Raw genomic sequence first — 55,622 nt, 5'->3', positions numbered from 1 at the left:
CGTGACGCATTGCGTGAGCGCGATAAGAAAGCCGAACTCGTTATGTTGGGTGTTGATCCTCGCATTGGCGTTAACCTTTCAGAAAAAGCCCTCCCAAGCACCATAGACGACTTAATTGACTACTGGGTAGAAAACCACGGTAAAGACAACGTAAAGCAGTGGGAAGCGCTGCAGAAGATGTTCAAGACAGATATCAGCCCTTACCTTGGGCAGCATCAAGCCAAGCATCTAGAATTGGCTGATTTCATGCCGATATTTAAAAAAGCAAAGCAGCGTGTCAGTGCAAAGCATTCTGCAAACCTCATGGCTCGATTTAAACAAGTGCTCTCGTATGCGGTTCGTCATGGCTTACTGAAATACAATGTTTTGTCTGAAGTAAAAAAAGCCGACGTGGGTGTGCAAACAGACACTAAAAAAGGCAAGCAGAATGAAGCCGGGGTGAAAGCGCTTTGGAAAGCGATTGATGATATTGCCGTACATGAAAGCAACAAAAACTTTCTACGCCTAATGATGATATTTGCCAACCGAAGCAACGAGCTACGCTTGGCAAAGAAGCAAGACTTTGACTTAGATAACTTGGTTTGGACAGTTCCAGAAGAGAACAACAAAATCCGCAAAAAGCAGGGTGGGGCGATTCGCCGCGCAATTCCACCATTAGCGGTAGAGATCATCCACAATCAATTTGCGATATGGCCAGAGTTCGAGATTATGTTTCCACCCGTGAATAAAGGGGAAGACAGGCCAATGTCACCAAACATACCAGTGGAGTTTGGGAACAAGTTAGCTGACGCGATAGAAGCGGCAGGTTTTCCACGCACAACAAATCATGATATGCGAAGAACAGCCCGTAACATGTGGGAAGCGATGGGTGTTCCATTCCATGTGGCTGAGACTATGTTGGGTCATAAAGTGCATACGGGCGTGCAGAGCCACTACCTAGATTACGACTACTTAGATGAGCAAAAAGAAGCTTATAGAGATTGGTCTGAAGTTTTAGTTACGGGGTAGGAGCAAGACCTAGCTAATTTTTGGATTAAGGTATAGCTGGCGCATTTTTTACTCTAAAAGATGTTATGCACTATTGCGAATAACATAGTCATGTCTAATGATAGTTTTCAAGTTGTTGTAAGTGAACATACAAAGCAGTTGCCAGTATCTGTCGCCCACTTCAAATACCGAGAATGTGCGTGGCGTAGAGTTTTGTAGTTGATAATCAACTAGATGCTGTTCACTCACTTTGCATATTGATATATTGTCAATAATTTAATTATAAGCTATTACAAGGAGTACAAGAAGGTGGCTCAAGACTTTGATTTTTATCAGAAAAGGGAAGGTTGTCGCAATCTTGTTCTATTTGTACATGGATTTACAGGCGATTCTAAAAAAACTTGGACAAATGCAAACGGTACAGTTTTTCCCAAGCTATTATTAGATGATGCAACTCTTTCAGAAAACTTTGATATTGCTTCTTATAACTACTTCACCGAGTTACTAAACTTATTTGCAGATACAAAAGAGAAAGCTAGGCGTATTCGTGACTTGATATGGAGAAAGACACATAAAAAGGAAAGAAACCTCGATATTGATGAACTTTCAAAAAATCTATCTAGCCATTTAAGATTTACTTTAGAACAGTACGACAATATCTATGTCATCGCCCATAGTATGGGAGGATTGATTATTAAGAGTTTGATTAGAAATGAACTCAGCCTTAACAGTCATACAAAGATAAAACTGTTTATTTCCTTAGCTGTGCCTCATCAAGGTGCTTCTATGTCCGTTCTTGGTAGTATAATTAGTAGTAATTTACAGATTTCCAACCTAAATCCAGTAGAGAAGTTCATTACTGAGCTTAATCAAAGTTGGGTATACCTAGACTCAAAACCCGTTACAAAGTACTTCTATGGTGGCTACGATACAATCGTTACGCAGCATAGTGCAGTAGCTATAGAAAAAATCAAAAAAGATACTGTTTCAGTTGCCGAGGATCATACAACTATATGTAAGCCAGAGGATAATGAGACTATTGTTTACATTAGCGTTGTTAAATTTATAAAAGAGCAATTTAAAAACGAAGAGTTGGATAAGATTGGATTTAAAAAGCTAAGTGATACAGATAGCTCTGATTTAGATAAAGAGTTGTTTGTTCTAAAGCTAATTGTTGCAGAGATAGAAAATGACACTCAAGATAATGCTAAAGAGCTATTCTATAATGCAGAGTTTGTAAGGAAACTATTTAGCTCTAGACATGATAAAGAACAATTGTCTAATTTGTTTACGAATATACGCCAATTGTATAAAGATAGTTATGATAAATTTCTTGCTGACGATAATGTTAACTCTGGTATTTTGCTGTCTGAAGTTCATACAAAGATAACTGAACAAGACTCTCTTTTACTTAAGACTTTAATCCCTTCTCTTCAAAACTATCATAAGAAAGGGATGCTACACCAACTAGCTAATGATAGCTCCAATGATATTTGGTGGTGTAAAGGAAAAACATTGGATAAGGTGAGGCGATGAAACTTCCTTTTATTGAACCTGATGATGATATTTACCTGAATATTAGTATTGTACTTATAGTTTTATACTATTTAGGCTCTACAAAGCGGGGAGCTTTGAAAATAAACAATGAAAGGGTTCACCTATATGATTACTTGGTTAGGAATCCTAAAAAGCTTAGTAAATTGTTGAATATATTAGGAAAGGGCAATCTGATTGGTAACAGGGATGACTACTCAGTTTCATCTATATCATATAATCTAGATCCTCTATTTGACCGTGATAGAATGAAATATATTCTGACAATTTTGGCTAAGAAAAATTTAATAAATGTTAACTACAAGAATAAGGAAGGTTTTTTATACACTTTGACTGATAATGGTGTGAAAATAGTAGGTGATTTAGAGGGTGAATATTTTTCAGAAATAAAATTATATTCTCAACAATTAGTTTCTACGCTAAGTCTAAATATTTCTCAAATTAACGCTGGTTTAAATCAAATTATAAGAATAGGTACCATTTAATGGCTAGTAGTATTTTAATTAATGAGCTTATAGTTGTTGGTCATGAGAAAAATTATAGTGTCAAATTCTATAAAGGGGTCAATATAGTATATGGTGACTCTGCAACTGGAAAATCTAGTATTTTGAACCTTATTGACTATTTGCTTGGGGCGAAAAAATTTGATCTTTATCCAGAAATAGAAGCATCAGGAAAGTATGCTGCTCTAGATTTAGAGTTAAATGGAAATAGATATACGATTAAGAGAGATATTTTTAAGCCTAATATACCAATTGAAGTTTATCCATGTGGATTTAGTGATATTGATAATTATGCTTGTAAAAAGTATCTCCCTAGTTTTGCTAAAACTTCAGCTTATGGTGCCTTAGAATATTATTCAGATTTTTTATTAGATTCATTAGATCTTCCGAAGGTTCGGTTGAAGGAAGCCCCAACTAAGGATGACTCTAAGCTAGTTAGATTGAGCTTTAGGGATGTCTTTAAGTTTTGTTATGTGGATCAAGATACTCTTGGTAGCAAAGCATTCTTAAAATCAGATAATTATGTGGTCCAAATCAGGAGTAGAGAGGTGTTTAAATACATTTTCAATGCTCTAGATAGCAACTTAAGCACCTTAGAGGGTTTTCTTTCTGATAGAGTTAGAGAAAGAAGAACTATCGAAACGAAGTTTAGTATGGTTGCAGAGTTTCTTCGAGAATCAGAATTTGAAACATTAGGTGTTCTTGATGATAGTGTTAACCAAATTGATCTGAAAATTAAGCAACTAGAAACTAACTTGAGTAATTTAAATAAGTCTAATGTTACTGATGATGAAATATACAAAGTAATAAAAACTGAACTTGAAAATATATCTTTAGAAAAAAGAATGCTTCTACAGAAATCTCAAGATATGAAGTTGAAAGTTGAAAAATTTACAAGGTTAAAGAATGATTATATCAATGATATAAACAAATTTAAGGCATCAATTTCTGCTAGATCTGTTATAGGGGAAATAAGTGACGAAGTTGAGCTGTGCCCAATTTGTGATGGAACATTGGATGTTCGTGTTGCAAAGCAAAGGTTTACAATCGGTGAGAATGAAAAGATATCTCATGAGATTAATTTGTTAAAAAGACGAGTCAAGGATACGGTAGATATTATCTCTCAAACAAGGGAGGATTGGGATAAAATAATTGTTGAACTAAAAAAAATCGATGATATTGAAACCGATGCGTTAAAGCTACAGGAAAAAAATACCAAAGAACTAACAAGTCCATACTTGGTAGAAAGGGATATGTACACTTTAAAACTAGGTGAGCTGCAACAAAAACGAAAGGAGATAATTAATAAATTAAAAGTTAGAAATCAACACAACTATCTTTCGAAAAATATTAAATCTTTAGACATCAGAATAGAAAAATTGAAAGTAGAGATTAATGCTTTAAAGGAAAGCGCACCGTCTATGTCCGCAGTATTAAACGATCTAGCCGACTATCTTCATAACTATCTGAATTTTGTAAAGATTAAATCGCCAACGGACATATCTTTCGACTCTGTTAATTTTTCGGCAAAAGTTAGAGGAATTGAATATTCAAATCTTACCTCTGGCGGACTTAGAACTATTGTTAGTATTGGGTACTTGTGCTCTTTACTAGAGGCATCTTTATACTCTAGTATTAATTATCCTTCGTTCCTCATGATCGATACGGTGGGTAAATATCTCGGTAAAACAAAGGAACAAAGATACGAAATTAATTCAATTGAACAAATGGAAAATGATAAAGAAGCTGTATCTGACCCATTGAAGTATAAAAACATCTATGAATTTATTATTGAGTTAACGGGGAGGTTTGAGAATAAAAATCGGACATGTCAAGTCATACTTGTAGATAATGACGTTCCAGATCATATAGTCAGCGATTTATCTGGTTTTATTGTTGCTCACTATAGCTCAGAAAGAGCAAGTGGGCTCCCCGTCGGTTTTATAGATGATATTTAGGAATTTTATAGATAATATTTAGGAATATTCTAACTATATTAGAAGCGCTAACCGTTTTTTATCTGTGGTTTAGGTAGTGTCTAATTTAGGTTATTTCCCTAAAAAATGGGTGTCCAAAATTAAGCCACACCCAGGCAGTTTATTATGAACGTTATTTATACAAAACTCGACAAGCTAAACAATAAAGCCCTTACAGTAACTAGTACTATAAGGGCTTACAATCAAACCATTCCTCTTTCTTCTGCCCATGCAATGAACTCTTTGTATGGGCGTTTTCCTTTCATGCCTTTCACACTTTTTGGGAAGCCTAGATCTTGCGTCCAGCGCCAAAGGGTAGGTTGGCTAATGTCTAACAGTTCGCGAACTTCTTTATCGCTGATGAACATGCGTGGGATGGTAGTTGTTGTAAATTGTTGAGTGGCCATTTCAATTTCCTTTTTTAGCTGGTTTATTCATATAACAAACATAAAATACGACACAAATTACGGCGTAAACGATAAAGCTAGTCATACGCTATCCCCTTGTGTTGTGGTATCAAGCGTACCCGGTTGATTGTGTGCCAACACATGGCATCACCCATAAACAGCCCGCCTTCACGTAGCTTGGCGCAACCTTGTGGGAGTTGTTCACCACACTTACTGCAGCAGCCCAATTCTTTTTCAATCACTGGAATCTCCGCATGTACACGGTGAATGAGCGATTGTAAGGCTTCAATTTGAGCATAGGGCTCAGTTGGATAAGCAAAAAACTGGCAAATGGTATCGAGCTTATTCAATTCGCTTGGTGATAACGTAAGTCGAATGTCATTGTTACCGTTGGCCTTGCGCCTGTCTCTTAAGCGCTGGGCACGTATGGCCGCAAGCTTCTTCTGGCGTTCAGTACTCATTTTTTCGCCTTACTTCTTGCTTTAGCCGCCTGTTTTTTTACTGGTGACAGTAATTGCCGAGCACGAGATAAGCAGTAGTCAAAGCATTTACCTCCGCGTGAACCTCCAAATGATGCTGTGGTTCGGTAAGTACTCACTGCGAGGTCTGATGCTCGCATGACTTCAGAAGGTTCATACCCTTCGTCAAGTAAAATGTGTTTTACGTTTTTATGAATAAAATCTTCATAAGAGTTGCGTGTATTCACAGTACTCATTGCACTTTCCTTTTTTGGGTGAAACCCAGCAATCAGCCTAAGTACTTGAAATTGGTGGTCAGCCAGTTATATACTGATTGCGAGGCGTTAAGTCTCATTGCACAAAGTTAGCCCCTGTTGGTTTGGTCACCGACGGGGGTTTTCTATTTAGTCCCAACCGACGTAAATGTTTTCTCCATAAACAGAATCAAAGCCAGTGATTTTTGTTTGAGCGCAATAAAGTTTATAGAAGAACCCAGCCAAGCCTAATGCGTAAGTCGCTCCTGTGATGCATCCGCTGATGGCTTTATCATCTTGATTGATATAACCGATGTGGTAGGTTTTTGAATCGGGTTCACGGTGGTTATAACAAGTTACTTTTATAAAACTCCAATCATGTTCAGGGTGAATGGCTTTCAAGAAGATAGCGTTATCACTTTCCTCCCACTCGATTTCAATCTCTTCATGTCCGTATTGTCGGACGTCATCTGCCCAATGTTTTTGGATCTCATCAAGAAGTGCTTGGGCAGTCATTTCTTTGGGAACAGGTGCTAACTTTTCATCAAGCAGCGCTTTCATGTGCGCTTTGGCTGTAGTGTTCATGGCTTCGGTGTAGCTTTCAATCACTACGTCACTGATAAACTGGTTGTATTCTGGAATTGTGATTTCGCTAAGACTAGCGTTGAATGATTCTTCAATCTTCCCTTTGATAGATTTGCCGAAATCACTGTGACTACGCATTGCTTGATTAATGCTATCTTTCATTGTTTCTTGGAGCTTTTCTGAAATCATTTGCTCAATAGCCCCTGCCGAGATCATGGCATTGATTTGTTCATTAACGATTTGCTGTAGTTCTTTCATTTGTTTTTCCTTTCAAGGGTTAAAAAGTTGTGGCTACTCAGGCCGCCTAGCTCATTGCACAAAGTTCTAGTTAGCCGATGGCGTTCAGTTTGTTGCTCAATTGGTCAGAAAGAGCGTTGAATTGGTTGATTATCTTCAGGCTCTCATCACCAACGTTTATTTCTAGCTTTTCACATTGGTCACTAAGCTGGATGAGTTGTTTTAGCTCATCGTAGAACGGGTCCGATTTAGGCGTGTTCGCCAGGAACTGCTCAAAGCTCGTTTTATGTAGCTGAATGGCTTTAAAGCCTTCGAGTGCTTTAGTAAGAGTTGCTGTTGTTAGTTGTTTCATTTTGTCACCTTATCAACTTAACTTATGGTTAATCTAACTTATGGTTAAGTTGCGTGTCAATAACTAACGGTTATTTTTTGATAAAAAAATAGCCCGCATATGCGAGCTATCTAAAAATGGAAGGGAGCTTTGAGGTGTTACAAATCCATAATTACTTGTTTTACATAACCAACAATACGGCAATTGCCATTGATAGGGATAGGATCGTATTTGGGGTTTAGTGGTACTAAAAATTTCTGAGGGCCATCGATTTCTAGCTTCTTAATCGTAGCTTCCGGAGCATCATTCAGTGTTGCCACCACAATCTTTCCATTGTCGGGACAACTACATGGTTCAACAACGACAATAGAACCTGAGGGGATAGATGGAGATCCATGAGGGTTGGTCATTGAGTTCCCTGTTACTCTCATCGCAAAAGCTTTATTAGATGTATTTGCGGATACTGTTTGCCATTCAAATTCAGTATCTTGGTCGATGACTACCGTTTGCCAATTACCAGCCTGTACTTGGCTTAGAATGGGAATTACTTTTAAATTTTGAGAGTCTAAATACTGAGCATTTGGAATCTGAAGATTTAAAACCCGACCAGCGGAAGACCTATTTCCTTCAGGGTCAAGCATTTCAATATCGTTACTATCTAAGAGGCTTTCTACAGTTGTGCCTAGTAGGTTTGCAATGTCGGCAAGCTTTTTAGTATTAGGCATCGATTCACCAACTAACCATTTACGAACACCAACTAAGGATATCTTAAAAGGTAAACGTGATTGCAAATAAGTTGCACGCCCGCGTCTGGGGATTCCCGCCAAATCACATGCTTTGTTTAGCCTGTCAGTAAAAAGTTGCTGCCGATCCATAGACTATCTTCTATCAAATTAACCATAGGTTATCTTAACTTAGTTGACACCTAACTATCAGTTGATGTTTAATTGATTAACTTTTGGTTAAGTTAAGGGGCTTAAATGGAACCAAATATAGTGAGTAAAGTGCTAAAAAAACATTTCCAAGGTAGTTATCAAGCAATGGGAGATTTGTTTGGTGTTAGTTCTCAAGCAGTCCGCAAATGGGAAAAATCTGGTGAGTTTCCTGCAAAAAACGGACGCACGCAGCAAGCACATGAGCTTACTAACTTGAGCTATGAAGTGCTAACGCCTACAGCGTTCAAATCTCCAACAAGCTTTAAGTCTAGATTAGCAGAGTTTATGAAGCTGACCTGATCACCAACATTCTGGATAAACAACCAGTAAGGAATATGCATGCAACCTAGTTTGAAAAGCGTTATTCATAACGCTGTTGTCGCTTGGCGAAGTGATGCCACTAAAGAGCAGATCGCGGAATTTATCTCCCGTTGTTACCACAAGATGAAAATCTATGAAGAGGAAGACTGCCAGCGAGAGCACATTCTTAAAGTGCCATCGGCAGCAAACAACCTGAATAATACGCAAAACTTATTCCGTTATATGAGCCGAACCAGCATTGAAGCCAAGGCAAATGTGATGGACCTACTTCCTGCCATTATCTCAGCTATGCCAAAAGCAAGAGCAACCGTGGCGTTGAATCAATTCTTAAACCCATTGGGCTATTCAGTCGCGGCCATTGGCTCATGCGATAGCATGGTGAACCGAGATCAATTATTGGCGAATTTTAGTAAAGAATCGTCAGAGGCTTTTCGTTCGGTTCTGTTGCTAAAAGAGCATGCCACACGTGACCAACTTCGAGACGCTTACAAAGAGATCCAAGAGAGTGCCGGTTCTCATGAACCCTTACTCAAATACATTGAAACTTTAATCGCGCTAAAAGGCTGACCACCTCGATGCATTTCAACCACCGAATAAGAGAACTTTGTGCAATGAGTCTTTATATCGTTTTTATCAGTGGTATCCGTTTCTGGATGTATACCACTGCCGAAGGTAAACGCGTCGTTTCTCGTGATGAAGCAGCGGCTATTTTCCACAGAATGCAAGCGGCTAGGGCGGCAGTATGATTGAATTTTTAGATCGCCCGGTGGCATTTCATCGCTCTTTTGTGAGGCTTGGTATTGGGGTGACGGGGGCTTTGTTGCTTAGCCAATCGCTCTACTGGAGCAAAAGAACCAATAATACCGATGGTTGGTTTTATAAGTCTGCTGAAGAGTGGAAAGATGAAACCGGCATGACGCGAACAGAGCTAGAAACAGCGCGTAAAAAACTGCGTAATTTAGGCATTTTGGAGGAGAAAAAAGTCGGTGTACCTTGCCGACTTCATTACCGTATCAATGCTGCAAACTTGATTGCATGTTTACAGCAAACTAGTTTGCAGGATTCCTGCAAACAGGCGTGCGGGAATCCTGCAAGCATGGCTGCGGAAAACCTACAAGCTAATACAGAGAATACACAGAGACTACCAGAGACTACTTCAGAAAAGAGTGATGCGCCTAAGCGCAAAACGGCTTTGAGTTTCATTCTTGAAAATGATTGGCCTAGCGAACTTAACCAAGCGGCGTGGACGGCTTGGTTGGAGTATCGCAAGAAAGTTCTTAAGAAACCTTACAAGTCGCAGCGTAGTGAGCAAGCTGCGATAACCAAGCTGCTCAACTTATCGAAAGGCGTTGCTGAGGTTCAAAAGTTCATCGTTGATCAATCCATTGATAACGATTGGAGTGGGTTGTTTGAGCTGAAAGAGGGTGTTTGGGGTGCGGCTAGAGCGGGTATGAGTAATACCTCAACGACGGCCCAAGTCGGTGAAAGCTACCGTGAAGGCATGGATGTTTCTAAGTACCAACTACCGGAAAGCAGGGGGTAACTATGACATCATTACAACATCTTCAAGCACGTATTCCAGCGCATATTCAGCCGTACAGCCGCGCCCAAATGGATGAAATTCGCAAACGCGAGGAAGAGGAAACCAGCCGTAAGATCTTCCAGCAATACCAAGTTGCCAAAGTGCAAAGCGCACTTGGCCGTAGCGGTATTGGTAAAAAACACGCCAAGTGCCGTTTGGATAATTACATTACCGAAACTCAAGGCCAGCGAATAGCGTTTAACCACGCCAACACGTGGTTGGTGGATTTCCTGAAAGCCCCACACAACCGCAGCTTTGTGTATTCCGGTACGACGGGAACGGGCAAGAATCACCTTGCGTCGGCCATTGGTAATAACTTACTCGCACGTGGCAAATCAGTGATGGTGATCTCTGTGTCTGATTTGATGCTGAAAATTCGTGATAAGTACAATTCAAGCAGTGTGATGACGGAAGCGAAGTTTATTGAAGTGCTAAGCAAAGTCGATTTATTGGTGCTTGATGAAGTTGGGGTGCAGCGCAAGAACGATCACGAAAACATCATGCTGAGTACGATCATCGATGCGCGTTGGGCGAACGACTTACCAACCGGCATTCTCACCAACCTTGGTTATGAAGAACTGCAAAGCCTACTTAGTGAGCGAGTGGTAGAACGCTTGCTCGATGATGGTGGAGAGTGGGTTTCATTTGCATGGGAAAGCTTTAGAGCTAAGTCGCGCAACAAAGTAAGGGGCGCATGATGGCTATTTTAGTTCATTCAACGTCACCCGCTGAAGACAAAAACCGTTGGGGTACAACGTGGGAATGTTTTGGTGATGGGCAGGCGCTGTTCGGGCGTAAGTTCAAACTGGATGTGTGCGCAGAGCCTGCAACGGCTAAAGTGGATCGTTTCATTACTTCGCTGGTATGGTTAGAGCAACGCGCAGGTAACTACTTTCAACGTGGTATCGGTTTTACCGCTAACGACTTTAACCCGAACGCGAAAATAGTGGGTTTTGATGCACTTGAGCTGCGTTGGGAAAATGATTTTTGGTGTAACCCACCGTTTGACCTAAAGCAGTTGTTCATCAAAAAGGCTTATCAAGAAGCCAGAGCAGGGCTAAGTGGGATGATGCTATTACCCTATGAGCCTGCAACCACTTGGTGGCGTGAATTGGTCGATGGTAAAGCTACCGCCATTTATGAACCGGATGGACGCTACAACTTTTTTGATATTGACGGGAAAACCAAAAAGCGCGGCGTTAACTTTCCTTCAGCTTTTGTGCTTTGGACACCGCACCACATGCACTACACACCGAAAATTCCTTTCACGAGAGGAGTAGCAAAGGCAATGGGACATAACTTTATCTATCCGTTACAGGAGGTAGCATAAATGCGACCTGAAACGTTATTAGCGAAATTTGATTTAAAGGGACTAAATTACGAACAAATGCACAATGGTGGTGGGAAAGGCTTATTCTCGTTAGAAGAGCAGTTGGCGATGGTTGGCGTTACATGGAAAGAGTCACCCATAGGCTTTTTGATCTTATTTGTTGAAATGCAGAATAATCACCACTCACGTAACATGCTTGAAAAAGCGGTTATGCTTGAGGTGATCAACCAAACACAAAACTGGCGTGGCCAGAAATGTGAAAAGGCTTTTGTAGCATTGGTTCGAACTGCTATTGAAGAGTCGACGAACCCGCTAGGCCAAGTGTGCCCATCCTGCGGTGGTTCGGGTTTTTATTTAAGTGAATGCCGTCATAAACGAGTTTGTAGCCACTGCAATAATGGACGCATTGAATGGAATTATGAACAGCGCTTTGCTGCGATGTGTTCTGGTGAGTTTGCTTGCACTTACAGCATGTTTAAGCGCTATCACGAAGTGCTTGAGCCGATCACTAAATGGCTTTGCGCCAAGCGTAATGCGGCTATGCTGGCACTGATGGAGCGAATAGAACGTGAGAAAATGGCTTAGAAAAGTATTAGATAATAAGTAGTGGCTCGCAAGTTTGTTATCTCTCACTTTTTTTTGAGTATTTTTCCGTTAATTTTGAGACAAATAACAAGTAACACCTTCATTTGCTGCTATAAACAAAACGCCTTTTGTGCGTTTCTTATTCTGGATAAAGGCGCTTTCGCGCCTTTCCTTTTTTCTGATAGGTTAGCTTAATTCTCTCTCATCGCATTCAACGTGAGGTCGAAGGTTTCTTCTTCCATTTCAATGCCGATAAAACGCCGATTTAATGCTAAACAAGCCTTACCTGTTGAGCCGCTCCCCATAAAGGCATCAAGCACCACATCGTTCTCACGGCTACTCGATAACAGAACATGTTCAAGTAATGCTTGGGGTTTTTCGCATGGGTGTTTACCCGGATAATATTGCACCGGTGCAAATTGCCAAACGTCTGTATAAGGAACGTCATTGGTGACACTAAAGGGGCGGCGCAAATGCTCATATTCCGCTTTTAAGCCGTCAAATTCACGAACAAGCGTTTGGTACTGTGAATTCAGATCATTGTATTCACCGACTAATTCATGATGCGATTTAACCAGTTCCCCTCGTTTTTTATCAAAAAGCCTCTGTAATTTCAGATATTGATCTTCATTTGGTAAGGCCCATTGGCTTTCACTAAACCAGTGGGAGCACATTTGTGTGCCTGTCGCCTCGTTGATTTCTTTCGCGGTTACGCCAAGCTGTTTACGCGCATCCATAAAGTAATCAATCAGAGGTTTGAAGACCTGTTTTTTTAATTGAGAGCATTGAGTGGTGTAGCCAGAACAGCCTTTTGCATATCCCTCAGCGTTATAATGCCCGGCAAAAATAATGCGTTCAGTCGCGGGAAAGAACATGCGTAAATCTGGTTTGTGCATGCGCCGCCATGGGCCCGAGGGCTTAGCCCAAATGATATGGTTAAAAACCTCAAAGCGATTGCGGATCAGTATTTCTGTATCACTTGCCAGTTTGGAGCCACAGAACAGGTAAAGGCTACCCGAGGGTTTTAACACACGCCAGAATTCAAGAATGACTTCATCAAGCCAAGCGAGAAAAGATTGAACGTCAGGCCATTGGTTATCCCAAGCATTGCGTTTAACTTGGAAATAAGGGGGATCGGTTAGAATCAGATCGACGGAGTTATCCGCCAAGGTTTTAAGGTACGGTAAGCAATCTGCGTTGACTAATGTAGCACGACCATCGTGCAGGGTGTGTTTGTGCATTCTTATCTCCTGTTAACAAGAGCCTTGAATACAAATAGCGATAGGTAGCCGCCAGCTATAGCGGTTTAAACATATAGCTGGCGGCGTTTTGCTGCTTCCTCTCCAACATTGTTGGGTCTCAGGTACTCAAGGCATCAAAACACCTCAAGAGTCTATCATAAATCAACTGTGTTTATATACAGTATTTCTAGTTGTTTTAGTGAGTTGCTGTAAATCGGGGAGGGGTTGCAGCGCGAGCTGTTCTAATACAAACGCAATGTGGTGTTCACTGTGTTCTGGATGTAGCCGAGCGATAATATGAGGTTCAACCACGCCATAGCGCGAATAGGTCACGATAGTCTGTACGAGTGTTTTTGCTTCTGGTGCAATGTTTAACATGCTGAATTACCATGAAAATAACTATGCCACGACACTAGCTCTGAGGGCTATAACCATCCAGTCTTGTTTTCTACTTATCCATGGAAGTGTGATGTTGAGGGAAATGTTATCGGTTTCATATCTTTAGCAAGTTGGTAGAATACCGGCTTTCACTATTGGTGAGGCTCAACCTCTAATTTTTTAGTAAATATTGTCACTGTCAATGTTTACGCTTTGGAATGTAAATGAAAAAAGAAGATCTAAAGGCTTATGGTCAAGCTCGTGGAATATGGCGAAAGTCATCATTAAACGGCCGCAGTGAACAGGTTAAGGTTGCGGCTTTACCAGCGACCTCTCAAGCACCACAGAGCCAGTCTTATGTCAGTGAACAGGTGCTAGCGTCACAAGCCGCGCAATCGCAGTCTGTCTCTTACCCATCGGGTGTGAGCATTGCTGATTACTATGGCATAACGAAAGCTCAGGTATCAGAAAGGCTGGCTGAGTCAATTGGCTTGCAGTGTTCATTAGAAGAGGAAATGGCGAAGAATCATCAGCATGTGTTGATCACGGATTTAGAGGATGCGCATAAGGTACTGCATAACCTTTGGCTTGAATCGGGTCGTGACGTGGCAGCCTTAGCCGCCAGTATCAATACGGCTAAATCATGGTTTAACCATACCGATCCAATGTTTAATGCTCGCTCTATTGCTAAACAGTTTGGAGATATGGGTATTAAAGCCGATTTGGTGGAGAGTAAAGGTAAAACCTTTGTCGCGTTCTCTGGAACAGATAAGAACGGGAAAGCACTCAAGCACGCTTTTGTTAACGGTACTCGTATCAATATGAATGGTAAGAAATACCCACTCAACTCGTTCAAATCGGTGCAAGCTGGGTTTAGTCCTAAATCAAGGGCTGCGAATTTTAAAGGTGCTGGCGTATTAACGTTTGTTGTATCTGCCAGTATTGCGACCAGTGACTTAGTATTCAAAGATGATTATCACCTAGTGGATTGGTTCGGTCATGTGGGCTCTGACATGTTTAAGGCTTTGGTACAATTTGGGGCTGGTGAGGCCGCGCTGTTTGCGGCTGCTTTTTATGGTGTTTCGATTATGTCAGGAGCAATTCTGGTCGTGTTTGCGTATATTGCCATTGAAGCTGTTTGGTCAGAGTACAAGATTGCAGATAAAGTTGTAGGAGGGTTAGAAAGTGCTCTTGAGTAATAAAATTCGAGTTGTGGGTGTTGCTCTACTTACCATTGTCATAATGGGTTGGTTATGGATTTGTGACTTTTTGCTAGAAGATTACTTCGCTATTTTGAATCAAGCACCTACCGTTCGATTGTCTGTTATTACATTATGGGTCCCTGTTGGTGTTTTAGGTGTACTGTTGAGTATGCTTTTTATGTCACCTAAGGCTTTGTTTTTAGGAAAAAAAATAAATGAAGTGTATTCGCCTAAAGCAATGCAGTTGGCAAATAAAGTGTGTATTTATTTTGCATTAGCAGGCGTTGCCTTTGCAGCAGGCTGGACTTATCACTCTCTAGATTTATTGGACAGGTACGGTTACGTTTATAGCCGCGACTTAACCGAGATAACCCCTACAGGCATCCATTTGATGTACATAAAAAGCAATTCTCAATGAACTATATAAGAATTGTGCTGTGCTTGTTGGTTACGTGGCTATGTTGGTGGATAACTTCAGGGAACTTAAACCAAGCCTTTGGTTTGCTCCCTTCAAGTGTTGAGGTCTCTGGGGTTTTAAATGTATGGGCTGGATTTAGCGGTGTTATCGCTAGCATGTATCTCATTGTTTACTCAGTCAAAGATGAGTTTAACCTATCATTTCCAATCGGTGAGATTAACAAAGTGATTATCATTTCTGTCTTAGTAATTTCACCGTTGTTTACCGTTATCACGTATAGCAAAATTCATTCTAATCTCGAAAACTATGTGGAATGCTCTGAACTAAGGACACTATCAAGCCGTTACTCAAGCCGGACATATGCTATTTCGTCGGAACTTTGCCAGCAATTCGTAGATGAAAAGAGTCAGTGAGTGCTGTGTAAGTACTCTAAGTTGTCATTGTCCAACAACGAGCTCAGATTATGTCTAGCTCAGTTTTGCCCCAAAACAATTCAGAGTAAATACTCATTCATATATTGTTAACGTGCGTTTGCCCTACCAAAAGTTATCCATACTTATAATGCTGTTCGCTGTGAATCCCGCGATGTACTACGGGGAGCTTTCTTCCCAACTCTACTGGCTTGTTAGAGTCCATCGACAACTAACAAACATTGCTTATCTTGCAGTGCATGAATCTTGTTTTGTCGAGTACTATCTCTCAATTTTTCATCTGATATGCTTAATTAAGTTAATCGACTATCGATTGTGTGCGTTGTTGCATTTGGCTGATTGATCTTTCCTATGCGTATACATCACAAAACGAGCTTCATAAGCAATCAATATCTATAAAACTAAGTGTTTAGGGTGATATACTAATTAAAAATACGAGGAGTAAAACGTGGAAAATATCTACTTTGAAAGTATCTCACTGCATGGCATTCATCAGCGGTATGACTTGAATATAAGTTTTAACAAAAATCTCACTATTCTTCATGGACAAAATGGCACTGGTAAATCTACACTTATCCACATATTAGCTAATGTGGCAAATTGTGATTTTATAAGGTTTGCCTTTCTTGATTTCTTGTCTATAACGGTTACTTATTCAGATAAATCAGTACTTAAAATAATTAGTACAAAAGATAGAGAAATTTCAATAGTTGCAGATAATCAAGAAACATATACATTCTCGAAAAGAGAAGTGATTGAAACTATTCATCTTTATGAAAGAGATGAACATATGTATAACAGAAATTTCTTCAAGTCCCATTTAATAGATAACATTAATTCATTTATTGAAGAAAATAATATTAGGAAAATTGGAACATCTTATTTTCCTGCATTCAGAACTATGCTCGAAGCTTGGTCATCGCAAAGTGAAAATAAAAATGGATCTGTTGACAAACGAAATACCATGAGAAGTGCAACAAAATTTTCCAGAAACTTGTTTGGTCCATTTCTTCCTGAAATAAACTTCCCATCACCATTGGAAATCGAGAATAACTTAAGATCCGAAATTAAAGAAGCGCAAATCAGAATTGCAAGATATGAAAGTTCAATATTTAGTGACTCCTTTGTGAAAGTTTTTTCAGCTTTATTATCAGGAAAAAGTGAAACTTTCATTGATTCTGAACGTATTTTGTCAGAAATATCCGACCTAACTACTTCACAAACCAACAGTAAACTTGGTGATATTGAAGATAACTCTCAAACTTATAAACAACTTCAAGCTCTAGTGATGAGTAGCTCAAAATCTGGTGATGTAGAATCATCGACTTCAGGAGCACTTGCCGTTTATCGTGATGCATTAAAAGAACGACAAAATTATAGAGCAAGGGCATTTGAAGAGATTGATAAGTATTTTAGGGTCGTAAATTCATTCCTAGATAGAAAAGTTCTTAGCTATGAACTCGATAAAGAAAAAAGAATACCCCGAGTTGGTTTAGAGTTTCCTGATGGTTCATGGAGCCGGATACAAGTTATGTCATCTGGAGAAAGGCAATTATTAACAATGCTCTATGCTGTTAATAAAATGAGTGGGAATTCAGCAGTGCTAATTGATGAACCCGAGCTCTCATTACATATAGATTGGCAAGAGGATCTTCTTAATAAAATGATGGATCAACTCGGAGGTCGTCAGATTATCGTGTGTACACATTCTCCTTCAATCGCAGAAGATTTCGATGAATACATGATAGAGGTCTGCCCGAAATTTAATGATCTTGCAGATGATTTTGATACGATAACTTTTGATTGCGATGAAGATTACTTATGAAAACGTCTTTAACTTATGACATACAAAAATACATAACCAAAATAAAAATGAGTTCTAAAAAAAGAATTCTTGTTGAAGGTAAAGATGATAAATCTCATTTGCAAAATTTGTTAAATATTATTGAAGTGCCAAATATTAAAATTGATACAGCAGAACAAATAAAAGGAAATTGTAAAATAACATCAAAAAATAATAGAGCTAAGATTGATAAAATTTTTAATGTCTGTAAAGAAAAATCAGAATGTCTTAATTTATATTATCTTTGTGATAGAGAATTCTACAAGTTCTCAGTGGAAAACATAATAACGGATGATTTGAAAATCACAGATTTCACTCATAATCTTAACTGGACTATTGGTCATAGTATTGAAAATTATTTCTTAGATTTTATTATTCTATCTGATGCTTATAGATATTTATGTGGTTCTGAGTATAAAAGTAAAGCAATTGAACTATTCAAAAAAATCTTACCTTCATCTTTTAGATTAGTAGCCTCTATAACTTTATCAGCAAAAGATTTAGGTCAGTTTTCATACCCTAACGGTGTTGTTATGTGGGATAAATTCAGTATTGATGGGGATGTGTTATCATTAAACATTGCCATAAACAATAACACTCCAGAGATATTGAAAAAATTCGTAAATTTGACAAATGAGTATAATGAGATTACAAATAAAACTGATATTCGTGTTTGTGCTAATATTTGTCGTGGCCATACGGTTATGCTTTTATTACAAAGAATCTTCTCTTATTGTTTATATACGGTAATATTAAGTGATGATGAGGTGCTTGCAAAAAAAGAATCACTTTCTTTCTCAAAGATAAAAGAATCCCAATTGTCTTCAGCTCTGGGAGAATCATGGGTTAGACATGTAAAACAGGGATATGAAAACTACCCAAAAGAACTAATTCATTCAATAGCCTCTTAGGAATATTCGAATAAATCATATGCTATAGTATTATTTTTCCATTAATTATTAAGCCCCTTTCGGGGCTTTGCTTATCTTTTTGAGTCTATTGATAATCCTTGCAAATTATAGACAGCATTTTAGCATTGTTGACAACTCCATTTTGTTGTAGTGCATTTTGAATTACTCTTAAGTCACACATGAACTGAGTTTACTGCCTTTCGCCATCCGTTTTAGTCGCTTGCACTTCCTCGATATCTCATTTTCTTTATCCCATCCTTTGACCACTAAACTCACACTTTCAAAACAAAGTGTTGGCCATTGTAGTGATACTCGATTGTAGTATCTCTCAGAAACAAGAGGTACTATAACTATTTGATATGCAACTGAATTAATATGATGCGCACCCTAGATAGGTTTATTAAATTAGCAAAGTTAATGAGACATTTTTTCCAAAAACAAGTTTCACGCTTCGCTCATGAATTGTAATTCAGGGTAAACACAAGATTTTATTTACTACATCTAGCGGCTGAGCGTTGACATTCACCACTAAATGCCGCAGGATTACCACATTGCAGAGCCTCACCTATTCGGTGGGGCTTTTGTGTTTCTAACATTTATTATTCTGTACTGCGCCCTTATGGCGCTTTTTTTGTGCCTGTCATTTCTCATCTAGCTCAACAGTTCTGTGGGGCTTTTCATTTTAAACCAAGTAAGCAAAAGGACACTCCAGCAGGGGGTGGATATGCGTATGAATGAAAAAATCTCCAGCGCAATGTCGAACTGGTGGAACGTTTCTATTGCCTTTTTGGGTGGGGTATCTGCTGATGCGTGGATGGTGATCATTGCGTTTGGCGGTATGTTGCTGACCGCGTGGATAAACAACTACTGGCAAAAGAAACGTTTTCAAGCGGAGTTTGGCAATGAGCAAGGTAAATAATATAACTCGCTCTCTCATTGCTGCTGGAGCTGGTGCAATCGCCATTGCCACGTCAATGATAAAACCGCTTGAAGGAATAGAATATGTTCCGTATCGAGATGTTATTGGTGTTCTTACGGTCTGCTATGGCACTACAGGGCCAGATGTTATCGAGGGGAAGGTTTACACAAAAGAAGAGTGTGAATACTTCTTACAGAGAGACTTAAAGAAGATCGAGCGCCAAATCCTTCCGATGATAAAACCAGTACTTCCAAAGCCCACCAAGGCGGCACTTTACTCTTTCACTTACAACGTTGGTGTGGGCGCGTTCTCTCGCTCAACGCTGCTTAAAAAGCTGAACGCTGGTGATATAACAGGCGCTTGCAGTGAACTGAAGCGATGGGTGTACGCGGGCGGTCAGAAGTGGAAAGGATTGATCACTCGCAGACAGATTGAGGACGAGGTATGCCAACTTCAGCTTACTGGAAAATGATCGTCGCTGGCGTAATCACCATCGTAATCATCGCACTTTTTAGTTTGTATTCAGTAGAGAAAGCAAACCGCAAGGTAGTGCAAACGAAGCTTGATAAGGCAACGGAAGAGCGTGATTCACTGGTTGAGTTAAACAATAGACAAGTCGCCAAAATCAAATCCTTCAATGAACTCAGCATTAAACATGCGAAGGAAGCCGCTAATGCAAAGAAAGAAATTGACTCTCTTCGTGCTGACGTTCGCAACGGCGCTAAGCGGGTGTTCATCAAAGCCAGTTGTCCTGAGCCAGTGCCCAAAGTCGATAGCGCCAGAAGCGTGGGCGATGCAGGAGCCGCCGAAGTTGAACGAGCAGTTACAGAAGATATTCTCGATCTCCGAGAAATGAACTCAAAAGCCATCAGGCAGATCCATTATTTACAAGGCTACATTCGCACTCAATGCTCGCTAGCCAGTCATTCTGATTAAAGAGGCCCGCTTGCTGCCTTAAAGCAAGCAAACCTACCACCGCCAAGAGCAAAAGCGTGCATTCTTTTTTGGTGTCGTCGAGCACCTAAGGCTTAGGCCATTATCCACAGTGCTTACGGCGGTGACCTTATCCCCCGCGTTGGCTTCTCGCTGTCTTAATTCGTTAGCTATGACCACGAAGCGGTTTACCGCTTACTCCTTACGTGTGAGCGCGAGTTAAGAATCAAAAAGAAGCAAGTCAAAGGTGAGACTCCTTACATTACTGGCAACGTCAACCATAGGCGACAAGGGCGTGACCACTCGGAGAGTCGGGAAAATTTTTATAACTTTGAGGAAGAAATGAACAATGAAAAACGCTTATGGAACTTGTCAGAGTTAGAAGTATTTGGGTATCACCGTTCAACCATTCGTAAAAAGCTGAAAAACGCAGGGATAGAACCAACTGCGCACAAAGGTTCGACCCCACTTTATGATGTGGTTCAGGTTGTGCCTTACCTCTGCCAAGCCCCTATCAAACAAAGTGATGCGCCGGATTTAATGGGCTTTAAAACGGCTGCAGAGTTGCGTGCTTATATTCAAGCCCAAACTGAAAAATTAAAGCTCATGCAAGAAGCTCAGGAAAGCATTGCTAGAGCAGAATACGAACATGAAATTGGTGCGTTGATCGCTTCAATAAAGGGCTTTAAAGATAAGGTTATCACGCGGATTGAAACCGCTATTCCTAGCGTGAGTTCGTATCAGTTGGAAGACCTTGAGCGCTTGCTTAATTATGATTTAAGGGCCGTTTCTGATGAGCTTGAAAACCTTTGATCCTCGCTTAAATCTTGAGTTCGCCGATGCTGCGCAAATTCGTCGAGATTTAGCTTATCTGTGTCGGCCTACATCTAAAACCCCAGTCGAAGCGGCAGACGACGGTTTGTGGATTTCAGATGGAACCGATGCTGTTAAGTTTTTGTCGAGCCAAGTACCGTACATGCGCGAGCCAATGAACTGTTTGGCACGCCGAATTTATGAAGCCTTGCAGTTAATGGGGCCAGCACGAAGCGGAAAAACCAAGGCGTTGGTAGAGGGCTGGGTGAACTATGCGGTTACTCAATCTCCCGGCGATATGTTGCTGATCTACTCGACTAAAAAGAAAGCGGAAAGCATTTCTAAAAAAGATTTATCTCGTTGCTTTTCGGCCACTACGGAAATCAAGAAGTTAAGAACTGGACGAAAGTCAGATGATACGCTGACGTTTAAACATTTTTTAAATGGCATGAACCTGAACTTAGATTCGGCTACCGAATCGAGCTTATCTGCAGAAACGTTTCGTTATGCGGGTATCTCTGATTATGACCGTGCTGACGATGGTGTTGGGGAAGAGGGTAGCAAATTTCGTTTGTTACTAAAGCGTATTCAAAATGCCAAAAGCTCTGGTATGGCCATGGCAGAAAGCTCACCCGGTCGAGTAGTTCGGCACCCTGTTCCAGAAGAACAGCTTGGAGCGCATGAGGCTCAGCCTTGCGGCGGGATAGCTCAGTTATATAACCAAGGTGATCGGCGTCGGTTTTATTGGGTTTGTCCTGATTGTAAGGCGTGGTTTCAACCTCTCTTTGAAACGCTGAAGTGGAATGAATCGCTGGTCGATCATCAAGAGCAAGCCAAGAGCACGGTATGCCGCTGTCCTCGTTGTTGTTGTGATATTAGCGAGCAACAAAAACATGAATTGAATTTACACGGGCGTTGGTTTCGTGAAGGAGAGATCGATCAGTACGGTGAACAAGTTTTTGATGAGTCAGCAATACGTCAATCTAAATGGGCGTCATTTTGGTTTGAAGGCGTTGTGGCCTCTTATCAAAGTTGGGAAAACTTAGTTTATAACTACTTAACGGCGCAAAAGCTGTATGACGAAAGTGGTGATGAAGATTCATTAAAATCGTTTTATAACGTCGATGTTGGTCGTCCTTATATTTTGCAATCTCGCGCTTTAGAAGTGGGAGCGCACGAACTGATGCAGCGTGCATTAGATCATCCGCGCAGCGTTGTTCCTCATGATGGCCGTTTTATTGTGATGTCGATAGATGTTCAAGGCGGTAAATCTAACCCGCGCTTTATTGTACAAGCGCACGTTTATGGCCTTGGCCTACAGCGTTGGGTGATTGATCGCTTTGAAATACTTACCACCAAACACCGCAATGGTGATCGCATTAATCCTGCGGTTTACCCAGAAGACTGGGATTTGCTGGTTGATGAAGTGATGAAGAAAACCTACTCGCTTGCCGATGGTTCTGGCCGTGTCATGAAGCCTGTTTTAACGCTGTGTGATTCTGGCGGCTCAGCAGGTGAAAAGGACGGCAAACAAACGTCGGTGACTGACTTTGCTTACCAGTTTTATAACCGGCTTAAATCACAAGGTTTGGCACATTTGTTCCGCTTGGTTAAGGGAGCAAGCCGAGAAATCGACCACTTGGTAAAAGAAAGCCACCCAGACAAGCGCAGTAAAATCGCACATGGTGAAATTAAGCTGCTTTTACTGCATACCAATCGCCTTAAAAACCGTGTTACGGCCAGTTATTCGCGCCTTGAATTTGGTTCACGCTATTTTCATTTGCCCGGTTGGGCTGAACGGAATTGGTTTGAGGAACTGACAGCGGAATACATTGATGAAAAAGGCAATTGGGTTTGCCCGCCAAACACCCGAAACGAAAGCTTAGATTTATGCGCTTACGCGGAAGCGGGTATGCATTATTTAGGTGGCGACGACATTGATTGGAACAGCCCACCCGCATGGGCTGCACCTTGGCAAATTAACCCGAACGTGGTGGATGCCAACGTGAAGCCAGAATTTGAACGCAAGCAGCGCCGATACAACCATTCAAGAGGTATTTACGGATGACAGCATTACCTACTAACCGTGAGCGCCTTGCATGGTACGTTGCGGCAGAGCAAAAAATTCTGATGCAGCAAGAAGTGACAACCGCAGAAGGCGAAAAACTGACGCTTGCTAGTTTGGCAACGGTACGCGCTGAGATAGAGCGTTTGACTCGGTTGATCGCTCAAGAAGCACTAGGTGGCAGGCGCAGTATGATTAGGAGGAATTACCTTGAGTAATCCGTTAAACCTATTCGATAAGATGGTGGCGGTATTTAACCCCGAAAAGGGTTTAAAGCGACTGTATGACCGAACGCTACTGAACAAATACACAGCAGCCCTACCAAGAGACCCAAAAACCAAGCAACCACGAAATAGCTCTAAAGGATCATCTAACGAACTAAACAAAGGCGCGAAAGCGATTTATGAAAGGGCGCGAGATGGCGACGAAAATAACCCATTTGTGACGGCCATTCTTGATGAGCTGTGCGCGAACGTTGTTGGGCCCAACGGTATTATGGTTGAGCCGCAACCGCTTGATCATAAAGGTGAGGTTCACATTGAATTTGCTCAAGCCATTTCAAAGTGGTGGGAGCTGCATTCGCTTGCGCAAAATATTGATAACGAAACGTCTCGCAGTGAAACTGAATGGCTAGCGTGTCGAACTTGGTTGCGCGACGGGGAAGTGTTTGGCCGAATGTACATGGGCCATCACCCAGAAATTAGTTATCCGTCTACTACGCCCTTTGCTATTCAGCCATTTGAGCCGCAATTCGTGCCGCGCCATATTACTGAATTGGAAGGTGGTTTGATTGAAGGGATTAAGCGTAACAAGCTCGGACAAGCAATCAGCTATTTGATCCAAAAGGATTCAAATGGTTTTGAGTTTGCCGAAGTCGATGCCATGTTTATTTGTCACTTGAAGTTTACGCGGCGCTTACATCAAAACCGTGGCATATCGATACTGCACTCGGTACTTGATCTCATCTCTCGTTTAGAAAGTTACGATAACTCTGAAATGGTGAGCGCTGAGATCGCCTCACGCTTTGCTTACTACATTAAGCGTGACCCTACGCTTGGTGCTGATAATGGCGATGCCTTTTCGCGAGGTGGCGACATCTTCCTTGGTATGGGTAACTCGTTTGAGTTAGCACCCGGTGAAGATGCAGGGATTGTGGAATCTAACCGCAAAGAATCGATGAGCGCACCGTTTCGAAGTGGTCAGCAAAAGTTAGTCAGTAGTGCGGTTGGAGTAAACAACTCTTCGGTCACTCGAAACTATGATGGTGCGTATTCATCGAACCGCCAAGAACTGGTTGATTCCTACGCCCGCTATCGAGTGCTGCAACGTAAGTTCGTACTGAATTGGACACGCCCGCAGTACCGTTATGCGCTTTCAATGGCGATCCTCAAGGGTGAGTTGAAAATCCCGACAAGCGTTGATGCTTCCAGCGTTTACAACGCGATTTATCAAGCCCCCGTTATGCCGTGGATTGACCCGAAAAAAGAGATGGACGGAATCGAAAAAGGTTCGCGCCTTGGTTTGTTCTCTCTTAGCCAAGCCCAGCGTGAACGAAACATTAACCCACTGGCAACCCGCAAAGAAATTCAAGCCGAACGCAAGCAGCTTAATGAGATGGGCATAATTAGCACCGCTGATCCTGCTCATAACATTGCGCCTGTTGATCAAATCAAAACCAACGAAAAAGGCGAGGGAGTTCTCGATGCCTAAACCAACCGATAAACGCTGGTATACGTTAACGAACGAAGCCGACGACAAACCAGCACAACTTTACATTCACGGCATTATTGGCAGTTATGACATTGCTGCCATTGATCTTGTTGCTGCTTTGCAGGCGATTGGAACCAAAGACATTAACGTGCGTATCCATACTCGTGGCGGTGGTGTGTACGAAGGTATTGCAGTGCATAACGCACTGAAAGCTCATAAAGGTAAAACGACAGGCGTGGTTGATGGGCTTGTGGCTTCCATTGGTACTTATGTGTTGAGCGCGTGTGATGTTCGCCAAATGCCGTCAAACACATCGATGATGATCCACAACCCGCAAATTGGTGCGTGGGGTGAGGATGATGATTTAGAAGCTGCACTACAACAGTGGAAAAATTCGCGTGAGTTAATTTCCCAAGAATACGTGGAGCGTTCTGGCAGCAAAAAGACGTTGGAAGACTTCCTTGAAGCAATGAAGAAAGAAACATGGTTCACCGCTGAAAAAGCCCTTGAGTGGGGCTTGGTTGATGAGGTGATTGACCCGGTTGATTTAACTAACTGCTTTACCGAAGACGATATTCAGGACATTTCGAATTACAAAAACGTACCTGATTCATTAATCAATGGTTTCAATTTGCAACCCGCTAAAGGTAGCAAACGAGAACCGACCAAACAGGCGGCAGACGCCGACCCTAATCATTTACAAAACCATTTAGACGAACAGGTAAGCGATATGCCGAAACCACTAACACCTGAAGAACTGCAAAACGCAGTCAAAGCAGAAAACAAACGCCAGCAAGATATTCGTGCTTTATGTGTAAAGCATAACGTAGGTGATGAGCTGGCCAACAAATTGTTAGAAGATACAGAATGTTCTGTAGAGCAGGCGTCCAGCCAAATTCTACTTAATATGGGTAACGAAAAAGAGAATCTTCGTAACCTTTGCAAAACCTTAAACCTGAGTGATGAATTGACTAATCAGGTTCTCAACAACCCGAACATTACGATTGAAACCGCCAGTGAACAGTTACTGAATGCGTTGGGTGATCATAGCAGTTCGGGTACCAAAGCAAACTTAACCGCAACTCATCTACACATTGGCAATGGCGATCACGTAAAAGAAGAACTTCAAAACGCACTGAATGCCCGTGCTGGTGTGGCTGAGTTAGACAAGCAAAACTCGTTTGGCCATGAATCATTACTGAACATGGCGCGTGCTAGTTTAGGCGTCAATGCGGGTACGGGTTTGACCAAAAACGAACTGGTTAACCGCGCGTTTAACAGTGGTGATTTTGGTGACATCATTACCGAGAGTATTCGTACCGTAATGCGCGATGAAACCAAGGTGCGTACGCCATTGTGGCGTGAACTGGCGAACGTGGAAAACCTCAGCGATTTTCGTGAAACCGAGTTGGTCATGGTGAATGATGCGCCGGACTTGATGGCCATTGGTGAAGACGGTGAATATAAATCCGCATTGCTAAAAGGTAGCGGTGAGCGTATTCAATTGGCGACCTTTGGCCGAGCGATTCAATTTACCCGCCAAGCGATCATCAATGATGAAATTGGCTTGATTGCTAAGGTGCCACGCAAGTTCATGCAAGCGGGTTACCGTCTATCAGATAAGTTGATGTTTAACTCCATTTTGAGCGGGAAAATGGGCGACGGTAAATCTGTATTCCAAGCTGCGCCAAGCGCCGAAAAGTGGGGAAACCTTGTCGCTAACATTCCCGCCAATGATTACGCGGCGCTTATTATGGCACTGCATAAGGTATTTGCTACTGCGACCAGCGTACCATTTGGCGGTGAGAAAGACGGCGGCGGCGATGCGCTAGATTTGCGCGGTGAGTTCTTGATTGCTCACCCTGATCATGCATCCATGCTTGAAGCGGTATTGAATACCGCCAGCAAGCCAGACAGCTTTAACCCCGCTTATAAGAAGTTCAATAAAGTGATTGAAACTGCGCGCTTAACTGACGTGAATGGTGCGATTGCTCTGACATCGAAAGACTTTGATTCGGTAGTCATGGGCTTCCTTGATGGCCAGCAAGACCCTTGGTTGGAAACGGGTGACGGCTGGACAAGCGACGGTGCGAAATTCCGCATTACTTACGATATTTCATCGAAAGTCGTTGATCGCCGTGGTATTGCGAAAGCAACCTTTGAGTAAATAAAAAGCAATCAAACCAAGGGTGAGTGTATCTCGCCCTTTTGTTTATCTAGATAAAAAATGGTGAAAACGATGCGCTATAGCGACGGTAAAAAAATTGCAGTGATCGCTCCAACGGGTGGCTTTAAAAAAGACATCCCTTGTTTGGTGGGCAGTTTGTTGGTTGTGCCAATGCAAACCATTAAAGCGGGTGAAGTGGTGACGTGCCACATTGATGGGCACTTTGATGGCCCGATTAAAGTGGGTGACACACCAAGCTTTGATTGTGATGCAGCTTACTTTGAAGCGGGCGAGTTTACTAAAACGAAACCCACGGCAGAAGGTGCGGTTTCGCAACCTGTTGGTGTATTTGTGGATGGTGGTGTGCTGCTGACTGGCGGTGTGATCACTGAAATCGTCCCAGCTGCTTAAGTATGAGTAGCTTATTTGAATCTGCTCGGGGGCTACTCCGGGCATCTATCGCGGATTGCTTTGGGCATTCTATTTTAGTGACGACAGCAGAAGGCGATCAGCGAGAGATTATTGGGTACATACAAAGTGCAAAGCGCGGTGAGCACACTGTGCATCGCTTACTTACTGATGAAGCGTTACCAGAGCAATGCAGTACGGTTTATAGAGATAAGCCGTATATGTTGGTTTATGAGATGCCTGTTAAATCAACCGGCACGGATAGCCAGATCACACGCGAGTATGTGATGGTGCAAAAAGGCAGCGGGGCGCGCGGTGATGGCTGGTCTGAATACCAATAGCAATCGACTTTTGTTGGATACGGAGTTTATCCGCAAATACGAAGCGTTTGAAAAAGAGATCCCGAAAGCGGTTCAACGCGCGGCCACACTCACCAACCGTTGGCTAAGAGCTGTGACAATGGCTGAGCTAGGCTATGAGCTGAAAATCGACAACAAGGCGCTGCGTTCTCGTTTTCGTAATTACAAAAATGGGCGCATTTCAAAGCTGTGGATCGGTGTGAATGAGATTGGCGTACACCGAACCGGCAAGCCGATTCAAAACAAGCTTGGCGTTCGTGTTGGCAGTGAGTTTTATGACGGTGCGTTTATTTCACGTATGCAGAGCGATGAGCTGCTTGTGTTTCGACGTACTGGAAAACAACGAAGCAGCATTGAGCTGGTCACCGTCGATATCTCTGCGGATACGGAAGAGATCATCAATAACTATTTGCCTGATATTAATCGTAAGTTTGAGGAGTTCTTCCACCGTGAGTTCAGAAACGTTCTTTCGCTCGCCGCGTGAGTGGGTTGAAAAAGTTATTGCTCATTTAGAGCAAGCATTAAACATTGAAATCAAATCAACTTACACGCGCAGCCCTGATGAATTAACGAGTACGAAGATTAGCTATTTAGTAGGTGAGGCAGAGCCAGTACGCAGTTATTCAAACGATGGTCGCCACATTCACGATATTGAGCTGAGGTTCTTGATTGAGGTTCCCACGTCAGTGGCTGACTTTGACCTTGAAGCGCTTGATGCATCGACACGCATTGATCGTGAGCTGCTTAATGAGTTCTTTGGTGAAAGTGATGATTGCGAAGAAGCGATCCCAGTTTCAAATAACCCAAGCCGTTTCCAACCGGAGCTTGGTGTGTTTGCCAGAACCGTGACCATGAAGCAACGGATACGCATGGGTCCAGTTAACGAAGTGTGTGGTGAAATTGGCGGGGCTGAATTGGATGGATTTAATCAAGAGAGTAGCGGCGCTTCAGAATGAAGTTCGGAAACTGAGAGAAGAGCTTACGGATACCGATAGGCGATTAGCCAATATTATCCGGCTGGGCACAGTTAAAGCGGCCCATGAACGAACGGTGGATATTCAAACAGGCACAAACTTAGCTGAGGGTGTGCCTTTTTTTGTGCCTGCGGCGGGGCGAGTCAAACATTATCGCCGCCCAACCGTTGGAGAGCAGTGCATTCTGATTAACCTTGGCCATGGTGACAACTTAAACAACGCCGCCGCGCTGATGGGATTGCGTTCTAACCAGTTTCCCTTTCCGACTTTGCAAGAAAACGAAGTGATGACGGATTACGGTAGCGGCATGACCGAGCTGTATAACCTCGATAAAGGTTCGATCACTTGTAACTATCCCGGCGGCATGTTTTTGAATGCAGACTTAACGCACATTGGTAACCAAGAACACACAGGTAATACGAACCGCACGGGCGATAGCATATTCACAGGCAAGTTGATTAATACGGGCCTGTTTAACCACCAAGGCTCGTTTGCAGTTTCTGGTGGTGCAAGTGGTGGCGCGGCTACCTTCGCTGGTTCGATGGCGATCACTGGTGGTGATGTCGTGGTTGATGGCTATAGCGTGAAACTGCACTTCCACTATGACGATGAAAACAGGCCGACAACTGAGGCTAAAAAATGATAGTGGGTATTGATCAAGAATCGGGTTTAACTGTCACTGGGCTTGCTGCATTGAGTTGCCGAATTAAGCGAGTGCTAACCACTCAAGTTGGTTCTCGGGTTAAGCGCCGTGCGCTGGGTAACCGAGCCATTGAGCGTTTAGGGAAAAATCAAAGCCCGTCTGAAGCGTTAATTGTGCAAAACCTTTCCATTGAAGCGTTAACTAATCCAAATAATCAATTGACTGGTTTGACGATCGAACAGTGTCAAGCCACGCCAACTGCGCGCGGCTTTGTGGTGAGCGTGGTCGGCAAGTGGAATGGTGAAGCAATAAGAACGAGTGTGGATGTATGACAACTCAAGATAACCGCCCGAAAGCGTTTCAAGAGCCCGATTTTGAAACGTTGCTCGCTGAGTATGTTGCGTTTGCTGTAGAGCACTGCGCAGCAAGCGATGTAGAGAAAGCTGCTTATTTGCAAGAGGCGTTGACTAATGACAGTGAATTACTCGCACAAGTGCTGCAAGCTTTGGTGCTGAAATACATTGCTGATACCCGTGAGAAAAACTACTGGGCGCTGCAGATGTTTCGTAAGTTCGTGACAGAAAGCGACATGGTGGATTTAATGGCGCTGCAGTACAACTTGAAACGGCAAGTCTTACAGCCAGAAGATACCTCAGTGTTTCCACCTAAACCCGCTGTTCTTGAGTCTAATGATGATCTCTTACGTCGCTTTGATTTAGCGCCGTACCAGTTCCATACCACTGGAACTCGGTTAGGTTACCGCTTTCATGCGTTAACTTTGGACGAGCGGCCAGTGATTAAGATTGAGTCGGAAGCGGATGCGCTGGTTGTGCGCTATGAATTTCCGAAAGCGGCTCAACCCGCTCTTGTGAAAGATGCACAGGCCAGAATGACCGAGCCAAATTCGGGTAAAGTGGCTGTTGCTATTTTGAGTCGCGAAACGCCCAATGGTGTTCCGAGTGCTGCGCTACTTGAACGCGCGAGCAAGTATTTAAACCGTGATGATATTGCTCAAGAAAGTGATGAGATCACCACAAAAGCCGCGACACCCATTCCCTATACGATCAGCGTTGTGCTCTATACCGGCGCAAATCCAAATAACCACGTCACCAAAGCACAGGCGCAGCAAACAGGAATGGCCTTTGCTGAGCGCAAGCATCGCTTAGAAGAAGTGATTGATGTTGAAGAGATCGGCCACGAGTTCTACGAGCTGGGTGTGAAGCGAGTGAAGGTGTTAGAGCCTGCTGCTGATGTGGTGTGCCAATGGGGTGAGGCGCCATATTGTAGCGAGGTGATTATTGATGTCAGATCCGAATGAGTTTGTTAGCGTTCAACCTGACAACCGAACGCTCATCGAAGAGTCATTAGAATACGCATGGGCGCGTATTTTAGCGTTAGCCCCGAACCCTTACCCAAATTTAAAGAACCCACAGTTAACCGCTGATGAGTTCGTTGTGCTGCTCGCAGGTGAGCGTGGCGTTGCAGATTGGCAACCTACCGACACGATAGTGCAGCAACGTAAAACGACGGATAAAGCATTCCCTATACACAGCAAGGCCGGAACCAGAGCAGGGCTTAAAACAGCGCTTGATGCGTTGGGCTTTGCTTCTGCTGTTACCCGTGGTGATGCTGCGTATTCCATTGATGTTGAGGGCCGATTGCTTGATCAACCGCTTACAGCTGAGATGTCGCAACGTATTAATGCGCGAATTACGGCTTATAAATCCGAACGAGACAGCGTTACAACCACGATTTCACGGTTACACAGCGCCAATAAGTATCGTGCTTTGGTGCTTCACAGTGCGCGTATCGTGCGAGTGAAAGCTGCCGGCCCCATTCCTTTTACGCTCTACCAAAAACCCGAGCGATTATGATTCATTCTGTTAAGTCGGTGAGAATTAAACATGGCTAATCAAGATACAGACTTGCGCTGCTATTTAACGAATGCAGGTATTGCAGCAGAAAATAACTCGATCCAATTAGGTCGAAAGCTACCCGTGAAAGAAATGGTGTTTGGTAGTGGGCTACTTGCTGATGGAAGTGACCCTCGCTTGCAAACCACCATGATTAAAGAAGAGCACGCCGTTCCATGCGGTATGCTGTTTGACCCTGAAAGCCCAACACTCTTGGTATTTAAAGGCGATTTACCTGCCGATGTAGGCGGCTTTCATATTCATGAAGTGGCGATCCGCTTAGAAGACGGCACACTTTACGGTTACGCTCGAGGAAAAGGGGATTACAAGCCAACCATCGAGCAAGGCGCTACCGATTCGGTTCGCTATGCCGTGGAAATGTACACCACCAATGCGAGCAATGTTGAGTGCAAAATTGATCTATCAAAAGTGTATGTTGATTGGGAGGATTTGGAAGCACGTATTAAAGCGCATACCGATGCAGAAGATCCTCATCAACAATATGAACTTAAGGGTAATGCCGCTAATGATGAAGACATCGATAACCAATCCAAAGCAAGTAAGCACATTAAGCTTCCACAGCTTTGGCGTGCTTTATCGCCATCTGGACTTATTGATAAGTTATGGCTTGGATTAGCGGCAAAAATATTTCCAGTGGGCGCTGCAATCCCGTGGTTCACTGATATAGCGCCTAATGGGTTTGCTATCATGAAAAACCAAGCTTATGACATGGTTGCTAATCCTGAACTAGCAAAGATATGGCCGAATGGGATTATTCCGGATATGAGGGGATGTGGTGTAATCGGTAAAGAAGACAGCGAAACGGTTGGTGTATTTGAGGAGGGGCAAGTAAAGAAACATGGGCACCCAAACTCTACCGCTTCATCGACAAACTTGGGTTCTAAAAACACCGGTTATAGCGGGGTTCACTACCATCCCTCAGGCATAGCGAAATTTGGTGGAGGCTCACACCGTTATCAAACCGATGCAAATGGTGCAGGTGGAGATATCAATACTGGTAATGCAGGCAACCACTACCACTCTTTTGAAATTGGCTCACACGCTCACGCTGTGGTTATTGCTCTGTTTGGCGCACTAAAGAACACTATTAACCATCGCAAGGTAAACTGGATTGTAAGGATGGCATAATGACAACATTTTTTTCCACATCACAAAGTGTCAATGTTTCTCGTTTATCTCGCGATGGGTGGTGGATTGAAAACACAGTTGAGCATGTCGCAAAAGGCACGGCTCTTGGATCTGATTTTACTCAGAATATATATACACCATCAAAACCCGGCCTGATTTCTCGCTACCATGCTGAAACAGATTCTTGGTCACCTGAAATTGTGAATATGACTTGGAATATATATTACGACATTCATGGTCAGAAATTCTTCATTGGTGAGCCCGATGGTGATTACCCCGATTGGGCAATCATCGACCAGCCGCCAGAGTATGATCCCGAAACTCACACTGCTCTTTATCGAAAAGAGACGGGTTGGACGATATTCAAAATACAATTAGGTGAGTCGTTCTACGATGAATTTGGTCAAGAGTTTCTTGTTTCAGATTACAATTTTGACCTTCCAGAAAACCATACATGGAAAGAACCACCTAAAACTCAAGATGGCTATGCTGTAAAACTGATTGATGGACACTGGCAACAGCTTATTGATTATCGTGAAAAAATGGCTTATGCAAAAGATCGTGATAATGATGAAGACTACATGATTGAAGAGCTTGGCGAGTTGCCAGAGTCGCATACATTACTCACGCCCGGAGCCTATGATTCTTGGGTTAATAATGTCGGTTGGGTATATGATTTAGAACGTCATCGTCCCTTTAAATCTCTAGAGGAGAGGGCTTGGCGTGACAGTGCATTGATAAAAGTCATTAACCGCGTCGATCAATATGAAAAAGATCGAAATTATCCCGAAGAATTAAGAACATCCACACTCACTGACAAGGAGTTTTTTGTCTTGCTGCAAGAGCGAAAGTTATTAGCTGATTATCCGCAGAAAGACGGTTTTCCTTTTATTCAACGCCCAGTTTTATCCGTACTTATTGATTAAATAAACCTTCTATCTTTGAACCCGCTAAGTGCTTTGCATTGGCGGGTTTTTTATTGGAGCTAGCCAATGGCGACAACCACAAAGCTGCAAAAGCCAAAAACTCAGAACTACCCGATATTACAGCCGTTTCGATTGAACGGCGTATGGGTTAGCCCTGATTACGAGAATAACAAAACCGTCCCGCTCTTACCTGCTCAAGCTTCCATGCTGCTACTGAATGGCAAGGTGGGCAAACCCGGAACCCAAGCGAAAGCGACTGTTGCTGAAAAAGCGGCAGAGACAACCGCAAAACAAGAGGGCAAATAATGCTTTCACCGATCCAAGATTTTGAACTCAATGGCGTTGAAGTCAAAACCATTGAGCCGATGCCGAGCATGGGGCCACTTGCACTGCAAGTGGTTCACATCACCGGAACTGCACCGAATAAAAACGCAGGGTTGGCTTATAACGAGCCGACTCGTTTATGGAATTACCCACATGCGATGTTGATGCTTGATAGTGTTGGCGATCGCGTTGGGACGCTACCTAACGTGGTGCGTTATTTACTCGAGTTCGTACAGTGCATTGTTTACGTCACTGTTGTTGAAGATACAGAAGTGCCCACAACGACGGAAGCGAATGTGATTGGTGGTGTCGATGGTGCAACAGGGGCGATCACTGGTTTGCAAACGGTGAAAGCGTGCCCTGAAACACCGACGATTATCGGCGCGCCGGGCTTTAGCTCTAAAGCGCTTGGCCAAGCATTGGCGTTAATTGGACGTGATGTCCGTTGCCGACCTGTACTGGATGGCCCCAACACAAACGATATGGCCGCAGCGGAGTTCGCGGGCGAATTCGGTGCGGAAGGAACGGGTGAAGATAAGCTTTGCATTATCGACCCTTGGTTTTTGAAAACCTACGATGGAGCACAAGTATTAATGCCCGCTTCCATCGCTTTGATTGCGGCAATGGCTTCGGTGGAAGGGTATGAAAGCCCACAAAATCGCGGCGTACTGTGTGATGAAACATCGCGTAATGTGTCTTACAAGATCAACGATAAAACCACGCAAGCTAACTTCTTAAATAAGCATGGCGTAGTAACCATTGCGCGTACACGTATGGGGGGCTATTCGATCATCGGTAACCGAACCAATACGGGACGCTTTATCAGCCACGTTGGCTTAGAAGATCTCATGGCTCGTAAGCTTGAAGAGACAAGTCAGCCCCTAATGGGCAAGCAGCTTACCGAAGCTTTCATGAACCAGGTGATTGATCGTTTAACAAACTGGGGACAGAACCTAGTCGCACAAGGTGTTATCCCGGTGTTTAAAGCATTTCTGCACCCTGACAAGAACAACCTTGAGAACTACACATCAGGGCGCTGGTTCTTGTGTGTGAACTACGGTCGCTATTCTCCAAACGAACATATGGTTTATGAGATGAGCGTAGATAACGGCTTAATTGAAGCGTGGCTAGAGGAGGTCGTTAATGGCTGATCGTATTCGTAAACGCATTGCGGCATTGGTTGAATCCGTGCCGCTCATGAATGAAATCGTGGAATTCACCCCGCCCGATTTAAAAGCTAAGACCGCCTCGAATGATGGCGGTTTTTTTCAATCTGAAGATGTGGTGGGTTTTGAAGCGTTGAAGTGGTCTTTAAAAGTCCATGGTGATCACAAGCTGCTGCAGCTTGCACTTGGCAAATATTTTATGGATAACGCGCAAATCAACGTGACAGAAAATGGCAAAGATACAATGGGTATTGCTTATGTTGAAGCTTACTCACTGTACGGGCCGATCACCAACATCAAGAAAGATGCGTTAAAAATGGGTGAAAAGCCTACGGTAACCATTGAAGGCACTTGCAAAGCATACAAGCTGACGGATACGGGCATCACGATCCACGATATTAATATCGACACTGGCAAAGCGACGGTTGGTGGTGTGGATTTAATGGGATTTTAATTTTATATGGCAAATAGACCTCCTTTACTAGCGATAGTGGGAGGTCTTTTTTTTGGGGTTTCAACATGGAAAAAATCAGTATTCTTAAGTTTTTTAGTTGGGATGCGACAAAAAGCAAAGCACTAGAAGCTCGCCTGTTAGATCTGAAGAATAAGCTTAAGCAGATCACGACTGATGCGAGTGAAGATGAGATAGCCGCACTGCAGCGTGAAACGGACAGCGTACAAAAAGAAGCACAAGCGCTCAGAACCGTTAAGCTAAAAATCATTTCGACCGCCAGTTTTAAAGCGTTGCCGCACATTAAGCTGACTGAAATGACACCAAAGCAGGAATTTGAACAGCGCACAGCGGTGATTCTTCATTGTGCTGAGATAACACTTGAGAAATTCAACACACTGCATACGCCCGATTTCCTTCAACTTTATTCAGACATTATTGAGTTTATTTTAACTCCCAGTGATGAGGTTCAAGGCAAAAAGCTAAGTGGTGATCGCTTTGAGTTTGATTTGCTTGATCCGTTTGAAAATGAAGCGGGCGAGAAGTTTGCTCGGATTAAATTCCAAGTGCCTAAAGTGTCTCATTCCGCCGCATTGGCTGAAATTGAAGATGATGAAGAACGTGAAGATTTTATGTTTCGCGTGGTGACTGGGCTACAAAAAGCGGACTTTCAATACCTCTCTTTACCCGACTACTTGGCGCTAAAACCGCAGGTGGGCGCTTTTTTTCAACAATCGGCGGCATTCTTTCACCCCGCGACGTTGAATCTTTAATCGACCTTATTCCTATGCACCGTAATACGTCTGAATCTGAGTTGCTTCAATGGGCTCAAGACGTTGCGGTGCGTCGTTATGAGTTGATTCTGTCAAAACTCGGAGCGCGCAATGGCGGATAAGATCAGCTTAGTCCTTGATACTACGGTAAAAGGGTTAGAGGACATTGTTTCTACTACTTCGGCGGCTGAACGTTTAACGGCGGCAATTTCTAAGCAGCGCAGCGAGGTGATCTCTCTTAATTCTCAATTGAAAAAGGTTGAGGGTTATCAGTCCGCTATTAAGCGTATGGAAAAGCTGAGGGAGCAATCTAAACAAGCTGAGCTTAGTGTTTCGGAGCTTGGTAAGCAGCTTGAAGAAAATAAGGCTCAGGCGACTGGCCTGCGTGTCGCTTACAGCCAAACGCAAGCAGAGATCAAAGGGCTTAATAGCCAACTTAAAAAAGCGTCAGGTGATGGAGCTGAGCGCTTAAAGGTTCAATTACACCAAGCGCAAAACCGCTTGGAGTCGTTAAACCTTGAGATGCACCAAGGTAAGGTTCGCACTTCGGATCTGAATTCGGCCTATAAAAAAGCGACGCAGCGCGTTGCTGAGCTGACGGATAAGCAAACGAAGCAGCGCGATAAATTGCGCGGCCTTGGGGCAGCACTGAAAGAGTCGGGTATTAATACTCGGCGCTTGGGTGATGAGCAGCAGCGCTTAGAGCAGAAAGCAGAAAAAGCAACCGCCGCTATTGCGAAGCAAAATGCACGCATGAAAGAGATGCAGGCTATTCAGTCGCGCATTGATGGACGCAGTGCGAAGTTAGGGGAGATAGGCAGTCAGGCGACATCACTAGCGATCGCCGCTGCGCCAGTTGCCGCGACGGTTTGGAGTGCAGTTAAAAACGAATCTTCTTTTGCTGATGTGAAGAAGGTCGTGAATATGTCGCCTGAAGAGGCGGCGCAAATGCGGCAGTGGTCGTTGAAAACTCAAGCTTCTAAAGAAGGCGGCGGGTTAAACGCGAATGACCTGAATGCGATGCTTGCTGCTGGTGGCCGTTCTGGCATCAAAGACCCTAATGATTTAAAGCAGTTTGTTTTGGATTCAGCGGTAATGGGTGTGGCTTTTGATATGGAAGCGGCGCAAGCGGGTAAGACGCTGTCTGATTTTAAGGCCGCTTTAAACTTAGATCAAAAAGGTGCGATGAATTTAGCGGGTATGGTGAATTACATATCTAATGATTCAAACATGGACCCTAAGCAGCTTGCTAACGTGATGGCGCGCGAGGGGGCGACCGCGAAACTGGCAGGTTTCACCAATAATGACACTGCAGCGTTGGCTACCACCATGATTGCAACGGGCATGGGAGACGAACGAGTTTCAACGGCGGTAAAGAATATCTCAGGTCGTTTAACAATGGGGGATGCGGCCTCAAGTACCCAGAAAAGAGCTCTTTCTTCCATTGGGTTCGATTCTGCTTCTTTGGCGGCGTCAATGCAAGATGATGCGGCGGGCAGTTTGCTTGACGTATTAGAAGCGATTAAGTCTGCACCTCTGGAGGAGCAAAGCGCGTTGATCTCCCAGATTTTTGGGGAAGAGGTAAAAGGCGCGGTGGCGGCTTTGGCGGGAAATACGAAAGAGTTTGTTCGCTTGCGTAAGTTGGCCAATGAGTCAGAAGAAGTCCACCTTAAATCACTGCAAGGTGAGTTTAATTCACGTATTGCGACGAGTGAAATAGGCATTCAGCTTTTCATTAATAAGCTGAATCGGTTGAGTGTGATCGTCGGTACTGCGCTGCTTCCTGCGTTGAACTGGGTTTTACAACCGCTCGGTAATGCCGTTGACATGGTGAGCAATTTCGCAGAAGCCAACCAAGGTTTAACGGCTGCGGTGGGTATTGGCGTTGCTGCGTTGATCACCCTTAAAGGTGTGATGCTTGCGGGCAAAGCCGCCTCGCTTATTTTTGGCAACACGCTCGATAAGAGTCGCTTGTTTCGTAAAGGTCTAAACCGTGAAACGAATGAGAGCGGTCGCGCTGCGCAGTTTGCTGCTAAGCAGTTTAGCCGGCTAAATCGCACTTTGATGGAGTCGGGGGGGAGTGGCCGTACTGGCCGTGGCGGTCGCGGTGGATCGGCAGGTCGCCGTTCGCGCCCTAGTTCTCGTGTTCGCTCTCGTAATCCTTTGGCTCGTGCTTATAACTTTGCTTCAACGGCGTTCACTGCAAAACGCGGTGCGCTTCCGCTTGCTTTAGGTGGGGGGGCTTTGGCGATGACTCCGGCAATGGCCATGGCGCAAGATGCGCTTGATATTGGTGGTGATGTTGCTGAGGGCTTAGGGAAAGGCGGACTGAATAAATTGATTAGGCCGCTTTCAATGGCGATCTCTACGGCGAATATCGCTACCGCTTTAGTGGATGGTGACACTAAAGGAGCGATCACCGAGGGAGGTGGTTTACTTGGTGGTTTGGGTGGCGCGAGTTTGGGTGCGGCGATTGGTACCGCCATTTTGCCCGGTGTTGGCACTGTTATCGGCGGTTTAGCCGGTTCGTTTTTGGGTGACTATGGTGGCGAGCTGTTAGGTGGTTGGTTTGGCGATAAGCTGACGAATCCGCCAGATAAGCTAATGGCTTCTAGTGACGTTCAATCGAAGATTGAGGAAAAGGAACGACAAGAGTCGGTGGCACGCTCGCTTCCTCCTATCCAAATATCAACGCCCATTTATGCCGCGCCGGGCATGGATGAACAAAAGCTCGCTTCTCTGGCTCGACAAGAAGTAGCGAATGCGCTTCAGCAGCAGTTCGGCAGTATGTCTGGGCTTTCTATTGATGATTCTTTGTCTATTTCTGCGATTGACCGGAGTTAGTTATGCACCACATCGTGATCGGTGAGTTTGTCTTTGCGGTAGGGGATAAAACCCCCATCAGCAAAATGGAGCGGGTAAGCAATGGAGCTTATTCGGAAGTGTCGGTGATGGATGGCAGTAAGTCGGAATTTACGGGGAAACCCTTCGATTCTATCGATATTACGGCTAAGTGGACGCGGTATGGCGCGGCTAAAAGTGTGGACGCGCTGAGGGCTTTGATTCTTGCTCCGCAGCAAGTGAGTGATGGACAAGGTTTTAACCTAGGCAAGTGGACGATTAAGCAGATCAAAGAAGGCCGATCTGAACTTGTCCATGATGGCCGTGCGATGGTGACCGAGGTTTCTTTACAACTGATGGAGTTTCGTTAATGCGGGTACAAGCTAAGGCAGGGTATTTGGTGGCTGATTTGTTGTTTAAGCATGCGGGGCAAGATGGCGATCGGATTGAGGCGGAGTTTTACCGCCTGAATCCCCATGTTCGCGGTGATATTTTTCCACAGGATTGTTCTGTGATCATCCCTGAAGTGAATGTGAATAAACGTTCTATTGGTGTTACGCGGAGTTGGGACTGATGTTGAGAATCGAAGGTAAAAACGCTGAGCTCATGATGAGCTTATTGAAGAGTTGGCAGCTCACAGATGGTAATGGGGTGGAAGGAGACTACCTTTCCATGGCTATTTTTTCAGATGATATTGATGGCATTCCCCCAAAGGGTGAGAAATATCAAGTCTATTTAGGTGATGTATTTCGTGATGAATTCCAGATTTCTAAGCGATCAGCAAGTTTGCACCCACGTGAGATCCGCATTGTGCTGAGCGTGGCCCCCTTTAATATCAAAGATTCAACGGGTTATCGTGCCAAGAAGTCGTCAAGCTGGAATGATTCGACCTTGACGCAAGTCGTTTCTGACTGTGTTACCCCTCATGGGTTTTCGGTTTTCGTCCATCCTCGATTACAAAATATTAGAATCGAGCATGTCGATCGGACTGATGAGAGTGCATCTGCTTTTGTGTATCGCTTAGCCAAACAATACGATGCCGCCGCGAAGATTGTTGATGGTGTGTATGTGATAGCGCCGAAAGGTGAAGCTTCAAGCGCAAGTGGTAAAAAGATTGAGACTATTACGTTGTCACTTCCTGATATTACGCAGGAGAAGGGTTCGGCTGACTTTTTGAATGTTGAGGTAGAACTTGATGGGCGTGATGACTTCAACGGCGTTAAGTCTTTTTATTTAACGACGGATTCTGGTGAGCGATTGGAAGTTTTGGCGGGAAATGAGCCGTTCAAAGTGATCAGCAAGGACTGTAGTAGCCGAACTGACGCAGAGCAAGTTTGTTTAACCGAGCTGAGACGAATTCAACGAGAGGGGCGGAAACTGACGATCAGCGGGCCACCTAACCTGCGCGCTTTTGCTGAGGGGGTTGTGGTTCTGGATGATTCTTTTCCTAAAGCATTTCGCGGGGAATGCTCTATTGATTCGGTTAATTTTTCTGGGCGTGGCCGTCAGCCTAGCTCTATGACTCTTCAAGCAACGTTATTGGGGGCGTGATGGGGATTCGATTTAATGCAAATGTAAAAGTCACTTCGACGGTTAGGTGCAAGATTTCTGATGCTCAAATTAGAAAGCACATGCGTGACCCAAGAGTGAAACAGTTAAAAGATGAGCGTTATTCTCTATATCTCAGATTTACTAAAGACCGCAACAAAGGTTCATGGGTTTATATGGAATATCGAGGTGGAGTTCAGAAATCTCATACTTTAGGGCGTTATCCGAGTCTTTCGGCAGCACATGTATTTGATGTTTTGCATGTTTATGTTGCAGATTTAGCGACTGGAAAACGTTCTGTATTCAATGAATTCAAAACGGTCGATGAACTGCTATGTTGGTACCTGCAGGCGGAAACCACAGATAAATTTTTGGCACATAATCGATTAGTTTCTCTTAAATCTATGTGTGAGAAACATTTAATTCCGAATATGCACGGCGTCTTGATTTCAGAACTCGACCATCGCGTAATCGAAAAACGGTTAATGAAAGTGTTGAGGGGAGAGCTGTACTCACCAAGTTATTTGAGAACATTATTTCAGACGTTAAAAGCAGCCTTTAATAAGGCTAAAAAGTTGCGATTCTTGGGTGTAAATCCATTAGATGGGATGAAGTTTACTGATTTTGTTAAAGCTAAAATCGATGTGAAAGGCTGTGCACTTCGACCAGGAGATGCCACTGGATTGCTTGGATCTTTATGTTTAGCTGAACCATTTACGAGAGTGCTCGGTCTGATGATGCTCGCTCACGGCTCTCGTATTGGTGAGACGCGTCAAGCCAAGTGGAGACACATTTGTTTCAAGACGAAGCAGTGGACTATCCCCAAGCATTACACCAAAACTAAACGTGAAATGGTATATCCACTGACTACTGAAATTATAGTGATGCTGAGAGAATTTAAAGAGTGGCAATTAGTGAACAATTACAAAGGTAATAACGTTTTCCCATTGAACAAGCGTGACCAACAGCCTATCCATGCAAGTCGAGCAAGTGAGCTGATACGGAACGTGAGCAAAGGTGAATGGTCTGCGCATGATTTACGAAAACTCGCTAGAACTGTTTGGGCGGATATTGGTGTTGATTACCTCGTGGCTGAAACCCTACTGAATCACGCCAAAGGAAAGCTAGATCAGGCCTACATACACACTCACATTGAATTGCAGAAGTCAGCGGCTCTAAATACCTACCACTTATGGCTAAAAAAGTGCTGGCGAACCTGTCTTAGCCCTACATTTCAATAAATTTCATCCACCAAAATGATCAAAGAGATCAATTGCTAATCTATATTTAATTCTGAATATCAGGGGGTAAGCCTGAGATGACATTTTTATGCCAAAATGAGCCGATAAACGAGGCTCTTATAACTGCTGCGCGTATCGCACCACATCAAGTGGCATTGGTTAAACCAAGTAAAACTCAGTTGAAAGTTCTTAACTCGATCAAAACAGGGGAGAAAGTGACAACTGCACAAATTGCGCACCGTTGTGATTTGTCTGAGAGTTGGGCGAGTACGTTGTTAAAACGACTTTATGAAAAGCACTACCTCCAGAGAACCGGAGGTGTGCGTCAATGTGGGGGAGTAGAGTTTAGTTATTCGTTGTGACGCTTTTCATTCTTATGCTCTAATTCCAGCCGTTGCTTTTCTTCGGAAATCAGCAATAGTGAATTTTCCAAATTATGTTTCAATCCTTTGAATTCGTCATTGTCGTCAGGAATATTGTTTAGTTGCCATTCAGCACCTTTCTCCATTAATTCGTACAGTTTCTTGAGTGCTGACATTAACTCGTTGTGTTGTTGTTTCTTTAGAGCGTGCTCTTCTGTCAATCTGGCTACTTCAGATGTTAGGAATTCAGTCTTAAGTCCTTCATTTTGAGTTTTGACCTGTTTCTCTACCTGTTCTATTTCTTTAGATGCCAAATTAACTTTTGCAGAGGCAAGTTTGAATGCTTGGAAAGCAGTGGCTGCACCGAGGCATTTAGTTATTGATATAGCAATACAATCAACTGATTCGCAAATGATCTTTATAGTCGATGGATCTAACAAAAGGTCAAACCAGTGTGAACCTTTGCCCGTATCTAAAATCTTACAGTCTTCAGGTCGAAGGTCTTGAGAGATTGTGATACCACGAATGATTGAGTAAAGTTTATCTGCCCATTCTTTTAGTTCAACAACATTATCTATGTTGGCATCTTTTTTAAATATAAGACGCAATGTTGGAGTATTGAGACTACTCACCATAGTTTGGCTGTTGAAGATTTTTTCAGGCACTAAATAAGTAAGGGATGCACTTAATGCTGCTGACCTGTTGAGGACATCTAAAAGTGCTTTTTTCGTGTTAGCTAGCTGAGCAATTTGTTGTTGAAAGCTATAGATATTGCTGTCATATAGGTCAGTAACATATGAGACGGGGTCGTCATTAAAAACATTGTCAATTTGTACGTTTCTTAATATTTCTCGTTCACTTTCCGTAAAAGATTTTTTAGGGATTTCTTCAAAAACAGATAATAAATCTTCTTTTACACTCTCAACTATTTGATTCCGATTATTTGAATTCGCTTTCTGTTTTTTGTTGATAGCATCCTCAAGATTTTGAATTAAATTTTTATCTTTAATTGCATCTATCAGCCAGATGGAAAAGCCCCAAAGCTCATTAACATTCATCATTCATTACCCATAATTACCGAACGTATGTTTATTTAATCAGCTGCTTAGGTTCTTTTGCAACACTTTAATATTCAAACGAGGGCAACCCTCGGGAAATAAAAATTTTTCACCCCTCTAAGGCACCACCAACAACGCTTCTTGTTCGATTAAGAAACAGCGATTTACTTACTGCGTGATGAGTAACGCATTATGTATATCTTTATGGATAGATAAGTCTGCTGCAGAGTTTTGGTGGCTTGCCGTTTAGAATTCTTCATTTTAGTCAGTTAAAAATGCATGCTGATTATGAAGTTTTTTTAATGAATACATTGTGATTTTAAATCTATCCATTAGAATGCTGCTTGTTACATTGTGCGGTGCATCCGTATTTGTACCTGACATTGTACCAATTTACTTAATATTTCCATCATTAAGCTCTAACTATTTGATTTTAATGAAAAACAAACTTAGCAAGTGTTGCTTGGTATGCAACACCACTGTAAGGATTATACATGCCTATTATTACTCTTCCTGACGGCAGTCAACGTCATTTTGAACACCCAGTATCGACAATGGAAGTTGCAGCTTCTATCGGCCCTGGTCTTGCAAAAGCAACGATCGCAGGCCGTGTCGATGGTGTGCGCGTCGATGCGTGCGATCTTATCGAAAATGATGCTAGCCTTGAAATTATAACGACAAAAGATGAAGTTGATGGTTTAGAGATCGTACGCCACTCTTGTGCGCACTTACTTGGCCATGCATTAAAGCAACTTTATCCACAAGCCAAAATGGCGATTGGTCCGACGATCGACAGCGGCTTCTACTATGATATCGATCTTGAGCAATCACTCACGCAAGATGATTTAGAGCAAATCGAAAAGCGCATGAAAGAGCTTGCCAAGACAAAATATCAAGTTGTCAAAAAGAAAGTCAGTTGGCAGGAAGCCCGTGATGCTTTTGAAGCTCGCGGTGAAACATACAAGATGGAAATCTTGGATCAGAACGTGGCTCGTGATGACAGACCAGGTCTATACCATCATGAAGAATACATTGACATGTGTCGTGGTCCTCACGTACCTAACATGAGCTTCTGCCAACACTTTACCCTGCTTAGCATTGCTGGCGCGTACTGGCGTGGTAACAGTGATAACAAGATGCTACAGCGCATCTATGGTACGGCATTCCATGACAAGAAAGCACTTCAAGCCCATTTAACGCGTTTAGAAGAAGCGGCTAAACGTGACCATCGTAAAATTGGTAAGCAACTCGATCTATTCCATATGCAGCAAGAAGCTCCAGGGATGGTATTCTGGCACCATAACGGTTGGTCTATATTCCGTGATCTTGAAGTGTTCATTCGCCAAAAACTCAGTGAGTACGATTACCAAGAAGTAAAAGGTCCATTAATGATGGACAGAGTTCTATGGGAGCGTTCTGGTCACTGGGATAAATATGCGGATGCCATGTTCACGACGTCATCTGAAAATCGTGAATATGCAATTAAACCGATGAACTGCCCAGGCCACGTTCAAATATTTAATCAAGGTTTGAAATCATACCGTGATCTGCCATTGCGTATGGCTGAGTTTGGATCTTGCCACCGCAATGAACCATCAGGTTCATTACATGGTATTATGCGTGTTCGTGGCTTTACTCAAGATGACGCCCATATTTTCTGTACCGAAGATCAAATTCAACAAGAAGTGACATCTTGTATCAAGATGGTCTACGACACCTACACGACGTTCGGTTTTGATAACATCGTTGTTAAGCTGTCTACACGCCCAGAAAAACGTGTTGGTAGTGATGAAATTTGGGATAAATCGGAAGAAGCATTAAAGCTTTCACTGCAGGCAATGGATATCCCATTTGAAATTCAAGAAGGTGAAGGCGCATTCTACGGCCCTAAAATTGAATTTACTTTGCATGATTGCTTAGATCGTGCGTGGCAATGTGGTACAGTGCAGCTGGATTTCAATTTACCTGCTCGTCTAGGCGCGACATATGTTGGCGAAAGTAACGAGCGTCTTGTTCCGGTTATGATTCACCGTGCAATTTTGGGTTCACTTGAGCGCTTTATCGGTATCCTTATCGAAGAGTATGCAGGTTTCTTCCCTACGTGGTTAGCGCCGGAACAAGCGGTAATTATGAACATTACTGATAAACAGTCAGTTTACGCTCAGGAAGTAGCACAAAAACTACAAAAATGTGGAATTAGAGCCAAAGCAGACTTGAGAAATGAGAAGATTGGCTTTAAAATCCGCGAACACACTTTAAAGCGTGTACCGTATATGCTTGTTTGTGGTGACCAAGAGATGGAAGCCGGAGAGATCGCAGTACGTACCCGCAGGGGCAAGGACTTAGGTAAATTTAAATTGGATGACTTTATTGCGTATATCCAAGCCGAAGTTTCTAGCCGTAAGCTCAATCTGGAGGAATAAACTATTAAAGGCGGAAGACGTGGCCAACAGCCGGCCAAACCAAACCAGCACCGTTTAAACGGTGAAATTCGTGGCGTTCGTGAAGTTCGTTTAACTGGCGCAGATGGTGAATCCGTTGGTGTTGTATCAATCAACGAAGCATTAGAAGCTGCTGTAGAAGCTGGTATGGATCTTGTAGAGATCAGCCCTAACGCCGAGCCACCAGTTTGTCGTGTGATGGACTATGGCAAGTTCCTCTTTGAAAAGAGCAAGACTGCTAAAGAGCAGAAGAAGAAGCAAAAACAGATCCAGATTAAGGAAATTAAATTCCGTCCTGGGACTGATATTGGAGACTATCAGGTAAAACTACGCAACCTGACCCGTTTCCTAGAAGAAGGCAACAAAGTGAAAGTTACTATTCGCTTCCGTGGCCGTGAGATGGCGCACCAAGACATCGGTGTCGATGTTCTTCATCGTTTGAAAGAGGATACTGCTGAAATTGCAGTAGTTGAGTCTTTCCCGAGTCGAATTGAAGCACGCCAGATGATCATGATGCTTGCCCCTAAAAAGAAGTAATTAACGGCTTACAAGTAATGAGACCTCGCCGTTGAAAGACGGTGGGGTGTTATTCGCCCTAATTACATGTTATTTAAACTACTACAATGCGGAGTTATTCATCATGCCTAAGATGAAAACCAACAAAGGTGCAGCTAAGCGTTTTAAGAAAACTGCTGGCGGTATTAAATTTAAGCACGCTACAAAACGTCATATCCTGACTAAGCGTACTACTAAGAACAAGCGTCAACTACGCCCTAACTCAATCCTTCCAAAATGTGAAGTGGCTGGTGTTATGCGCATGTTGCCATACGCTTAATTCTTTTTAGTTTATTTATCGTTTAGTTTAGGAGAAGCATAATGCCTCGCGTAAAACGTGGTGTACAAGCTCGTGCACGTCATAAGAAAGTTCTAAAACAAGCTAAAGGTTACTACGGAGCACGTTCACGTGTTTACCGCGTAGCTTTCCAAGCTGTAACCAAAGCTGGTCAATACGCTTACCGTGACCGTCGCACTAAAAAGCGTCAGTTCCGTCAGCTATGGATTGCGCGTATTAACGCAGCATCTCGTCAAAATGGTCTATCTTACAGCCGTTTCATTAACGGTCTTAAGAAAGCATCTATTGAGATCGATCGTAAGATCCTTGCTGATATCGCGGTATTCGACAAAGCTGCATTTGCAGTGCTTGTTGAAAAAGCAAAAACTGCTCTTTAATTTAGCAGTGAAGGTTTAAAGAAAAGGAGGGCAAGTATGCTCTCCTTTTTTATTGCGCTTATTTATAAGCGCGACAATGGGCTTAATACACCGCTGGCGCCTCTATCCAGTACGTGAGTGTAAATCTGAGTGGTTTTTACATCACTATGCCCTAATTGTTCTTGTACTGTTCTAATGTCCGCTCCCGCTTCTAGCAAGTGTGTCGCAAAGCTATGCCTTAGTGTATGGCATGAAACTGACTTTTGTATCTCAGCATCATGAGCGGTTTTCCGAACTGCTCGCTGCAATGCCGACTCATTAATATGGTGCCTTCGTTTCAATCCACTATTCTCATCTAAGGTAAGTAAATTAGATGGAAACAAGTAGTGCCAATTAAACTCATAAGGAGCTGAAGGATATTTTTCTCGCAACGCATTGGGTAACCAGACTCCTCCATAACCTTTGGTTTGCATATCTTTATCATAGTAACGCTTAGCTAATGCTTGTTGCTCAGCTAGTTGTGGATAAAGCTCCTTAGCAAGTGTGACGGTGCGGTTTTTTCCTCCTTTTCCTTGCCATACCCGAACCGCACCATAATCTAAATCAATGTCCTGTATTCGGAGTCTGACACATTCCATCAGCCGCAGCCCTGATCCGTATAAGAGCATAATTTGCAATTGATATCGTGGCTCAATATGTTCTAAAAACCGCTTAATTTCAGTTCTTGTCATCACTACTGGTAATTTTTGAGCAAGTTGAGATTTCTTGAAATTCATGCTAATTGATAGCGGTTCTTTAATGATTTCACGGTACAGAAAATGGAGAGAGTTAAGCGCCAACGCTTGTGTTTTAGCGGCTACTTTCCCATTAACAGCTAAGTCAGTTAAAAACATCTCAACTTCTTTACTACCCATTCTCATTGGATGTGTTTTGTTATTGAAGTAGATGAATCGTGTTATCCAGTGCAAATATGCCTCTATAGTTTTCTTTGCATAGTGTCGCGCTTGCATATACTCTTTAATGCTTAAAATAAATTGTGATTTCATATTTTCCCAACAAAACTGCCTGTTTTTATATACAGTATTATTGTTTTTGGTTTAGTCAACAAACTAAGTTGCATAAAGTCGTCTAATGTGAAGTCTGACGCAGTTTTTATTCAACTAACCATCTGATAAAAAAGATTTATATGATAGATTTCTAATTATCAAAGTTCATGATAAGTGGCGGTAGCATGGTAAATTAGGTCGCATTTTGTTGTATAGATAGCGTTAGCTTAGTAAGAGGAAAATTATGACTTTGTTTAAAATGTCATTATTTGAAAACTCGGTTAGTTTTTTCCGAGAGTCATTAGAGCAAGCTATAAAAGCAGAATCCAATGATGAAAAATGGAAGTTCGCCATTCTTATTCAAATTCAAGCGATCGAAACAATTTTAAAAGAGCGGTTGAGTTTAGAACATGAAGTTCTCGTTTATACGGATATAGATAAATGCAGGAATACTGTAAACCTCAAGCAATCCATTGAACGTTTGAAGAAAATAGCAGGTGTTACCTTAGTCGATAGTGATCACAAGACAATAGAAACTGCTGCTGAGTTAAGGAACAAAATAGTTCATTTCGATTTTGAATACTCAGTAGAGCAAGTAAAGTCCCAATTTATCCGACTAGTCGGCTTTTACATTGAATTTGCTAAGAAGCAACTCGATGTTCATGTTATTGACTTGCTGAGTGATAATTTGAAAGGTGAGTTATTTAAGTTACGTGACTATGTTGAAGAATTAGCAATTCGAGCAAATGCACAAATAGAGGTGCAAAAAATACCTGCAAGCGACATATGGACTTGTCCACTATGTAAACACGATGCTTTTGTAGTATTTGATGGGCAGGACAAATGCTATGTATGCGGACATGCTGAAGAGCTTGTTGAGTGTGAACAGTGCGGGAAGTATGAATTCGAGCATGATATCCAAGAATATGACTTTGGAAACCTAAAAGGGTGGGAAAATATCAAGCTGTTTTGTTCTGAGTGCTGGGATAAGCTTGAAACAGAATATCACGAAGAATTTTGGGAACTAAGCTAACAAGCGGCTCAAGAGGGATTGCCAACGCTTGGCGACTTTAGTGCAAAGTTGAAGTTCAGTGTTTACAGTGTGTTTTTTGAGTTCGGCGGTGCGTTGTCAACCCCTTAGCCGGGCGTTATGCAACTCAGGTAAATTTAGGAGTTCAATTTTTTGGGATTTCTCTGGCCATTCGTTTTGTGTTGTCGGCAAATTAGCACTTTCACCCTCAGATTCGTGGTTAACTCAAGCCGTAAAACAGGTAAGTTTCTTTGTTTGCCTCAATGAGTTTTGGTGCTGGTTTGTTGTGAATTTAGCGGGCGCAAAGTGTGGAAAGGGCAAGTTAATCGATCATTTTGTACTTGCTGAATGAATGGCTTGTTGAGCTTTTCTGACTCAAAAGCTTGGGTTGTTGCTGAAAGCTGTACTTTGTTTTGGCGGCTTATTTATCACGGCTCAGGCTTGGGGTGATTCTTGGCTCACTTAACCAACATTTTGATTGTTTTCTTAATCAAATTTAGTGTAACTTTATGTTTATCTTATTGAATTTGCATAACAAAGCATTTAAGACGGATTCGCAACGCTTGGTGTTTTTAGTGTAAATTCAGTTTTTGTGTTTTAAGTGGTTTGCCGAGGCATTAGTGTTTAGCGTCGCTCACCACTTAATGCGGCGTTAGCCGACAAGCGAAAATTTCAAATTCAGAGGTAAATATGATTCCATTAAATTCATCTGTTGTTTCAGGGGTGGCAGTCTCGGAAATTGATGGTGAAATGAAGCTTCTACTTATGAAGCGAGTAAAAGGTGGCTTCTGGTGTCATGTTGCAGGTTCAATTGAACAAGGCGAAACAGGCCTTGACGCCATCACTCGAGAGTTCAGAGAAGAAACACAAATTGAGGCTTCCCCCCTATATAATGCTCAGTTTCTAGAACAATTCTACGAAGCCAGTGTTAATGTTATTCAGCTCATACCTGTTTTCGTAGTGATGTGCCCACCAGAGCAAGGGGTGGTTTTAAATGAAGAACATACAGAGTATAAGTGGTGCAGTTTAGAGGAAGCTCTTGGATTGGCTCCATTTCCAAACCAACACGAAGTGTATAAGCATGTTTGGTCGTATTTCGTAGAAAAGCCAGCTAATGCACTCTATCGTGTAGATGTCGGCTAACAAACGGCTCAAGAGGGATTGCCAACGCGTGGCGGCTTTAGTACAAAATTGAAGTTCGATGTTTACAGTGGTTTTTTGAGTTCGGTAGTGCGTTGTCAACCCCTTAGCCGGGCGTTAGGCAAGGTGAGTTTTTATCAGCTAAATCGAGTTGGAATTGAGCAGTAAATTCCATGTTTTGTGGCTTAACTTAAGCAATAAATAATCATCACATATTTGCTGTTTCTTGATCGCGTTGGGTTGTTTATCGCTGTGAATTCATCGGCAAAATAACCTTCAGCATCCAAACGTCCGCCGAGCATGCTACGCTCGTCACTTTTCTTCCAAATCGCTCAATTTGAGTTTTTTTGGTTTCTTTGCTGATTCAGCATTTTGGTTTATAAATGAATCGGTTAGTTAGTTTTAAGTTTGCAAAAAAGCCTGTTCTTTGTTTTTGAAAGTATCATTGTCAATCGGTTGGCCTAACAAACGGCTCAAGAGGGATTGTCAACGCGTGGCGGCTTTAGCGCAAAATTTAAGTTCAATGTTTACAGTGTGTTTTTTGAGTTCGGCGGTGCGTTGTCAACCCCTTAGCCGGGCGTTAGGCATAAGGAAATTATGGAACTCATTCAGCTAAATGAGAGTGAGCTAAAAATGTTGCGTGATGGTCAATCTGAGCTCAAGTATATGATTGACGGAATTCCACCAAATCATGTTTTAGAACGCTCTCTTAATCATTATCGTGATTCAATTTGTGAAGTTTGGTCTTTACCATACTTTATAAAGTCAAATGACCAGCTAATTGGTAGTTGTGGATTCAAGAACCCACCGTTCAACTGTCGAGTCGAAATCGGTTACAACGTAGCTTTTGGGGCTCAAGGCAAAGGTATTGCAACATTTGCAGTTAACAAACTTTGCCAAATTGCGTTTGAATCTGGTTTAGTCAAAGTTGTCTTTGCATTAATCTCTTCTAAAAATTCGGCGTCACTAAATGTTGTTCGCAAAAATGGATTTATTTATAAAAATATTGCTGTGGATAGTGATGGCGAATCATTAGAATGCTGGGAATTAAGCAATAATATCAATGCGTTGGAAAATGCCTAACAAACGCTTCAAGAGGGACTTCCAACGCGTGGCATTTTTATTATGCGTTGGTTTTTGTGTTTACGGTGTTATGCGGAAACTTGGTAGTAGCGTTGTCAGCCCCTTAAGCGGGCGTTAGGCAAAGTGAGTTTTTATCAGCTAAATCAAGTTGAAATTGAACGGTAAATTCCATGTTCTGATGGTTGAACTTAAGCAATAAACAATCATCACATATTTGCTGTTTCTTGATCGCGTTGAGTTGTTTATCGTTGTGAATTTAGCGGCAAAATAACCTTCGGCATCCAAACGTCCGCCGAGCATGCTACGCTCGTCACTTTTCTTCCAAATCGCTCAATTTGAGTTTTTTGTTTCTTTGCTGAGTTGGCATTTTGGTTTATAAATGAATCGGTTAGTTTGTTTCAAGTTTACAAAAAAGCTCGTTCTTTCGTTTTGAAAGTATCGTTCTCAATCGGTTGGCCTAACAAACGGCTCAAGAGGGATTGCCAACGCTTGGCGGTTTTAGTGCAAAATTGAAGTTCAGTGTTTAAGTGTGTTTTTTAAGTTCGGCGGTGCGTTGTCAACCCCTTAGCCGGGCGTTAGGCAAAGTGAGTTTTTATCAGCCAAATCGGGTTTGAATTGAACGGTAAATTCCATGTTCTCATGGCTGGACTTAAGCAATAAATCGTCATCACATATTTGTTGTTTCTTGATCGCGTTGGGTTGCTTATCGTTGTGAATTTAGCGGCAAAATAACCTTCAGCATCCAAACGTCCGCCGAGCATGCTACGTTCGTCACTTTTCTTCCAAATCGCTCAATTTTAGTTTTTTGGTTTCTTTGCTGAATTAGGGTTTTGGTTTATAAATGAATCGGTTAGTTTGTTTCAAGTTTACAAACAAGCTCGTTCTTTGGTTGTGAAAGTGTCGGTGTCAATCGGTTGGCCTAACAAACGGCTCAAGAGGGATTGCCAACGCGTGGCGGCTTTAGTGCAAAATTGAAATTCAGGGTTTACGGTGTGTTTTTTGAGTCTGGCGGTGCGTTGTCAACCCCTTAGCCGGGCGTTATGTGATTTATTAAGTAAGAGGTCAGAATTGAATAACGAAGTTTGGTTCCAATTAGTAAAACAATGGAAAGAGTCTGGGAGAGGGGTGTACGGACTTACTTTTCCATTTTTAGTTGGTGCGTTGGCAAGAATTCAAGATCGAGAGCCAACAAAAGAATTTATTACGGAGTTGTTTGCATCGATTATTGATAATCCGGTTGCTGGTTTTTATGGAGAAGTTAGATGGTGTGGGAACATTGATGAGCCTGTCATTTCAGTAAATCCGCTTGAGCGGCTAGCAACTGTTTCTATCAAAGATAGCTTCAAGCATGGTGAAGTAACCACTTTAGCGTTTACTACCGATCTTATGAACATGTTTCATCTGAACTGCGAGGATGCAAAAGAATGCTTAGGTAAGCTCATTGAGCTTACTAATGAGATAACCCAAAACTCAGTATTCTCAAAAAATGCAGGTTCGTTTACAGACTTCTCTGAAGATGACTTGTATTTTATTTCGGAAGTATTTGGAGTAAAAATCACATAACAAACTGTTTAAGAGTGATTCGCAACGCGTGGCATTTTTACTATGCGTTGCGTTTAGTGTTTAAGGTGTTATGCGGCGGCTTCGGTATTGCGTTGCTCACACCTTAACAGGGCGTTATGAGTAATTTAAGGATAGTGACAGACAGATGGAACGGAAAAGGCGAGTTGAGTGGTTAAAGATTCGAAAAAAAGGCTTTTCAGGCACTTTTTAGGATATGGCTTAGGGTTTTGTATTCCAGTCATTTTCGGTAGTGCATTTGTTCGAAACGATTTTTATCTAGATTTATCTCCAATTGTGTCGTACCGAGTTTATTTAATGACGTTATTTGGAGCTGTGTTTTTTGCTGGTTGGGACTGGTTTTTCAAAAGTAGAGAGTACAAAAAATACAAAGAAAATCTATCGCGGAAAAATTACTCATAACAAACGGCTCAAGAGGGATTGCCAACGCGTGGCGGCTTTAGTACAAAATTGAAGTTCAGCCGTTTACAGTGTGTTTTTTAAGTTCGGTGGTGCGTTGTCAACCCCTTAGCCGGGCGTTATGCAACTCTGGTAAATTTAGGGATTCAATCTTTTAGATTTCTCCGGCCATTCGTTTTGTGTTATCGGCAAATGAGCATTTTTATCCTAAATTTCTTGGTTCACTCAAGCCGTAAAACAGGTAAGGTTCTTTGTTTGCCTCAATCAGTTTTGGCGCTGGTTTGTTGCCAATTTAGCGCGCGCAAAGTGTGGAAAGGGCACGTTAATCGAGCATTTTGCTTTTGCTGAAGTTTTCGCTCGTTGAGTTTGTCTGATTCAAAAGCTTGGTTTGTCGCTGAAAGGTGGACTTTGTTTTGGCGGCTTATTTATCACAGTTCTTGCTTGGGTTGGTTCTTGAATCACTCAATCATTGCAATCGTGGTTTTTGATCGAGTAAAGTCAGTTTATCTTATTGAATTTGCATAACAAACGGCTCAAGAGGGATTGCCAACGCTTGGCGGTTTTGGTGCAAAATTGAAGTTCAGTGTTTGCAGTGTGTTTTTTAAGTTCGGCGGTGCGTTGTCAACCCCTTAGCCGGGCGTTATAAAGCTTAATCACCATCGTCGATAAGGAGAAACAATATGAGTAGAACATACCCACCAGAGTGGGATAGATTTTGCGAGCTGAATGCTCAGTACCCTAATTTTACACTTTTCAATATGGACCCAAATACGGTTATCGCTGATGTTAATAGATTTTCTGCGCGGTATCGAATGATTAAAGATCTGGACAAGGTTAAGGTTTCAGGTGCGACGGATATAACAGAAGATGGTTACACAGCATTACTAAGGATACTTTTTGTTTGGGGAGCTGCAGAGACTGTATTCAAACTCTCAGGCGTAGATATCAATACACAGCGCAACCACTTTGTTACAGCTTATGACACAGCAAAAATGTCTACCCTAGACCAAGAATTGAAAAACTTACGACCAGAAATTGATGACTTTTTTATTGTGATACGGGATAAGTCTAGACCTGCACATGTGACGGAAATAAATAAATTTCTATCAAATCAGCAATATGACCCGAGCTTCTTACTTTCAGGAATTAGGCATATCTTTAGCCATGGTACCTTATCACCTAACACTGGAACGAAAAATCCCCGTATTACAATTAAGATATCAAATTTACTGGCTGATTTTTTTACCGATTTAATTGAAGAACAGTTTAAGAATATTGTAAGAAACCACCCTAATTACTAGAGCTTTATAACAAAGCGTTTAAGACGGATTCCCAACGCATGGCGTTTTCGGCTTACTTTAATTTAAGTGTTTATGTCACAATGCTTTAGGTAGGGTGGTATGCGTTGCTCACCACTTAACGCGGCGTTAGGCAAAGTGAGTTTTTATCAGCTAAATCGAGTTGAAATTGAACGGTAAATTCCATGTTCTCATGGCTGAACTTAAGCAATAAATAATCATCACATATTTGTTGTTTCTTGATCGCGTTGGGTTACTTTTCGCTGTGAATTCATCGGCAAAATAACCTTCAGCATTCAAACGTCCGCCGAGCATGCTACGTTCGTCACTTTTCTTCCAAACCGCTCAATTTGAGTTTTTTGTTTCTTTGCAAAGTTAGAGTTTTAGTTTATAAATTAATGGTTTAGTTTGTTTGAGTTTTACAAAAAGACTTGTTCTTGGGTTGTGAAAGTGTCGGTGTCAATTGATTGGCCTAACAAACGGCTCAAGAGGGATTGCCAACGCGTGGCGGTTTTGGTGCAAAATTGAAGTTCAGTGTTTAAGTGTGTTTTTTGAGTTCGGCTATGCGTTGTCAACCCCTTAGCCGGGCGTTATATTTTTTTAAGTTCAGCAACCAAAAGGATTCATGATGAACGTGGATAAAGCGAAAAAACGCATATTGAAACGAGTACAAAGAGGTTTCAAAGGTTATCCGCAAATATCATTAGAGTATTTCGGTAAAACGACGGACTTCGCGACCGAAGTCGTTATCACCTTTTTACCTGAAGAGAATGCCGATCCCCAAATACAACGTTTTACAAGTGACAAAGATGCCCGCGAAGACGAAGCGATTCAATCTGTATTGTTAAAAATCATTGAGCGTGCGGAAGCTGCTACAGTTTTGGAAAAGCAAGAAATATCAGTTTGTTAATGGTTTTTCGGCAATCCTAAACAGTCGGTCACGTTAGCGTAGAGAATGAAAATATAACAAACGGCTCAAGAGGGATTGCCAACGCGTGGCGACTTTAGTACAAAATTGAAGTTCAGTGTTTACAGTGTTTTTTTTAAGTTCGGTGGTGCGTTGTCAACCCCTTAGCCGGGCGTTAGCTGAGGTTAAGAAAAATCATAAAATTCCGTGTTCATTTTTTCTTAGTCTGAGGCTCTAGCTTTACACCTGAAAGTCAGCACTTCTCCGCGTATCTCG

General features: G+C 42.6%; 64 protein-coding genes (1 of these 64 running past the window's edge). 53 read left to right on the top strand and 11 right to left on the bottom strand.

The window, feature by feature from the left end; genetic code table 11:
* The 4 genes from AACV12_RS15775 to AACV12_RS15760 form a co-directional block, all read left to right on the top strand.
* A protein-coding gene (locus tag AACV12_RS15775) for a tyrosine-type recombinase/integrase (RefSeq protein ID WP_170900820.1) crosses the window boundary here: on the top strand, positions 1-1,008 show its 3' portion. Its footprint begins 189 nt before the window's first position; the window shows 1,008 of its 1,197 coding nt (coding positions 190-1,197); its start codon lies beyond the left edge, outside the window; the stop codon is at positions 1,006-1,008.
* Positions 1,009-1,296: 288 nt separating this feature from the next.
* Positions 1,297-2,523 (top strand): ABC-three component system protein, encoded by a 1,227-nt coding sequence (locus tag AACV12_RS15770; RefSeq protein WP_170900818.1) that lies wholly within the window; start codon positions 1,297-1,299, stop codon positions 2,521-2,523.
* Positions 2,520-3,026 (top strand): ABC-three component system middle component 4, encoded by a 507-nt coding sequence (locus tag AACV12_RS15765; protein WP_170900816.1) that lies wholly within the window; start codon positions 2,520-2,522, stop codon positions 3,024-3,026. The genes AACV12_RS15770 and AACV12_RS15765 overlap by 4 nt, the downstream gene beginning before the upstream one ends.
* A complete protein-coding gene (locus AACV12_RS15760; protein WP_170900814.1) occupies positions 3,026-5,002 on the top strand; it encodes an exonuclease SbcC in 1,977 nt (658 codons plus the stop codon). Before AACV12_RS15765 ends, AACV12_RS15760 begins: the two co-directional genes overlap by 1 nt.
* Positions 5,003-5,223: 221 nt before the next feature.
* Here the strand turns inward: AACV12_RS15760 and AACV12_RS15755 are convergent, their stop codons facing one another.
* The 6 genes from AACV12_RS15755 to AACV12_RS15730 all read right to left on the bottom strand — a co-directional run bounded on the left by AACV12_RS15755 (position 5,224) and on the right by AACV12_RS15730 (position 8,167).
* Positions 5,224-5,427 (bottom strand): helix-turn-helix transcriptional regulator, encoded by a 204-nt coding sequence (locus AACV12_RS15755; RefSeq protein ID WP_017042942.1) that lies wholly within the window; start codon positions 5,425-5,427, stop codon positions 5,224-5,226.
* Positions 5,428-5,504: 77 nt separating this feature from the next.
* A complete protein-coding gene (locus AACV12_RS15750; protein ID WP_170900812.1) occupies positions 5,505-5,888 on the bottom strand; it encodes a hypothetical protein in 384 nt (127 codons plus the stop codon).
* Positions 5,885-6,142: a hypothetical protein gene (locus AACV12_RS15745; protein ID WP_170900810.1), complete on the bottom strand. Its 258-nt coding sequence runs from the start codon at positions 6,140-6,142 to the stop codon at positions 5,885-5,887. Before AACV12_RS15745 ends, AACV12_RS15750 begins: the two co-directional genes overlap by 4 nt.
* Before the next feature lie 147 nt (positions 6,143-6,289).
* Positions 6,290-6,982, bottom strand: coding sequence for a hypothetical protein (locus AACV12_RS15740; RefSeq protein WP_170900808.1), 693 nt, complete (start codon positions 6,980-6,982; stop codon positions 6,290-6,292).
* Positions 6,983-7,052: 70 nt separating this feature from the next.
* A complete protein-coding gene (locus AACV12_RS15735) occupies positions 7,053-7,313 on the bottom strand; it encodes a hypothetical protein (protein ID WP_170900806.1) in 261 nt (86 codons plus the stop codon).
* Positions 7,314-7,450: 137 nt separating this feature from the next.
* Positions 7,451-8,167: a S24 family peptidase gene (locus tag AACV12_RS15730; RefSeq protein WP_170895110.1), complete on the bottom strand. Its 717-nt coding sequence runs from the start codon at positions 8,165-8,167 to the stop codon at positions 7,451-7,453.
* A 105-nt stretch (positions 8,168-8,272) separates the two neighbouring features.
* Between AACV12_RS15730 and AACV12_RS15725 the strand changes: the two genes are divergently transcribed.
* From AACV12_RS15725 to AACV12_RS15695, 7 genes are read left to right on the top strand one after another with little or no spacing between them, the layout of a single operon-like run.
* Entirely contained in the window at positions 8,273-8,527 is a 255-nt protein-coding gene (locus tag AACV12_RS15725) for a hypothetical protein (RefSeq protein ID WP_017042099.1), read from the top strand.
* Between the two features lie 39 nt (positions 8,528-8,566).
* A complete protein-coding gene (locus tag AACV12_RS15720; RefSeq protein WP_170900804.1) occupies positions 8,567-9,115 on the top strand; it encodes a toxin YdaT family protein in 549 nt (182 codons plus the stop codon).
* Positions 9,116-9,159: 44 nt separating this feature from the next.
* On the top strand, positions 9,160-9,294 hold the full coding sequence (locus tag AACV12_RS15715; protein ID WP_267906061.1) for a hypothetical protein: 135 nt from the start codon (positions 9,160-9,162) through the stop codon (positions 9,292-9,294).
* Positions 9,291-10,091, top strand: coding sequence for a hypothetical protein (locus AACV12_RS15710; protein WP_170900802.1), 801 nt, complete (start codon positions 9,291-9,293; stop codon positions 10,089-10,091). Before AACV12_RS15715 ends, AACV12_RS15710 begins: the two co-directional genes overlap by 4 nt.
* 2 nt (positions 10,092-10,093) lie before the next feature.
* The gene (locus tag AACV12_RS15705; protein WP_170900800.1) at positions 10,094-10,828 is read left to right on the top strand and encodes an ATP-binding protein; all 735 of its coding nucleotides are present in this window, start codon (positions 10,094-10,096) and stop codon (positions 10,826-10,828) included.
* Positions 10,825-11,460 carry a phage N-6-adenine-methyltransferase gene (locus tag AACV12_RS15700; protein WP_249371367.1) on the top strand — a complete coding sequence of 212 codons (636 nt, stop codon included), beginning with the start codon at positions 10,825-10,827 and terminating at the stop codon, positions 11,458-11,460. The genes AACV12_RS15705 and AACV12_RS15700 overlap by 4 nt, the downstream gene beginning before the upstream one ends.
* Positions 11,461-12,045 carry a hypothetical protein gene (locus AACV12_RS15695; protein WP_170900798.1) on the top strand — a complete coding sequence of 195 codons (585 nt, stop codon included), beginning with the start codon at positions 11,461-11,463 and terminating at the stop codon, positions 12,043-12,045.
* Between the two features lie 191 nt (positions 12,046-12,236).
* On the opposite strand, the gene AACV12_RS15690 is transcribed toward AACV12_RS15695, so the two are convergent.
* Positions 12,237-13,286: a DNA-methyltransferase gene (locus AACV12_RS15690; RefSeq protein ID WP_170900796.1), complete on the bottom strand. Its 1,050-nt coding sequence runs from the start codon at positions 13,284-13,286 to the stop codon at positions 12,237-12,239.
* Between the two features lie 162 nt (positions 13,287-13,448).
* Positions 13,449-13,664 carry a hypothetical protein gene (locus AACV12_RS15685; protein WP_170900794.1) on the bottom strand — a complete coding sequence of 72 codons (216 nt, stop codon included), beginning with the start codon at positions 13,662-13,664 and terminating at the stop codon, positions 13,449-13,451.
* A gap of 224 nt (positions 13,665-13,888) precedes the next feature.
* Between AACV12_RS15685 and AACV12_RS15680 the strand changes: the two genes are divergently transcribed.
* The 32 genes from AACV12_RS15680 (at position 13,889) to AACV12_RS15525 (ending at position 42,154) form a co-directional block, all read left to right on the top strand.
* Positions 13,889-14,863, top strand: coding sequence for a hypothetical protein (locus AACV12_RS15680; RefSeq protein ID WP_170900792.1), 975 nt, complete (start codon positions 13,889-13,891; stop codon positions 14,861-14,863).
* Positions 14,850-15,284 carry a hypothetical protein gene (locus tag AACV12_RS15675; protein WP_017050076.1) on the top strand — a complete coding sequence of 145 codons (435 nt, stop codon included), beginning with the start codon at positions 14,850-14,852 and terminating at the stop codon, positions 15,282-15,284. Before AACV12_RS15680 ends, AACV12_RS15675 begins: the two co-directional genes overlap by 14 nt.
* Before the next feature lie 879 nt (positions 15,285-16,163).
* Positions 16,164-17,540 (top strand): AAA family ATPase, encoded by a 1,377-nt coding sequence (locus tag AACV12_RS15670; RefSeq protein ID WP_170900790.1) that lies wholly within the window; start codon positions 16,164-16,166, stop codon positions 17,538-17,540.
* The gene (locus AACV12_RS15665; protein WP_170900788.1) at positions 17,537-18,469 is read left to right on the top strand and encodes a hypothetical protein; all 933 of its coding nucleotides are present in this window, start codon (positions 17,537-17,539) and stop codon (positions 18,467-18,469) included. Before AACV12_RS15670 ends, AACV12_RS15665 begins: the two co-directional genes overlap by 4 nt.
* A 730-nt stretch (positions 18,470-19,199) precedes the next feature.
* Complete coding sequence (locus tag AACV12_RS15660) at positions 19,200-19,388, top strand: hypothetical protein (protein ID WP_232473143.1); 189 nt, start codon at positions 19,200-19,202, stop codon at positions 19,386-19,388.
* On the top strand, positions 19,372-19,860 hold the full coding sequence (locus tag AACV12_RS15655; protein WP_170900786.1) for a lysozyme: 489 nt from the start codon (positions 19,372-19,374) through the stop codon (positions 19,858-19,860). The genes AACV12_RS15660 and AACV12_RS15655 overlap by 17 nt, the downstream gene beginning before the upstream one ends.
* Complete coding sequence (locus AACV12_RS15650; protein ID WP_170900784.1) at positions 19,833-20,324, top strand: lysis protein; 492 nt, start codon at positions 19,833-19,835, stop codon at positions 20,322-20,324. The genes AACV12_RS15655 and AACV12_RS15650 overlap by 28 nt, the downstream gene beginning before the upstream one ends.
* A gap of 339 nt (positions 20,325-20,663) precedes the next feature.
* Positions 20,664-21,134, top strand: a complete 471-nt coding sequence (locus AACV12_RS15645; RefSeq protein ID WP_017042799.1) for a DUF1441 family protein — start codon at positions 20,664-20,666, stop codon at positions 21,132-21,134.
* Positions 21,115-23,202, top strand: a complete 2,088-nt coding sequence (locus AACV12_RS15640) for a terminase gpA endonuclease subunit (protein ID WP_170900782.1) — start codon at positions 21,115-21,117, stop codon at positions 23,200-23,202. Before AACV12_RS15645 ends, AACV12_RS15640 begins: the two co-directional genes overlap by 20 nt.
* Complete coding sequence (locus AACV12_RS15635) at positions 23,199-23,417, top strand: hypothetical protein (protein WP_064626791.1); 219 nt, start codon at positions 23,199-23,201, stop codon at positions 23,415-23,417. The genes AACV12_RS15640 and AACV12_RS15635 overlap by 4 nt, the downstream gene beginning before the upstream one ends.
* Positions 23,410-24,909 (top strand): phage portal protein, encoded by a 1,500-nt coding sequence (locus AACV12_RS15630; protein ID WP_170900781.1) that lies wholly within the window; start codon positions 23,410-23,412, stop codon positions 24,907-24,909. The genes AACV12_RS15635 and AACV12_RS15630 overlap by 8 nt, the downstream gene beginning before the upstream one ends.
* Positions 24,902-27,076 (top strand): head maturation protease, ClpP-related, encoded by a 2,175-nt coding sequence (locus AACV12_RS15625; protein ID WP_170900778.1) that lies wholly within the window; start codon positions 24,902-24,904, stop codon positions 27,074-27,076. Before AACV12_RS15630 ends, AACV12_RS15625 begins: the two co-directional genes overlap by 8 nt.
* Before the next feature lie 72 nt (positions 27,077-27,148).
* Positions 27,149-27,487: a capsid cement protein gene (locus tag AACV12_RS15620; protein ID WP_170900777.1), complete on the top strand. Its 339-nt coding sequence runs from the start codon at positions 27,149-27,151 to the stop codon at positions 27,485-27,487.
* 2 nt (positions 27,488-27,489) lie between these two features.
* The gene (locus AACV12_RS15615) at positions 27,490-27,825 is read left to right on the top strand and encodes a hypothetical protein (RefSeq protein WP_170900774.1); all 336 of its coding nucleotides are present in this window, start codon (positions 27,490-27,492) and stop codon (positions 27,823-27,825) included.
* Entirely contained in the window at positions 27,803-28,327 is a 525-nt protein-coding gene (locus AACV12_RS15610) for a phage tail protein (RefSeq protein ID WP_170900772.1), read from the top strand. Before AACV12_RS15615 ends, AACV12_RS15610 begins: the two co-directional genes overlap by 23 nt.
* Entirely contained in the window at positions 28,293-28,799 is a 507-nt protein-coding gene (locus AACV12_RS15605) for a hypothetical protein (RefSeq protein WP_170900770.1), read from the top strand. Before AACV12_RS15610 ends, AACV12_RS15605 begins: the two co-directional genes overlap by 35 nt.
* The gene (locus AACV12_RS15600) at positions 28,762-29,460 is read left to right on the top strand and encodes a phage baseplate assembly protein V (RefSeq protein ID WP_249371365.1); all 699 of its coding nucleotides are present in this window, start codon (positions 28,762-28,764) and stop codon (positions 29,458-29,460) included. The genes AACV12_RS15605 and AACV12_RS15600 overlap by 38 nt, the downstream gene beginning before the upstream one ends.
* Positions 29,457-29,792: a phage baseplate protein gene (locus AACV12_RS15595; RefSeq protein WP_170900768.1), complete on the top strand. Its 336-nt coding sequence runs from the start codon at positions 29,457-29,459 to the stop codon at positions 29,790-29,792. The genes AACV12_RS15600 and AACV12_RS15595 overlap by 4 nt, the downstream gene beginning before the upstream one ends.
* Positions 29,789-30,778: a baseplate J/gp47 family protein gene (locus AACV12_RS15590; RefSeq protein WP_170900765.1), complete on the top strand. Its 990-nt coding sequence runs from the start codon at positions 29,789-29,791 to the stop codon at positions 30,776-30,778. Before AACV12_RS15595 ends, AACV12_RS15590 begins: the two co-directional genes overlap by 4 nt.
* Positions 30,762-31,334, top strand: coding sequence for a phage tail protein (locus AACV12_RS15585; protein WP_249371363.1), 573 nt, complete (start codon positions 30,762-30,764; stop codon positions 31,332-31,334). Before AACV12_RS15590 ends, AACV12_RS15585 begins: the two co-directional genes overlap by 17 nt.
* Before the next feature lie 30 nt (positions 31,335-31,364).
* Positions 31,365-32,522: a phage tail protein gene (locus tag AACV12_RS15580; RefSeq protein WP_170900763.1), complete on the top strand. Its 1,158-nt coding sequence runs from the start codon at positions 31,365-31,367 to the stop codon at positions 32,520-32,522.
* Positions 32,522-33,448: a hypothetical protein gene (locus AACV12_RS15575; protein WP_170900761.1), complete on the top strand. Its 927-nt coding sequence runs from the start codon at positions 32,522-32,524 to the stop codon at positions 33,446-33,448. The genes AACV12_RS15580 and AACV12_RS15575 overlap by 1 nt, the downstream gene beginning before the upstream one ends.
* A gap of 66 nt (positions 33,449-33,514) precedes the next feature.
* A complete protein-coding gene (locus AACV12_RS15570; protein ID WP_170900759.1) occupies positions 33,515-33,754 on the top strand; it encodes a hypothetical protein in 240 nt (79 codons plus the stop codon).
* A complete protein-coding gene (locus tag AACV12_RS15565; protein ID WP_170900757.1) occupies positions 33,754-34,923 on the top strand; it encodes a phage tail protein in 1,170 nt (389 codons plus the stop codon). The genes AACV12_RS15570 and AACV12_RS15565 overlap by 1 nt, the downstream gene beginning before the upstream one ends.
* Positions 34,916-35,392 carry a phage major tail tube protein gene (locus AACV12_RS15560; RefSeq protein ID WP_064626817.1) on the top strand — a complete coding sequence of 159 codons (477 nt, stop codon included), beginning with the start codon at positions 34,916-34,918 and terminating at the stop codon, positions 35,390-35,392. Before AACV12_RS15565 ends, AACV12_RS15560 begins: the two co-directional genes overlap by 8 nt.
* Positions 35,393-35,457: 65 nt before the next feature.
* Positions 35,458-36,162: a phage tail assembly protein gene (locus AACV12_RS15555; protein WP_170900755.1), complete on the top strand. Its 705-nt coding sequence runs from the start codon at positions 35,458-35,460 to the stop codon at positions 36,160-36,162.
* A 111-nt stretch (positions 36,163-36,273) separates the two neighbouring features.
* Positions 36,274-39,006, top strand: a complete 2,733-nt coding sequence (locus tag AACV12_RS15550; protein ID WP_170900753.1) for a phage tail tape measure protein — start codon at positions 36,274-36,276, stop codon at positions 39,004-39,006.
* 2 nt (positions 39,007-39,008) lie between these two features.
* Positions 39,009-39,374: a phage tail protein gene (locus tag AACV12_RS15545; RefSeq protein ID WP_170900751.1), complete on the top strand. Its 366-nt coding sequence runs from the start codon at positions 39,009-39,011 to the stop codon at positions 39,372-39,374.
* Entirely contained in the window at positions 39,374-39,577 is a 204-nt protein-coding gene (locus tag AACV12_RS15540; RefSeq protein ID WP_170900749.1) for a hypothetical protein, read from the top strand. Before AACV12_RS15545 ends, AACV12_RS15540 begins: the two co-directional genes overlap by 1 nt.
* Positions 39,577-40,554, top strand: a complete 978-nt coding sequence (locus AACV12_RS15535; RefSeq protein ID WP_170900747.1) for a hypothetical protein — start codon at positions 39,577-39,579, stop codon at positions 40,552-40,554. Before AACV12_RS15540 ends, AACV12_RS15535 begins: the two co-directional genes overlap by 1 nt.
* Entirely contained in the window at positions 40,554-41,792 is a 1,239-nt protein-coding gene (locus AACV12_RS15530; protein ID WP_170900746.1) for a tyrosine-type recombinase/integrase, read from the top strand. The genes AACV12_RS15535 and AACV12_RS15530 overlap by 1 nt, the downstream gene beginning before the upstream one ends.
* Before the next feature lie 77 nt (positions 41,793-41,869).
* A complete protein-coding gene (locus AACV12_RS15525) occupies positions 41,870-42,154 on the top strand; it encodes a MarR family transcriptional regulator (protein ID WP_249371358.1) in 285 nt (94 codons plus the stop codon).
* On the opposite strand, the gene AACV12_RS15520 is transcribed toward AACV12_RS15525, so the two are convergent.
* Positions 42,142-43,215 (bottom strand): hypothetical protein, encoded by a 1,074-nt coding sequence (locus AACV12_RS15520; protein ID WP_170900743.1) that lies wholly within the window; start codon positions 43,213-43,215, stop codon positions 42,142-42,144. The two genes, AACV12_RS15525 and AACV12_RS15520, sit on opposite strands and share 13 nt — an antisense overlap.
* A 491-nt stretch (positions 43,216-43,706) precedes the next feature.
* Between AACV12_RS15520 and thrS the strand changes: the two genes are divergently transcribed.
* The 4 genes from thrS (at position 43,707) to rplT (ending at position 46,883) form a co-directional block, all read left to right on the top strand.
* A complete protein-coding gene (gene thrS, locus AACV12_RS15515; RefSeq protein ID WP_010319593.1) occupies positions 43,707-45,635 on the top strand; it encodes a threonine--tRNA ligase in 1,929 nt (642 codons plus the stop codon).
* 3 nt (positions 45,636-45,638) lie between these two features.
* Positions 45,639-46,190, top strand: coding sequence for a translation initiation factor IF-3 (gene infC, locus AACV12_RS15510; RefSeq protein WP_080569453.1), 552 nt, complete (start codon positions 45,639-45,641; stop codon positions 46,188-46,190).
* A 103-nt stretch (positions 46,191-46,293) separates the two neighbouring features.
* Positions 46,294-46,488, top strand: a complete 195-nt coding sequence (gene rpmI / locus AACV12_RS15505; RefSeq protein ID WP_010319591.1) for a 50S ribosomal protein L35 — start codon at positions 46,294-46,296, stop codon at positions 46,486-46,488.
* Positions 46,489-46,529: 41 nt separating this feature from the next.
* On the top strand, positions 46,530-46,883 hold the full coding sequence (gene rplT, locus AACV12_RS15500) for a 50S ribosomal protein L20 (RefSeq protein WP_010319590.1): 354 nt from the start codon (positions 46,530-46,532) through the stop codon (positions 46,881-46,883).
* A 62-nt stretch (positions 46,884-46,945) separates the two neighbouring features.
* On the opposite strand, the gene AACV12_RS15495 is transcribed toward rplT, so the two are convergent.
* Positions 46,946-47,908: an integron integrase gene (locus tag AACV12_RS15495; RefSeq protein WP_017043784.1), complete on the bottom strand. Its 963-nt coding sequence runs from the start codon at positions 47,906-47,908 to the stop codon at positions 46,946-46,948.
* 244 nt (positions 47,909-48,152) lie between these two features.
* Between AACV12_RS15495 and AACV12_RS15490 the strand changes: the two genes are divergently transcribed.
* The 3 genes from AACV12_RS15490 to AACV12_RS15480 all read left to right on the top strand — a co-directional run bounded on the left by AACV12_RS15490 (position 48,153) and on the right by AACV12_RS15480 (position 51,161).
* The gene (locus AACV12_RS15490; RefSeq protein ID WP_170900741.1) at positions 48,153-48,941 is read left to right on the top strand and encodes a hypothetical protein; all 789 of its coding nucleotides are present in this window, start codon (positions 48,153-48,155) and stop codon (positions 48,939-48,941) included.
* 687 nt (positions 48,942-49,628) lie between these two features.
* A complete protein-coding gene (locus tag AACV12_RS15485; RefSeq protein ID WP_170900739.1) occupies positions 49,629-50,081 on the top strand; it encodes an NUDIX hydrolase in 453 nt (150 codons plus the stop codon).
* Positions 50,082-50,675: 594 nt separating this feature from the next.
* The gene (locus tag AACV12_RS15480; RefSeq protein WP_094127107.1) at positions 50,676-51,161 is read left to right on the top strand and encodes a GNAT family N-acetyltransferase; all 486 of its coding nucleotides are present in this window, start codon (positions 50,676-50,678) and stop codon (positions 51,159-51,161) included.
* 575 nt (positions 51,162-51,736) lie between these two features.
* Here the strand turns inward: AACV12_RS15480 and AACV12_RS15475 are convergent.
* The gene (locus AACV12_RS15475; RefSeq protein ID WP_115340152.1) at positions 51,737-51,922 is read right to left on the bottom strand and encodes a hypothetical protein; all 186 of its coding nucleotides are present in this window, start codon (positions 51,920-51,922) and stop codon (positions 51,737-51,739) included.
* A 307-nt stretch (positions 51,923-52,229) separates the two neighbouring features.
* Between AACV12_RS15475 and AACV12_RS15470 the strand changes: the two genes are divergently transcribed.
* The 3 genes from AACV12_RS15470 (at position 52,230) to AACV12_RS15460 (ending at position 55,349) form a co-directional block, all read left to right on the top strand.
* Positions 52,230-52,724: a hypothetical protein gene (locus AACV12_RS15470; protein ID WP_170900735.1), complete on the top strand. Its 495-nt coding sequence runs from the start codon at positions 52,230-52,232 to the stop codon at positions 52,722-52,724.
* Between the two features lie 1,097 nt (positions 52,725-53,821).
* Positions 53,822-54,442 (top strand): hypothetical protein, encoded by a 621-nt coding sequence (locus tag AACV12_RS15465; protein WP_170900733.1) that lies wholly within the window; start codon positions 53,822-53,824, stop codon positions 54,440-54,442.
* Positions 54,443-55,067: 625 nt separating this feature from the next.
* Positions 55,068-55,349 carry a hypothetical protein gene (locus AACV12_RS15460; protein WP_212754909.1) on the top strand — a complete coding sequence of 94 codons (282 nt, stop codon included), beginning with the start codon at positions 55,068-55,070 and terminating at the stop codon, positions 55,347-55,349.
* The last annotated feature ends 273 nt before the right edge of the window (positions 55,350-55,622 follow it).

The sequence above is a fragment of the Vibrio sp. 2-2(8) genome (assembly GCF_963888495.1).
Classification (GTDB): domain Bacteria; phylum Pseudomonadota; class Gammaproteobacteria; order Enterobacterales; family Vibrionaceae; genus Vibrio; species Vibrio anguillarum.
This window is presented reverse-complemented; position numbering and strand designations above follow the sequence as displayed.

What these genes read in the sequence shown, in the direction of transcription:
- AACV12_RS15580 (WP_170900763.1), top strand. Translation starts at nt 31,365, where the DNA reads ATGGCTAATCAAGATACAGACTTGCGCTGCTATTTAACGAATGCAGGT.
- AACV12_RS15755 (WP_017042942.1), bottom strand. Translation starts at nt 5,427, where the DNA reads ATGGCCACTCAACAATTTACAACAACTACCATCCCACGCATGTTCATC.
- AACV12_RS15480 (WP_094127107.1), top strand. Translation starts at nt 50,676, where the DNA reads ATGGAACTCATTCAGCTAAATGAGAGTGAGCTAAAAATGTTGCGTGAT.
- AACV12_RS15565 (WP_170900757.1), top strand. Translation starts at nt 33,754, where the DNA reads ATGCTTTCACCGATCCAAGATTTTGAACTCAATGGCGTTGAAGTCAAA.
- AACV12_RS15490 (WP_170900741.1), top strand. Translation starts at nt 48,153, where the DNA reads ATGACTTTGTTTAAAATGTCATTATTTGAAAACTCGGTTAGTTTTTTC.
- AACV12_RS15475 (WP_115340152.1), bottom strand. Translation starts at nt 51,922, where the DNA reads ATGCTCGGCGGACGTTTGGATGCTGAAGGTTATTTTGCCGCTAAATTC.
- AACV12_RS15700 (WP_249371367.1), top strand. Translation starts at nt 10,825, where the DNA reads ATGATGGCTATTTTAGTTCATTCAACGTCACCCGCTGAAGACAAAAAC.
- AACV12_RS15680 (WP_170900792.1), top strand. Translation starts at nt 13,889, where the DNA reads ATGAAAAAAGAAGATCTAAAGGCTTATGGTCAAGCTCGTGGAATATGG.
- AACV12_RS15640 (WP_170900782.1), top strand. Translation starts at nt 21,115, where the DNA reads ATGAGCTTGAAAACCTTTGATCCTCGCTTAAATCTTGAGTTCGCCGAT.
- AACV12_RS15575 (WP_170900761.1), top strand. Translation starts at nt 32,522, where the DNA reads ATGACAACATTTTTTTCCACATCACAAAGTGTCAATGTTTCTCGTTTA.
- rplT (WP_010319590.1), top strand. Translation starts at nt 46,530, where the DNA reads ATGCCTCGCGTAAAACGTGGTGTACAAGCTCGTGCACGTCATAAGAAA.
- AACV12_RS15555 (WP_170900755.1), top strand. Translation starts at nt 35,458, where the DNA reads ATGGAAAAAATCAGTATTCTTAAGTTTTTTAGTTGGGATGCGACAAAA.
- AACV12_RS15625 (WP_170900778.1), top strand. Translation starts at nt 24,902, where the DNA reads ATGCCTAAACCAACCGATAAACGCTGGTATACGTTAACGAACGAAGCC.
- AACV12_RS15520 (WP_170900743.1), bottom strand. Translation starts at nt 43,215, where the DNA reads ATGATGAATGTTAATGAGCTTTGGGGCTTTTCCATCTGGCTGATAGAT.
- AACV12_RS15595 (WP_170900768.1), top strand. Translation starts at nt 29,457, where the DNA reads ATGATAGTGGGTATTGATCAAGAATCGGGTTTAACTGTCACTGGGCTT.
- AACV12_RS15740 (WP_170900808.1), bottom strand. Translation starts at nt 6,982, where the DNA reads ATGAAAGAACTACAGCAAATCGTTAATGAACAAATCAATGCCATGATC.
- AACV12_RS15540 (WP_170900749.1), top strand. Translation starts at nt 39,374, where the DNA reads ATGCGGGTACAAGCTAAGGCAGGGTATTTGGTGGCTGATTTGTTGTTT.
- AACV12_RS15720 (WP_170900804.1), top strand. Translation starts at nt 8,567, where the DNA reads ATGCAACCTAGTTTGAAAAGCGTTATTCATAACGCTGTTGTCGCTTGG.
- AACV12_RS15615 (WP_170900774.1), top strand. Translation starts at nt 27,490, where the DNA reads ATGAGTAGCTTATTTGAATCTGCTCGGGGGCTACTCCGGGCATCTATC.
- AACV12_RS15660 (WP_232473143.1), top strand. Translation starts at nt 19,200, where the DNA reads ATGAATGAAAAAATCTCCAGCGCAATGTCGAACTGGTGGAACGTTTCT.
- AACV12_RS15705 (WP_170900800.1), top strand. Translation starts at nt 10,094, where the DNA reads ATGACATCATTACAACATCTTCAAGCACGTATTCCAGCGCATATTCAG.
- AACV12_RS15570 (WP_170900759.1), top strand. Translation starts at nt 33,515, where the DNA reads ATGGCGACAACCACAAAGCTGCAAAAGCCAAAAACTCAGAACTACCCG.
- AACV12_RS15710 (WP_170900802.1), top strand. Translation starts at nt 9,291, where the DNA reads ATGATTGAATTTTTAGATCGCCCGGTGGCATTTCATCGCTCTTTTGTG.
- AACV12_RS15690 (WP_170900796.1), bottom strand. Translation starts at nt 13,286, where the DNA reads ATGCACAAACACACCCTGCACGATGGTCGTGCTACATTAGTCAACGCA.
- AACV12_RS15760 (WP_170900814.1), top strand. Translation starts at nt 3,026, where the DNA reads ATGGCTAGTAGTATTTTAATTAATGAGCTTATAGTTGTTGGTCATGAG.
- AACV12_RS15560 (WP_064626817.1), top strand. Translation starts at nt 34,916, where the DNA reads ATGGCTGATCGTATTCGTAAACGCATTGCGGCATTGGTTGAATCCGTG.
- AACV12_RS15750 (WP_170900812.1), bottom strand. Translation starts at nt 5,888, where the DNA reads ATGAGTACTGAACGCCAGAAGAAGCTTGCGGCCATACGTGCCCAGCGC.
- AACV12_RS15610 (WP_170900772.1), top strand. Translation starts at nt 27,803, where the DNA reads ATGGCTGGTCTGAATACCAATAGCAATCGACTTTTGTTGGATACGGAG.
- AACV12_RS15550 (WP_170900753.1), top strand. Translation starts at nt 36,274, where the DNA reads ATGGCGGATAAGATCAGCTTAGTCCTTGATACTACGGTAAAAGGGTTA.
- AACV12_RS15650 (WP_170900784.1), top strand. Translation starts at nt 19,833, where the DNA reads ATGCCAACTTCAGCTTACTGGAAAATGATCGTCGCTGGCGTAATCACC.
- AACV12_RS15635 (WP_064626791.1), top strand. Translation starts at nt 23,199, where the DNA reads ATGACAGCATTACCTACTAACCGTGAGCGCCTTGCATGGTACGTTGCG.
- AACV12_RS15745 (WP_170900810.1), bottom strand. Translation starts at nt 6,142, where the DNA reads ATGAGTACTGTGAATACACGCAACTCTTATGAAGATTTTATTCATAAA.
- AACV12_RS15585 (WP_249371363.1), top strand. Translation starts at nt 30,762, where the DNA reads ATGTCAGATCCGAATGAGTTTGTTAGCGTTCAACCTGACAACCGAACG.
- AACV12_RS15730 (WP_170895110.1), bottom strand. Translation starts at nt 8,167, where the DNA reads ATGGATCGGCAGCAACTTTTTACTGACAGGCTAAACAAAGCATGTGAT.
- AACV12_RS15600 (WP_249371365.1), top strand. Translation starts at nt 28,762, where the DNA reads ATGGATTTAATCAAGAGAGTAGCGGCGCTTCAGAATGAAGTTCGGAAA.
- AACV12_RS15645 (WP_017042799.1), top strand. Translation starts at nt 20,664, where the DNA reads ATGAACAATGAAAAACGCTTATGGAACTTGTCAGAGTTAGAAGTATTT.
- AACV12_RS15655 (WP_170900786.1), top strand. Translation starts at nt 19,372, where the DNA reads ATGAGCAAGGTAAATAATATAACTCGCTCTCTCATTGCTGCTGGAGCT.
- AACV12_RS15525 (WP_249371358.1), top strand. Translation starts at nt 41,870, where the DNA reads ATGACATTTTTATGCCAAAATGAGCCGATAAACGAGGCTCTTATAACT.
- AACV12_RS15665 (WP_170900788.1), top strand. Translation starts at nt 17,537, where the DNA reads ATGAAAACGTCTTTAACTTATGACATACAAAAATACATAACCAAAATA.
- AACV12_RS15535 (WP_170900747.1), top strand. Translation starts at nt 39,577, where the DNA reads ATGTTGAGAATCGAAGGTAAAAACGCTGAGCTCATGATGAGCTTATTG.
- AACV12_RS15695 (WP_170900798.1), top strand. Translation starts at nt 11,461, where the DNA reads ATGCGACCTGAAACGTTATTAGCGAAATTTGATTTAAAGGGACTAAAT.
- AACV12_RS15715 (WP_267906061.1), top strand. Translation starts at nt 9,160, where the DNA reads ATGAGTCTTTATATCGTTTTTATCAGTGGTATCCGTTTCTGGATGTAT.
- AACV12_RS15530 (WP_170900746.1), top strand. Translation starts at nt 40,554, where the DNA reads ATGGGGATTCGATTTAATGCAAATGTAAAAGTCACTTCGACGGTTAGG.
- AACV12_RS15495 (WP_017043784.1), bottom strand. Translation starts at nt 47,908, where the DNA reads ATGAAATCACAATTTATTTTAAGCATTAAAGAGTATATGCAAGCGCGA.
- AACV12_RS15685 (WP_170900794.1), bottom strand. Translation starts at nt 13,664, where the DNA reads ATGTTAAACATTGCACCAGAAGCAAAAACACTCGTACAGACTATCGTG.
- AACV12_RS15725 (WP_017042099.1), top strand. Translation starts at nt 8,273, where the DNA reads ATGGAACCAAATATAGTGAGTAAAGTGCTAAAAAAACATTTCCAAGGT.
- AACV12_RS15765 (WP_170900816.1), top strand. Translation starts at nt 2,520, where the DNA reads ATGAAACTTCCTTTTATTGAACCTGATGATGATATTTACCTGAATATT.
- thrS (WP_010319593.1), top strand. Translation starts at nt 43,707, where the DNA reads ATGCCTATTATTACTCTTCCTGACGGCAGTCAACGTCATTTTGAACAC.
- AACV12_RS15735 (WP_170900806.1), bottom strand. Translation starts at nt 7,313, where the DNA reads ATGAAACAACTAACAACAGCAACTCTTACTAAAGCACTCGAAGGCTTT.
- rpmI (WP_010319591.1), top strand. Translation starts at nt 46,294, where the DNA reads ATGCCTAAGATGAAAACCAACAAAGGTGCAGCTAAGCGTTTTAAGAAA.
- AACV12_RS15485 (WP_170900739.1), top strand. Translation starts at nt 49,629, where the DNA reads ATGATTCCATTAAATTCATCTGTTGTTTCAGGGGTGGCAGTCTCGGAA.
- AACV12_RS15460 (WP_212754909.1), top strand. Translation starts at nt 55,068, where the DNA reads ATGAACGTGGATAAAGCGAAAAAACGCATATTGAAACGAGTACAAAGA.
- AACV12_RS15465 (WP_170900733.1), top strand. Translation starts at nt 53,822, where the DNA reads ATGAGTAGAACATACCCACCAGAGTGGGATAGATTTTGCGAGCTGAAT.
- AACV12_RS15590 (WP_170900765.1), top strand. Translation starts at nt 29,789, where the DNA reads ATGACAACTCAAGATAACCGCCCGAAAGCGTTTCAAGAGCCCGATTTT.
- AACV12_RS15620 (WP_170900777.1), top strand. Translation starts at nt 27,149, where the DNA reads ATGCGCTATAGCGACGGTAAAAAAATTGCAGTGATCGCTCCAACGGGT.
- AACV12_RS15545 (WP_170900751.1), top strand. Translation starts at nt 39,009, where the DNA reads ATGCACCACATCGTGATCGGTGAGTTTGTCTTTGCGGTAGGGGATAAA.